At 59.5% G+C, this 57671-nt stretch carries 50 protein-coding genes and 5 pseudogenes (2 of these 55 cut by a window edge); 19 read left to right on the plus strand and 36 right to left on the minus strand.

Going from position 1 to position 57671, the window contains the following annotated elements; all coding sequences use genetic code 11:
• On the minus strand, positions 1-103 hold the beginning of the coding sequence (locus H351_RS29320) for a hypothetical protein (protein ID WP_029256993.1). 761 nt of this gene lie to the left of the window's left edge; only the first 103 of its 864 coding nucleotides appear in the window; its start codon is at positions 101-103; its stop codon lies off the left edge, out of view.
• Positions 104-956: 853 nt separating this feature from the next.
• Between H351_RS29320 and H351_RS29330 the strand changes: the two genes are divergently transcribed.
• Complete coding sequence (locus H351_RS29330; protein ID WP_029256991.1) at positions 957-1571, plus strand: PAS and ANTAR domain-containing protein; 615 nt, start codon at positions 957-959, stop codon at positions 1569-1571.
• Between the two features lie 196 nt (positions 1572-1767).
• Here H351_RS29330 and H351_RS29335 read toward each other — a convergent pair whose 3' ends face one another.
• The 10 genes from H351_RS29335 to H351_RS29380 all read right to left on the minus strand — a co-directional run bounded on the left by H351_RS29335 (position 1768) and on the right by H351_RS29380 (position 13559).
• Entirely contained in the window at positions 1768-3162 is a 1395-nt protein-coding gene (locus tag H351_RS29335) for an FAD-binding protein (protein WP_158510657.1), read from the minus strand.
• 74 nt (positions 3163-3236) lie between these two features.
• Positions 3237-4085 (minus strand): LLM class F420-dependent oxidoreductase, encoded by an 849-nt coding sequence (locus H351_RS29340; protein WP_029256989.1) that lies wholly within the window; start codon positions 4083-4085, stop codon positions 3237-3239.
• Positions 4086-4271: 186 nt separating this feature from the next.
• Positions 4272-5576 (minus strand): MFS transporter, encoded by a 1305-nt coding sequence (locus tag H351_RS29345; RefSeq protein ID WP_029256988.1) that lies wholly within the window; start codon positions 5574-5576, stop codon positions 4272-4274.
• Positions 5577-5695: 119 nt separating this feature from the next.
• Complete coding sequence (locus H351_RS29350) at positions 5696-6391, minus strand: alpha/beta fold hydrolase (protein WP_029256987.1); 696 nt, start codon at positions 6389-6391, stop codon at positions 5696-5698.
• Positions 6388-7245, minus strand: a complete 858-nt coding sequence (locus H351_RS29355) for an alpha/beta fold hydrolase (RefSeq protein WP_029256986.1) — start codon at positions 7243-7245, stop codon at positions 6388-6390. Before H351_RS29355 ends, H351_RS29350 begins: the two co-directional genes overlap by 4 nt.
• 158 nt (positions 7246-7403) lie before the next feature.
• The gene (locus H351_RS29360) at positions 7404-8732 is read right to left on the minus strand and encodes an MFS transporter (RefSeq protein ID WP_029256985.1); all 1329 of its coding nucleotides are present in this window, start codon (positions 8730-8732) and stop codon (positions 7404-7406) included.
• 677 nt (positions 8733-9409) lie between these two features.
• Positions 9410-10624: a cytochrome P450 gene (locus H351_RS29365; RefSeq protein ID WP_029256984.1), complete on the minus strand. Its 1215-nt coding sequence runs from the start codon at positions 10622-10624 to the stop codon at positions 9410-9412.
• A gap of 327 nt (positions 10625-10951) precedes the next feature.
• The gene (locus H351_RS29370; RefSeq protein ID WP_420876504.1) at positions 10952-12172 is read right to left on the minus strand and encodes an NAD(P)/FAD-dependent oxidoreductase; all 1221 of its coding nucleotides are present in this window, start codon (positions 12170-12172) and stop codon (positions 10952-10954) included.
• A gap of 26 nt (positions 12173-12198) precedes the next feature.
• Positions 12199-12519, minus strand: coding sequence for a 2Fe-2S iron-sulfur cluster-binding protein (locus H351_RS29375; RefSeq protein WP_019746711.1), 321 nt, complete (start codon positions 12517-12519; stop codon positions 12199-12201).
• Between the two features lie 35 nt (positions 12520-12554).
• Positions 12555-13559 carry a fumarylacetoacetate hydrolase family protein gene (locus H351_RS29380; RefSeq protein WP_081051220.1) on the minus strand — a complete coding sequence of 335 codons (1005 nt, stop codon included), beginning with the start codon at positions 13557-13559 and terminating at the stop codon, positions 12555-12557.
• Between the two features lie 343 nt (positions 13560-13902).
• Here H351_RS29380 and H351_RS29385 point away from each other — a divergent pair.
• Positions 13903-14381 (plus strand): annotated as a pseudogene (locus H351_RS29385) (Lrp/AsnC family transcriptional regulator).
• A gap of 198 nt (positions 14382-14579) precedes the next feature.
• Positions 14580-15719 carry a PucR family transcriptional regulator gene (locus tag H351_RS29390; protein ID WP_019746709.1) on the plus strand — a complete coding sequence of 380 codons (1140 nt, stop codon included), beginning with the start codon at positions 14580-14582 and terminating at the stop codon, positions 15717-15719.
• Between the two features lie 258 nt (positions 15720-15977).
• On the opposite strand, the gene H351_RS29395 is transcribed toward H351_RS29390, so the two are convergent.
• The 3 genes from H351_RS29395 to H351_RS29405 form a co-directional block, all read right to left on the minus strand.
• Complete coding sequence (locus tag H351_RS29395; protein WP_019746707.1) at positions 15978-16418, minus strand: EthD family reductase; 441 nt, start codon at positions 16416-16418, stop codon at positions 15978-15980.
• Between the two features lie 69 nt (positions 16419-16487).
• Positions 16488-17288 carry a cyclase family protein gene (locus tag H351_RS29400; protein ID WP_029256980.1) on the minus strand — a complete coding sequence of 267 codons (801 nt, stop codon included), beginning with the start codon at positions 17286-17288 and terminating at the stop codon, positions 16488-16490.
• A 70-nt stretch (positions 17289-17358) separates the two neighbouring features.
• Positions 17359-17793 carry a RidA family protein gene (locus H351_RS29405; protein ID WP_051636552.1) on the minus strand — a complete coding sequence of 145 codons (435 nt, stop codon included), beginning with the start codon at positions 17791-17793 and terminating at the stop codon, positions 17359-17361.
• A gap of 733 nt (positions 17794-18526) precedes the next feature.
• On the opposite strand from H351_RS29405, the gene add reads away from it, so the two are divergent.
• Positions 18527-19705, plus strand: a complete 1179-nt coding sequence (gene add, locus H351_RS29415) for an adenosine deaminase (protein WP_244891528.1) — start codon at positions 18527-18529, stop codon at positions 19703-19705.
• Positions 19706-19737: 32 nt separating this feature from the next.
• Here the strand turns inward: add and H351_RS31965 are convergent.
• Positions 19738-19965, minus strand: a pseudogene (locus H351_RS31965) (winged helix-turn-helix transcriptional regulator); the annotation flags it as partial.
• A 530-nt stretch (positions 19966-20495) separates the two neighbouring features.
• Here H351_RS31965 and H351_RS29425 point away from each other — a divergent pair.
• The 3 genes and pseudogenes from H351_RS29425 to H351_RS32980 form a co-directional block, all read left to right on the plus strand.
• Positions 20496-20738, plus strand: a pseudogene (locus tag H351_RS29425) (IS110 family transposase); the annotation flags it as partial.
• Positions 20739-21019: 281 nt separating this feature from the next.
• On the plus strand, positions 21020-24301 hold the full coding sequence (locus H351_RS29430; protein WP_029256975.1) for a protein kinase domain-containing protein: 3282 nt from the start codon (positions 21020-21022) through the stop codon (positions 24299-24301).
• A gap of 312 nt (positions 24302-24613) precedes the next feature.
• A complete protein-coding gene (locus H351_RS32980; protein WP_144440149.1) occupies positions 24614-24763 on the plus strand; it encodes a transposase in 150 nt (49 codons plus the stop codon).
• Between the two features lie 202 nt (positions 24764-24965).
• Here the strand turns inward: H351_RS32980 and H351_RS32380 are convergent.
• Positions 24966-25070, minus strand: a pseudogene (locus H351_RS32380) (IS481 family transposase); the annotation flags it as partial.
• 255 nt (positions 25071-25325) lie between these two features.
• On the opposite strand from H351_RS32380, the gene H351_RS29440 reads away from it, so the two are divergent.
• Positions 25326-26387, plus strand: a complete 1062-nt coding sequence (locus H351_RS29440; protein ID WP_029256907.1) for an IS110 family RNA-guided transposase — start codon at positions 25326-25328, stop codon at positions 26385-26387.
• Positions 26388-26401: 14 nt separating this feature from the next.
• Here the strand turns inward: H351_RS29440 and H351_RS29445 are convergent.
• Positions 26402-27311: pseudogene (locus H351_RS29445) on the minus strand (IS481 family transposase); the annotation flags it as partial.
• Positions 27312-28284: 973 nt separating this feature from the next.
• Here H351_RS29445 and H351_RS31980 point away from each other — a divergent pair.
• The gene (locus tag H351_RS31980; protein WP_144440150.1) at positions 28285-28587 is read left to right on the plus strand and encodes a LysE family translocator; all 303 of its coding nucleotides are present in this window, start codon (positions 28285-28287) and stop codon (positions 28585-28587) included.
• On the opposite strand, the gene H351_RS29450 is transcribed toward H351_RS31980, so the two are convergent.
• Positions 28558-29496, minus strand: a complete 939-nt coding sequence (locus H351_RS29450) for an IS3 family transposase (RefSeq protein WP_230793658.1) — start codon at positions 29494-29496, stop codon at positions 28558-28560. The two genes, H351_RS31980 and H351_RS29450, sit on opposite strands and share 30 nt — an antisense overlap.
• The gene (locus H351_RS29455; protein ID WP_029256938.1) at positions 29448-29753 is read right to left on the minus strand and encodes a transposase; all 306 of its coding nucleotides are present in this window, start codon (positions 29751-29753) and stop codon (positions 29448-29450) included. Before H351_RS29455 ends, H351_RS29450 begins: the two co-directional genes overlap by 49 nt.
• A 57-nt stretch (positions 29754-29810) precedes the next feature.
• Here H351_RS29455 and H351_RS32985 point away from each other — a divergent pair, with 57 nt between their 5' ends.
• Positions 29811-30218, plus strand: a complete 408-nt coding sequence (locus tag H351_RS32985) for a LysE family translocator (protein WP_158510658.1) — start codon at positions 29811-29813, stop codon at positions 30216-30218.
• Positions 30219-30461: 243 nt separating this feature from the next.
• On the opposite strand, the gene H351_RS29465 is transcribed toward H351_RS32985, so the two are convergent.
• The 3 genes from H351_RS29465 to H351_RS29470 all read right to left on the minus strand — a co-directional run bounded on the left by H351_RS29465 (position 30462) and on the right by H351_RS29470 (position 32720).
• Positions 30462-31676, minus strand: a complete 1215-nt coding sequence (locus tag H351_RS29465) for a MalY/PatB family protein (RefSeq protein ID WP_029256962.1) — start codon at positions 31674-31676, stop codon at positions 30462-30464.
• A 28-nt stretch (positions 31677-31704) separates the two neighbouring features.
• Positions 31705-32112: a substrate-binding domain-containing protein gene (locus tag H351_RS31660; protein ID WP_081051222.1), complete on the minus strand. Its 408-nt coding sequence runs from the start codon at positions 32110-32112 to the stop codon at positions 31705-31707.
• Positions 32113-32231: 119 nt separating this feature from the next.
• Positions 32232-32720 carry a MarR family winged helix-turn-helix transcriptional regulator gene (locus H351_RS29470; RefSeq protein ID WP_029256974.1) on the minus strand — a complete coding sequence of 163 codons (489 nt, stop codon included), beginning with the start codon at positions 32718-32720 and terminating at the stop codon, positions 32232-32234.
• A gap of 127 nt (positions 32721-32847) precedes the next feature.
• On the opposite strand from H351_RS29470, the gene H351_RS29475 reads away from it, so the two are divergent.
• The 3 genes from H351_RS29475 (at position 32848) to H351_RS29485 (ending at position 34257) form a co-directional block, all read left to right on the plus strand.
• Positions 32848-33420: an NADPH-dependent F420 reductase gene (locus H351_RS29475; protein ID WP_029256973.1), complete on the plus strand. Its 573-nt coding sequence runs from the start codon at positions 32848-32850 to the stop codon at positions 33418-33420.
• Between the two features lie 50 nt (positions 33421-33470).
• On the plus strand, positions 33471-33836 hold the full coding sequence (locus tag H351_RS29480) for a DoxX family protein (RefSeq protein WP_029256972.1): 366 nt from the start codon (positions 33471-33473) through the stop codon (positions 33834-33836).
• A gap of 193 nt (positions 33837-34029) precedes the next feature.
• Complete coding sequence (locus H351_RS29485) at positions 34030-34257, plus strand: hypothetical protein (RefSeq protein ID WP_144440152.1); 228 nt, start codon at positions 34030-34032, stop codon at positions 34255-34257.
• A gap of 332 nt (positions 34258-34589) precedes the next feature.
• Here H351_RS29485 and H351_RS31985 read toward each other — a convergent pair whose 3' ends face one another.
• From H351_RS31985 to H351_RS29510, 6 genes are all read right to left on the minus strand, one after another.
• A complete protein-coding gene (locus H351_RS31985; RefSeq protein ID WP_420876508.1) occupies positions 34590-34883 on the minus strand; it encodes a response regulator transcription factor in 294 nt (97 codons plus the stop codon).
• A complete protein-coding gene (locus H351_RS32990; RefSeq protein ID WP_051636551.1) occupies positions 34802-35371 on the minus strand; it encodes an aminotransferase class I/II-fold pyridoxal phosphate-dependent enzyme in 570 nt (189 codons plus the stop codon). Before H351_RS32990 ends, H351_RS31985 begins: the two co-directional genes overlap by 82 nt.
• Before the next feature lie 530 nt (positions 35372-35901).
• Positions 35902-36390: a RidA family protein gene (locus H351_RS29495; RefSeq protein ID WP_051636550.1), complete on the minus strand. Its 489-nt coding sequence runs from the start codon at positions 36388-36390 to the stop codon at positions 35902-35904.
• 192 nt (positions 36391-36582) lie between these two features.
• Positions 36583-37725, minus strand: coding sequence for an aminotransferase class V-fold PLP-dependent enzyme (locus H351_RS29500; RefSeq protein ID WP_051636549.1), 1143 nt, complete (start codon positions 37723-37725; stop codon positions 36583-36585).
• Positions 37722-38921, minus strand: a complete 1200-nt coding sequence (locus H351_RS29505; protein WP_029256967.1) for a M20 metallopeptidase family protein — start codon at positions 38919-38921, stop codon at positions 37722-37724. The genes H351_RS29500 and H351_RS29505 overlap by 4 nt, the downstream gene beginning before the upstream one ends.
• A 64-nt stretch (positions 38922-38985) precedes the next feature.
• Entirely contained in the window at positions 38986-39684 is a 699-nt protein-coding gene (locus H351_RS29510) for a helix-turn-helix transcriptional regulator (RefSeq protein WP_051636548.1), read from the minus strand.
• 232 nt (positions 39685-39916) lie between these two features.
• On the opposite strand from H351_RS29510, the gene H351_RS29515 reads away from it, so the two are divergent.
• The 4 genes from H351_RS29515 (at position 39917) to H351_RS29535 (ending at position 45018) form a co-directional block, all read left to right on the plus strand.
• Positions 39917-41215: an MFS transporter gene (locus H351_RS29515; protein ID WP_029256965.1), complete on the plus strand. Its 1299-nt coding sequence runs from the start codon at positions 39917-39919 to the stop codon at positions 41213-41215.
• 199 nt (positions 41216-41414) lie between these two features.
• A complete protein-coding gene (locus tag H351_RS29520) occupies positions 41415-42824 on the plus strand; it encodes an amino acid permease (protein ID WP_029256964.1) in 1410 nt (469 codons plus the stop codon).
• 998 nt (positions 42825-43822) lie between these two features.
• Complete coding sequence (locus H351_RS29530; RefSeq protein WP_029256938.1) at positions 43823-44128, plus strand: transposase; 306 nt, start codon at positions 43823-43825, stop codon at positions 44126-44128.
• The gene (locus H351_RS29535; protein ID WP_230793658.1) at positions 44080-45018 is read left to right on the plus strand and encodes an IS3 family transposase; all 939 of its coding nucleotides are present in this window, start codon (positions 44080-44082) and stop codon (positions 45016-45018) included. Before H351_RS29530 ends, H351_RS29535 begins: the two co-directional genes overlap by 49 nt.
• A 126-nt stretch (positions 45019-45144) precedes the next feature.
• Here the strand turns inward: H351_RS29535 and H351_RS29540 are convergent, their stop codons facing one another.
• The 4 genes from H351_RS29540 to H351_RS29555 form a co-directional block, all read right to left on the minus strand.
• On the minus strand, positions 45145-46359 hold the full coding sequence (locus H351_RS29540; protein ID WP_029256962.1) for a MalY/PatB family protein: 1215 nt from the start codon (positions 46357-46359) through the stop codon (positions 45145-45147).
• A gap of 227 nt (positions 46360-46586) precedes the next feature.
• Positions 46587-47606, minus strand: coding sequence for a LacI family DNA-binding transcriptional regulator (locus tag H351_RS29545; protein ID WP_029256961.1), 1020 nt, complete (start codon positions 47604-47606; stop codon positions 46587-46589).
• A gap of 377 nt (positions 47607-47983) precedes the next feature.
• On the minus strand, positions 47984-48763 hold the full coding sequence (locus H351_RS29550; protein WP_051636547.1) for an SDR family NAD(P)-dependent oxidoreductase: 780 nt from the start codon (positions 48761-48763) through the stop codon (positions 47984-47986).
• Positions 48760-49623 carry a sugar phosphate isomerase/epimerase family protein gene (locus tag H351_RS29555; RefSeq protein WP_051636546.1) on the minus strand — a complete coding sequence of 288 codons (864 nt, stop codon included), beginning with the start codon at positions 49621-49623 and terminating at the stop codon, positions 48760-48762. The genes H351_RS29550 and H351_RS29555 overlap by 4 nt, the downstream gene beginning before the upstream one ends.
• 269 nt (positions 49624-49892) lie before the next feature.
• Between H351_RS29555 and H351_RS29560 the strand changes: the two genes are divergently transcribed.
• Positions 49893-51131 carry an MFS transporter gene (locus H351_RS29560; RefSeq protein WP_158510659.1) on the plus strand — a complete coding sequence of 413 codons (1239 nt, stop codon included), beginning with the start codon at positions 49893-49895 and terminating at the stop codon, positions 51129-51131.
• On the plus strand, positions 51128-52867 hold the full coding sequence (locus H351_RS29565; RefSeq protein WP_051636545.1) for an FAD-dependent oxidoreductase: 1740 nt from the start codon (positions 51128-51130) through the stop codon (positions 52865-52867). Before H351_RS29560 ends, H351_RS29565 begins: the two co-directional genes overlap by 4 nt.
• Before the next feature lie 969 nt (positions 52868-53836).
• On the opposite strand, the gene H351_RS32995 is transcribed toward H351_RS29565, so the two are convergent.
• The 4 genes from H351_RS32995 to H351_RS29590 all read right to left on the minus strand — a co-directional run.
• On the minus strand, positions 53837-54001 hold the full coding sequence (locus tag H351_RS32995) for a transposase (RefSeq protein WP_081051224.1): 165 nt from the start codon (positions 53999-54001) through the stop codon (positions 53837-53839).
• Between the two features lie 1414 nt (positions 54002-55415).
• Positions 55416-56528: an oxidoreductase gene (locus tag H351_RS29575; protein WP_029256956.1), complete on the minus strand. Its 1113-nt coding sequence runs from the start codon at positions 56526-56528 to the stop codon at positions 55416-55418.
• Positions 56529-56858: 330 nt separating this feature from the next.
• Positions 56859-57596 carry an SDR family NAD(P)-dependent oxidoreductase gene (locus H351_RS29585; protein WP_029256954.1) on the minus strand — a complete coding sequence of 246 codons (738 nt, stop codon included), beginning with the start codon at positions 57594-57596 and terminating at the stop codon, positions 56859-56861.
• A gap of 12 nt (positions 57597-57608) precedes the next feature.
• Positions 57609-57671 carry the final stretch of an SDR family NAD(P)-dependent oxidoreductase gene (locus tag H351_RS29590; protein ID WP_029256953.1) on the minus strand. 702 nt of this gene lie beyond the right edge of the window, so the window shows 63 of its 765 coding nt (coding positions 703-765); its start codon lies beyond the right edge, outside the window; its stop codon occupies positions 57609-57611.

Raw genomic sequence — 57671 nt, forward strand, 5'->3', positions numbered from 1 at the left:
GATCACCCGCCTGTCCGGTCATGCGCATCGATCCCGACACGCAAACCGTCTGCGCCGCAGCATTTCTCCCGACCAGCTCCACCCACGACGGAGATAATGTCATCAGACCACGATAACCAGACAACCAAAGGGTCACGAGCGAAATCAGCGAAACGACAGCATCGCCCCCGACATCTCGAATCGGAGGGAAGTTCTGCTACGCCGATGTCGCCGGGGAATGATCAGGACAGCCACGCCTTGCATCGGAGTGTTGCACAGGCAACGAGTCGCCGATCGGGCCACCCAGGCACGCACCAACCGGAAACTGCAGGCGAATCCCATGCGCGCGGGCAACGGATACACACACCGACCCGTCGTGGGCACACCTGCACGCCGTTCAGGGTTCGCATCCCGCATTCATTTCCGGCACTCGATTACAGCCGAATGCCCGGACGTATCGGCGGCGGCGTGTACCGCGAACAACGCCTCCGCGCAGGACTTCTCAACTGGATCGGTTCGCTGAACAACTCCACCCGCCGCAAGTCGCGAAGAAACCCGCTCACACACTCCCACAACTCATCAGCACACACCGGCGCCGATGGGCCCACCAACCCGATCAACAAACCGAACACCACATCGTCACCACCGCCGACGACCGCCTCGTAGGACCCGATCAACACCGCATCCTCGGGAAACCGTCCACGAAGCTGCCTCAACTCCCCCAGAAACTTCTCCCGACACACACCAACACTCACGCGCTTCCATCCCTCCCCCGCTCGACCGGCCGGCCGGACACAGCCCACGACCAGACGACAACGATCGCACCGCAGCCCGCTCGCCTGTACCTCTCCCTGACCGGAACCACGCGTCGCCGCCCTCCGCCCGATCCGATAAATTCATCGAACAAGCAAGTTGAGGACAGGCAAGATCGGAAGGGCGTACGAGTGGCGGCAGAGGACAACAGAACATTAGAGCCGATCGCGAAAGCCGGTGCCCCACACCGAGTCGGAGGATTCCTCTACCACCGCCACGGCGACCGATGGGAATGGTCCGACACCGTCGCCCGCATGCACGGATACGACCCCGCCACCGCCGCACCAACCACCGAACTGCTTCTCTCCCACAAACACCCCGACGACAGAGCCCACGTCGCCCATGCCCTGCACACGATCCGCACCTCCGGCGGAGCGTTCAGTAGCCGCCACCGCATCATCGACACCCACGGGCACACCCGCTCGGTCGTGGTCGTCGGCGACCGCGTCCTCGACGAGCACGGTGAGGTCATCGGCAGTTCCGGCTTCTACATCGACATCACCGACACCGTCGAGAGCACAGTCTCCGAAGCAGTCGACGACGTCGTCGCCGACCTCACCACCTCCCGCGGCGCGATCGAACAAGCCAAAGGGATGCTCATGCTCATCTACCGCATCCCCGCCGACCGCGCCTTCGACGTCCTTGTCTGGCACTCCCAACACACCAACACCAAACTCCGCGACATCGCCGAAGGGCTCCTCACCCGAGTAGCCACCGACCTCGACATACCCACCGCGGTACGCACACACTTCGATCATCTCCTGCTCCACACCACCTGACACAACGCTGCGACGCAATCAGCGACATTGCATCTTGAGATGCCCGGACTCCGCGCGGTCAGCGCAGGAACGGCGCACCGTGGAGGCAGACCTAAGGTATCTACACGATTTCCTTCCTCAAACAGCCCTGATGGGCTCAGTCAATGTGAAAGTGTCGGTCCCCCAATGGTCGGCGAGCACAGACCTCTCGAATGAGTTAGATGAATAGGTCGTTTGCTGCTTCTCGTCCTGCGATTCGGCCGAACGTGACCGAGCGCAGGACAGAGAGCGCTCCGGGGTACTCCTGGTACCAGACCCCGGTGAGAACCCCGGCGGCATAGAGGTTCGGGATCGGTGTGCCGTTTCCTGTGACTACCCTCGCGCGTGTGTCTGTGCGGACACCGCCGAAACAGAATGTGATCGCTGCAGATCCGGGAACCGCCTTGAACGGCGGTTGCTGGATCGGCCGAGCCCAGTTCGACTTTTCGATGGCAAGACCGTTGGTGCACTTGCCGTCTGGTCGTGACGGATCGAATTCGCCCTCTTGGACAGCCTTGTTGAATTCGTGGATGGTGGCTGAGAACTTCGCGGCGTCGATGTTCATCGCCGCGGCTAGTTCTTCGATGGTGTCCCCTTCGAAAGGAGGTACGTCAGTTTGGTTCAAGAACTCGAATCCTGGCAGCGCTTCCGTTTCGGCGTCGTATACGAAGTAGGCGAGGTTGTCGTGATCGCGCCACACGGTCCACGCGAGTTTCTCGTTGAGACCTTCGAAAGTTCGACTCCCCTCGTCGATAAATCGCTCGGCATCTGCGTTGACCATGAGCCCATACGGTGCGCCGAACACGCCGGGGTCGGGCTTCGTGGACCGGGGATCGACCAATTCGACGTGCAACATGTCGAATTGACCGGCGGTGCTGCCGCCGATTTCGGTGACCATGCGCAGCCCGTCACCACGGTTGTATTTGAGGCCGGGAGCGACGGGCCGGATCTCGTTCGCCCGCGGGCCGACGTATTGAGTCAGCATTTCGTAGTTGCCTTCGAAGCCTCCCGAGGCAAGGACGACCTTCTTCGCCGCCAGTGTTCGCGTGAGGCCATCAGCATCTCGCACCACGACCCCGCTGACGCGTCCTTGGTCATCTTGTGTGAGGCGCACCGCCTCGGTTTGGTACAGGAAGCGCGATCCCGTATGCCCTTCGATTCGAGCGGCAAAAGCCTCGATCAGTGAGAGCCCTCCGCCCTCGACGGCGCCGTAGTTGGACTCCATGGCGAACGGTGGGGCCGCGTGCGAGACGCTCACACCGTTGGCCTTCATCCAGTCGACCGACTCATGTCCGAGTTTGCGCAGTAGAGAGAAGTATTCGCGGTCGTACGCGGGGTCCGAATCCAGGACTCGTTCCATGATGGCAGGGTCGACGGTCCCGTCGGGGTCGACCATGACGTTGACCCAGGACCACCTTGTGGCTCCGCCGCGGTCCGCTTCGGTACTGCGCTCGACGATTGCGACCGAGGGGCTCACTCCTCGTTCTGCCGATTCTTCGAGGAAGCCGAGGGCTGCTGACAAGCCTCCGGCCCCGCAGCCCACCACGACCATGTCGAATGATTCGTTTGTCATCAGGTTCGTAATCTCCTCGTGTGTTGGTGCGTTGAGTGATTGGACTCGCATAGGTCGACACAGTCGAAAAAGTCTCAGCAAGAATAGGTTTCGGTGAAGAATCGCAGTTTGTCCAAGATTCCAAGGGTCTCGGAAGACGACACGGTGGGAATCAGGAACACCGATCTTTCGACACCGAGCGCCTCGTACGACTCGATCACCGCCGGATCGGTCGGGGCGCCGAGCACGGTGACGGGAATGGGCGGTCGCGCTGCATCGGCTGCCTTGTTCTGAAGTTGGACAAGCATTGTGCGAAGCGTTGCAGGCTGCTGACCGATCATGTTCGGGAGCCAGGCGTCACCGTATTTCAGTACTCGATCGAGCACGGTTGGACCCATGCCACCCACGAGAATCGGGGGGTGCGGTCGTTGTAGAGGTTTCGGCCACATGTAACTAGGTGAGATGTCGATGTGATTGCCGTGAAATTCCGCAACTTCTTCGGTCCAGAACCGCTTCATCACCTCGATACGTTCTTCCATCAACGACAGCCGTGTGGACGGGTCCGTGCCGTGCTGTTTCATTTCCTCGCGTAGCCAACCAGCACCGACGCCGAACAGAAACCGGCCATTGCTCAGGACATCAATGGTGGCGACCTCTTTGGCGGTGTGTATCGGGTCTCGCTGAAATATTGTGCAGATTCCGGTACCGATCTTGATGCGCTGGGTAACGGCGGCGGCGCAACTGAGCGCGACGAACGGATCCAGAGATCGGTAATACGAGTGCGGAAGCTGACCACCCCCCGGGTACGGTGTGGCTCGCTCCACCGGAATATGCGAATGTTCAGGGATGAGCAGGGATTCGAATCCCCGCTCTTCGACCGCAATGGCCAATTCGTCGGGGCGAATTCCCTCATCTGTCACAAACGTCGCAACTCCGAATTCCATGAACATTCTCCTTTTCTGGCGGCGACTCGGCGACCAACGCCGTGAATGGTTGGGCGGCCGAATTTCTGTGTGCCCCGGCCGCGGTGAATGACGGTGCGCTGCGTTTTTCGATCAGCACCGACAGCAGTCGGGTGGTGGCCGATCGATACCGGCGCTCGACCGTACAAACACGGCTTCACGATGACTTCACGGTCGAGGGCTGTCTTTCTCCGGCTTCGCGAAACTGATCGTCAGGACTGCGCATACAGCCGCGATCAGCCCGAATACCTGAAATGACGCTGTATACCCTGCGGCGGGAGTGCTGGCCGCATCTACGATCAGGCCTGTGGCATACGGTGCGATCAGTCCACCGGTGGTGAATATGGCGATCAGTACCCCGAGAGTTCCCGCGGTCTGCCTGGGTGGAGACAATTCCACGATGGCGGCTTGCACCAAAGGCAAAGTCGGCAAGGAGAATCCATACCCGAGTGAAATGGCGGCCACAGCCACAGCCGGGGTGGTGATCGCCGGCATCGATACCAGGACGGCGCCACTGATCAGAACACCGACAGAGGGAATGATGATGCGAACGAAACGCGTCGTGGAACCGCGGCGGAACAGGCGATCGCTCAGAACCGAGGTGGTCAGCGCGATTGCCAACCCTACAATGGCAGGAAGTCCGGACAGCGTTCCTGCTTCGAGCCGACTGTAGCCCAATCCCACCTCGAAGTAGGACGGTAGCCATGTCAGAACTGCTGACCCGAGCGCGAACACACTCATACCGAGAGCCGCACTGGTGACAAAGGTCTTCGTCAGGAAAATCCTGGACCAGGGCACTTTCGCGATCTCCTCAGTCCCGACCTCGTCAGCATTCGGTTCACCTGCACCTTTCCCCAGGTACGGACCCTCTTTCCATCTGGCGAGCCACACCACACACCAGACGGCGGTGGCAACGGCCAAACAGACGAGTGCTGCTCGCCAGCCGAACTTCACGGTGACAAACGCGAGGGCGGGGATCACAGCGAACTGAGTGAACGCGGCAGCACTGGTGAGTACCGCGCCGGTGAATCCGCGCCGCGATGCAGGGTGCCAGGAATACGTCGCAGTGAAAATAAGTGGGGCACTTGGCCCCTCGGCGAGTCCGAGCAGGAGCCGACTGATGATCAGTGTCGCCAGACTGGCTGCAGCGATGAGCGGTACGGCAGTGAAAGACCACGCGAACGCGAGGAGCACCATTGCCCAACGCAGTGACATCCATCGGTTCAACAGTCCGGTGAGCAGCCCGCCCGCCGTCAGAGTCAGATAGAACAAGCTGCCGACCAATCCGATCTGAGACGAACTCAAGCCCAGTTCGTCGGCAATCGGTTGGGCGATGATTCCGAATACAGCTTGATCCGAGTAATTGAGGATCGTGAGGAGAAGGAGCAGTGAGGTCATGCCCCATGCACGTCGGCTCGATGGTTCCGAAGGTAGGACGCGTGTTCCGACTGAATCGTCATCTCTGACATCCATTGTCATGGTCTTCTCAGTTCACTAGAAGTAGTTTTCAGGTGGGTTGGCCAGTGGTGCTCGGCGAATCGCGCGACACCTCGCTTCGACGGGAGGCTGCGGATGTAACTCCTCCGAACCGATCACACAAATCCGTCGAGGGTTCGGAAGAAGTCGTCGAAGTCGTCGTTGAACAGAACGTGGCCGGCATTTTCGACCACGCGTACGGTGAAGCCGCGCTGTTCCAGGATCGCGGCGGTTTCCGGTGTGACCATCGATCCACGGCCCGCGAGCTGGAGGAGGGCATGAGCGTGCGCAGCGTCGGGTAGGTAGTTTCTGCCTCGAAAGTGCTTCATCGCGGTGAGGAGATCGAGGTCGAGCATGTGCCCGGCCTCGACTGCCATCTCGATGTCCTGATCGCTCCAGCGGGGGCAGATTTCGCTCAGCGCGGCAGCCGATGGCGGGAACGTCTCTCGCAGCTTGTCGAAATAATCTTCGGGCACAATTTCCTGATCGAATCCCGGTTCACTCAATACCAAATTCTGTGGTTTGAGGTGCTCACTGGCCAGCGAGAGGAACAGGCCGCCGAGCGAGTGGCCGATGGCGAGGTCTGCACCCACGGGCAGGGTGTCGCACAGGTCCTCGACGAACGCATCGGGGTCGGTGTAACCGCCGCGGGCGCTGAGTCCGTGTCCTCTCAAATCTGGTGCCAGCACACGATATCCGCGTTTGTTCAACTCCGGAGCGACCGCATGCCAGACGCGACCGTCCACAGCGCCCCCATGGATCAACACGGCCAGTTTGTCGCCGTGACCGAATTCGCGAATCTGGAGCTTCACGAGACAACACCTTCCGCAGGCGCCGAGGCGAGATGGGCGAGTAGGGGTTCGACCACCGATTCCGGGGAGGATTCGAGAATCCAGTGCCCGACGCCCGAGAGTTCAATGCTGCGGTAGGGACCGTCGACCCACTGCCCGCAGCTCTCGCTCGTCGAACGCACCAACGCGGGACTGTGTGACCACAGGTACAGCGAGGGGACGTTGACGCGACCTATCGCTGCCATGTCGTCGAGTGGAACCAGATGCCATGCGATGGCCGGAACCAGGACTTCTTCCGTCCCGACGCGTGTCACGGTGTCTTCGACGACCGGGTCCGGCATTCCGGAGTCGAGTAGAAAGGTCCGGAGACCGTTTCCGTTGTCGGCGAGCAGCGCTCGCGCCGCTGGCTCTGCTGGGCTCATCTTCTCCAGTCGATTCCAGGCTTCGGTTTGTGCGGGAACGGTCTCGATGGCGTGTGCGAATGCGGCCGGATGAGGGAAGACGAGGGCAGTAACTGATCGCACGCGTTCAGGGGCGACCGCTGCCACAGCCCAGGATTGCAGTCCGCCCATACCGAATCCGATCACATCGAAATACTCGAGGTGCGATGCGTCGGCGATCGCGAGCACATCGTCGACATAGTTGGGGACGGTGTAGGTTTCGAGGGGAGGCCGCGCCCCGGGTGAGTAGCCGCGTTGATCGAAGGTGAGCAGGCGGATACCGGATCTCGCCAACAGCTGCCCTAACCCTTCCCAGCTGACTGCACCCTGCGGAAATCCGTGCAGGGCAAGGACAGTTCGCCCGTCCTGCGGTCCCCATGCGCGCATGTCGAAGGTCATTCCGCTTGCTGTTGTCAATTTCCACGTATCCGTCATCGGATGTACTCCTGAGCCTTTCGACGTGCTGGTGGTGGTGGTGGAGACTTCTGTAGGTCGGGCGGAAGCGGGCGAACTACATCGCCTCTCGAATGCGGCGTGGCCGGGGTGAGACGAGAGATGTTTCGCCGTACTATCTCGTAGCCTTGCTGCGGCCGTTATACCGCCTGAGCGGCAACGTATTTCGGTTCCTGCCCGGGGGTGTCACGTTCCGGATTGGCCATGATCGAAGCGAGGAGGCCCGCACCGATCGCGATCAGTCCGAAAATCTGAAATGCCGATGCGTACCCGGCGGCTGGAGTGCTGGCCGCATCGACGATGAGTCCGGTCGCGAAAGGCGCGACCAGGCCGCCGATCGTGAAGACTGCGACCAGCACACCGAGTGTGCCGGCGGTCTGGTGTGGTGGGCAGATCGAGGCCATAGCAGCCTCGATGAGTGGCAGGCACGGCATCGAAAACCCGTAACCGACCGATACAGCTGCTACTGCCACCGCGGGGGTGTCGATTGCAGGGACAGTCGCGAGGATGATGCCGCTGACCACCAAAGCAGTTGCGGGCAGGATGACGCGGGCGAGGCGGGTGGAGTGCCCACGGCGCAAGAGCAAATCGCTGACTGCCGAGGTGATCAGAGAGATGACCAGTCCGACCAGCGCGGGGAGTCCGAAGATCATTCCCGCTTGCAGCCGGCTGTAGCCGAGACCGACTTCGAAGTACGACGGCAACCATGTCAGCACTGTCGCGCCGAGCGCGAAGGCACTCATGCAGAGAAGGGAGGAGAAGACGAAGGTACGGTTCCAGAGAATCTTCGACCAAGGGATCGAAGCCGGAAACATATCCGATTCAACGGAATCAGAGGATTTGCTGTGACCGTGAGGGCCGTCTGACCAACCGCCGACCCAGATCCCACACCAGAGAACCGCGGCAACCGCGATGCACAGGATCGCTGTACGCCAACCCCAGGTCACGCTGACGTAGGCGAGTGCCGGAATGACGGCGAATTTCGTGAAGGCAGAGGATGCCTGTAGGCATGCTCCTGCCACACCACGCCTGACCGGTGGATGCCACGAGTAGACGGCGGTGAAAATGAGGGGAACGCTCGGCCCCTCGGTCAAACCCAGCAGCAGTCGGAATGCGATCAACGTCGCCAGACTTGCTGACACTACGAGCGGTAGCGCGGTGATCGACCAGATCAACGCGAGTATGACCAGGGCCCACTTCACTGAGATCCAGCGGTTGATCACGCCTGCCATCAGGCCGCCGATGGACAACGCTGCGTAGAAAAGACTTCCGACCAATCCCAGTTGCGATGAACTGAGGCCGAGTTCTTTGGCCACTGGCTGCGCGATGATTCCGAACACTGCCTGGTCGGCTTGATTGATCACTGTCAAAGCCAGAAGCAGTCCGGTCATCCCCCATGCCCGTCGCTGGGATCCCGAACTCTGCGCTGTCTGCGATCGATTCGCATCCAGAACGGGTTGAGTGTGCATGACTTCCTTTCAATAACTGGCGTTGGGTCCCCACGACACTGAAACCGGAATGAGGAACAGATTGGCTGCACACGATCGAATACGTCCGCCGTGAGATAGCTCAAAAAGAATCTGCATTGTATTGCACCACAACATAATTAAGCGCACCTCGATGTTTGCCGGACCAGCCATCGGAGGCTTGGGGACCGTCGGGTTTCGTCCAGCGACGCGAATCGAAGTGGCCATGAGTGCGTAGTGAAGTACACCGTGCCCGGCGCGCAACCCTGACGAATCATCGGGAGTGGCAATCACCTGGCGTTTCGGCTCTCGGGCCTGCCCACCCGCATAAGATCTGCTCGAAGCGATCTAGTCCCCACGGGCGATAAGGTCGCCCCTCGACGGCGTATGCAATCTGGCTCGCTCACAGGATGCCGGTCGCCGTACTGCATCCACGAAACGAAGGGACATCAAATCCTGTCCCCACGCCGCCTACTGCCCTGCAAGCTCAAGACAGTAACGAAAGCGGAATGAGGCACTTTTTGGCTCCGCGGGATCCAACGCGCTCGTTGAGGGCGCAGGTACAGCAGGATTCGAATACCTCCGCTACCCGACGTGCGAACTACAGGAGCCAGCAGTCCCGAGCCATTTCAGGCGTCCACCACCCGGTCAGCGAAGCCGGGCCCGCCAACCCCTGACAGTCATCGCGTGGCGTTCACTGCCAATGATGGCAGCGTAGGAAAGCTGAGGTCGCGCCCCCAAGCAGGAGACGTGCGTCCTAGCTCGATCTGCGGGAGCCTGGTGGGCAGCAGGCGAAGAAAGATATCCCCTTCAATCCTCGACAGTGGCGCTCCGAGACAGAAATGCCCTCCGGCAGCAAAAGCCAAGTGCCTGTTTGATTTCCGTTCGATATCGAGGGTATCGGGGTTGTCGAAGACTCGTTCGTCGCGATTCGCCGCGGCGATGGCGAGGAGCATGTGAGTACCTTCTGGGATGTCTTCGCCGTGAAAGTGCATGTCCTCGCCGGCATATCTATGGAGGAAGTGCACTGGCGAGTTGTACCGAAGGACTTCTTCCCACGCGTGGGGTGCGAGATCCGGGTTGCCTGCGAGTTTCTGGAATTGATCTCGATTGTGCAGGAGTGCGTGAACTGCATTTGTCATCGCAACCATCGTGGTGTGGTAGCTCGCTACGAAGAATCCGACCAGGGTGATGACGAGTTCATCCCGGGTCAGCTTTGACCCGTCTTCCTCCGCCTCGAGAAGCGCGCCGAGTGCGTCGTTGCTGGAGAGCTTGCCCCGCAGTGAATCTACGATGTCGCCTATGTAATCGAAGTAGAACTGTGCGGCCGCGTCTGCCTCGACGAGGCGTTCGGGGTCGACTTCAGAATGACCAAGCACCGCATTGAGGGCTGGCATGCGCTCGAGTACCGTGTGGGCGTCGGCTACTGGTGCATGAAGCAAGCGGCACGCGATCTCTGCGGGAACCTTGGTCGCAAACTCCGATACGAAGTCGATATCCGTGTCGAAATCGGCCAGACGGTCGAGGCCTGCAGCGATGATTTCTTCGACCCATGGCCGCATAGCGACTACCGCCCGGCCGGAGAATGCCGAGGATGCGAGTTTGCGCAGGCGCGTGTGGGACGGTGCGTCCAAACTCGGCATCGACAGTCGATAGAACAGGGACGCCGGCCCTGACCCGATATGTTCGGGGAATTGGCCGGGATGTGGTTGCACTCGGGCCGACGGGGTTTTGAACACGCGGCTGACGTCACTGTATCGGCTCAGCATCACGGTGGGTTGCCCGTTGATCACGGTGCGTGAGACTGGGGCATTGTCGCGCAGGTCGCGATATGTCGGGAACCTGTTCGACAAGAAGTCGGGGTCCGTGGGATCGAAAGTGGCGATAGATTGCATAGTTGGCCTCTCTGAGCATGCGCGCCGCATCCTATGTGTCCGGCATCACACGATGTTGGACAAGGTTATCGATTCGCAGACTTTCGATCGCCGGGCAATCCCTGAAAAGAAGTACGAGTTTCTTGGTGATTCAACAGTCCGCAACCTGGCGCTGACCCTGTCCGACTACTGTCCGGAGCTTCAACGGGCAGCAGAGATGCAACGCTGCCCGGTAAGGCGCCTTGCGCTTTACCGGGCAGCGTTCTCACGTCCTGAAGAGATGACTTATGTGGTTCCGAATCTCCTTTGCCGCAATCAGTTCGGCTCCTCGAGGCGGACCCGGGTCACTCAGGCGGGCACCATATTCTGGGCATACGATTTGAGATCGAAGTTACCTTGCCGTGCAACGTCCAGGGGCAGCCCTCGTGGGTGGCCGAGTATCCGCCGAGCAGTGATATGGTCCGCCGGTTTGTTGACCGACTCGACGCACGTCAGTTCGCTGTCACGGAACCTCAGCACGGAAAAGGCGGACGATATCTGATCGCCGAGCACAAGTTCCACGTCGCTTCCGGTGGAGAGTCCCGCAATTTGCAGTTTCGAATCGAACTGCTGACTCCAGAACCATGGAACTGCAGCGTATTCCGTTGCCGCTCCCGTGATGTGCGCAGCGACGAAGCGGGCTTGATCCGTAGCGTTCTGGACGGATTCGATCCTCACGCGATCCCTTCCATTCCCAGTGGGGAAACGAGCGCAATCGCCGATTGCGAAGATTGCCGGGTCGCTGGTACGTAGGCAGGCGTCGACCTCAACCCCGTTGTCCACCGCCAAGCCCGCCGCTTCTGCCAGTTCGGTACGTGGTTCGACTCCCACGCCGACGATCACCAAGTCCGCGGCGACCGATTCACCATTCACAAACTCCACTCCTTCGACCGATTCCCTGCCGAGAAACGACGAACAGTGCTCCCCGAAGTGCAGTAGCGTCCCACGTTCGGTGTGCAGCCGTGCGAAGTGATTCGATGTTGGCCTCGACAGTGAGCGGGCCATAGGCCGATCGAGTGGATCGATGACTGACGTTTGTTTTCCCAATTTCGTTGCCGCCGCTGCTATTTCCATGCCGATGAAGCCAGCGCCGACTGCGACGACCTGGGTCGCCGTTTCCAAAGCTGAGCGGATACATTCCGCGTCGTCGAGTGTTCGTAGCTGTTGTACGCCGGCCAAATCCGCGCCGGGAAGGGTGAGGATGCGGTTTCTCGCGCCGAGCGCCAAGATCAGATAGTCGAACTCCAGTCGTTCACCTGACTCGAGAACGACGGCGCGACGGTCACGATCGATCCGGGCGGCAGTTCCGTACTTCAGGTCGATCTCGTGCTTGGTGAAGTAGGCGGCGGGCCGAAAGGGCGTGCTCATATCCGCACCGATCGCTGTCAGGAGCGCAGCTTTCGACAATGGTGGCCGTTGGTACGGCAGTCCGGGTTCGTCACCGACGAGAATGATTCGACCCTCGAAGTCGCGCTCCCGCAGAGAGGCGGCAGCTTGGAACCCGGCCTGGCCGGCTCCCAGGATCACCACGCAAGTGTGCCGTTTCCTCACACCGATCACTGCTCCTGTGGCAGTCGAACCACAAGTCCGTTCAAGGTTTCATCGAGAACCAACTGGCAGCTGAGTCTGCTGTCGTTGCTGCGAGGAGATGTGGTGCACTGCAGCATTTCCTCCTCTTCCGGCTGCATTGTCGGCAGCACGGTGTCGGCAGCATTCTGCACATGGACGTGGCATGTGGCGCACATGACGTTGCCGCCACACTCGCCGGTGATGCCGTCGATATCTGCTCCGATAGCGGTCTCCATGACCGATTGCCCTATCTGACCGTCGACAGATCGATGTGATCCGTCCGAAAGTACATACGTTACGTTGACCATTGATGCTCCTCACGGATCGGTGTACCGAGAACCCGTCAAACCTGTTCGTTTTGAACCTGGAACGTCATCTCTCCCAGCCCTGTAATTCCGGCCTCGACACGATCACCATGCTGCAAATAGGCTGGGGGGTCGAGCTGGAAGCCGCAGCCAGCCGGGGTGCCGGTCAGAATCACATCACCCGGCTCGAGCTCCATGCTTGCACTGACCGATGCAATGAGTTCGGGGATGGATGCGAGCATGCTGCTTGCCTTACCATCCTGTCGGACAACACCATTGACGCTGAGCGTCAGGCGCAGATCGGCGGGCTCCGGCACCTCGTCGGCCGTCACCAACCACGGCCCCAGCGGGCAGAAGGTCGCGTAGCCCTTGCCCCTGGCGATTTGCAACTGCAGTGGATGATCGAGGCCCGCGCCCAGGGCGATGTCCCGGGCGGTGATGTCATTGGCGACAACGTAACCCGCCACATGATCGAGCGCGTCGATCTGCGAGATTCTCCGACCGGCTTTGCCGATGACCACACCGAGTTCGATCTCGTAGTCCAGCATAGTGGTCTCGAACGGCTTCACCACCGGATCATTCGGCCCCGAAACACAATTCGACGGCTTCAGAAAGATGACCGGTTCACTGACATCGGCGCTCGAACCGAGGATTTCGGTTGAATGCTGCGGGTAATTGAAGCCGATGGCAATAACCTTGTTCGGCCTGAGGATCGGAGGGCCAATTCGCACATCCGATAGGGCAATACGGTCACGTTCGAGCGTCAGCTGAGGCTCGACGATCGTACGGATGGTCGGCCACAGGGCGAGGATGTCCTTCATGTCGTGCAATCGCAGTCCTGCCCGCGCCAGAATCGGCACCAACGGAACTACCGTATCGTCGTCGACGAGCACCCCAGGCTGCTCGATACCCACTGGACCAAAGTTCACAAGCCGCATGACAATTCCTCGAGTTTTGTTGAACAAAGCAATATTTGAGACCCGGGACACCGTTAGCGCGATGATCGCGTCCCGCGCGACGTCGCTGACCCGCACCTCTCGCACGTGCGCGGAACACCTCTCGCCTGACTGTCGACATCAACCTTAGAATGCGAATGTGCACACATCTTCAGGGAAACGACAACGCAAGACGCGAGTTTTTCGTGCATCCACCAACGCACTCACACGGTGAACTTCAGACCGTGCAGATTCACTCGTTCAGCCCATGGTTTGCTGTGCACACCCTAGAGCTGCACTCTGGCCAATGTAGGTCCAATCATGCTGTGGCGGTAGACCTTCCCTCAGCTTTCAGTGCGAGCAGACTCGTGACTCCAGCGGCAATCGCTGATAGCCTTCCCCTTCCCAGATCGACTCCGATCCGGAGTGGCGGCTGAAATGAGGAAGACCGATGACTTCCCGGACTGGGGACGAGACGAAATATCCACTCGATGCGCTGGACCGCCGCCTGATCGTTGTGCTGGTCCGCGACAGTCGAATCTCGATGCGCTCTTTGGCCGAGAAGACTCACATATCACGCGCCCACGCGTACGTTCGGGTGGAGCGACTGCAGCGAGAGGGCGTGATCAGAGGGTTCACCACGCAGATCGAGCACTCCAAGGCCGGTTGCGGGTCCTCGGCATTTGTATCTCTGACGATCGAGCAAGGGTCATGGCGAGGACTTGCACACCAACTACGGAGCCTGTGCTGGGTTGACCACTTCGCATTGCTCGGCGCTGACTTCGACGTCTTGATTCTGGTCCGCGCTCCGGACAACTCGACCTTGAGGCGCCTCGTGCTCGAACAGCTGCAAAATCTTGAAGGAGTGCGTTCGAGACGACATGGCTACTTCTCGACGAGGCTCACGGGTCGGGGCCACGATGGGTGTAAATCACCTCGTCCGCCCCTCGCGGTTCCACGTGGCAGGCACGCAATCCGCATCGACAGAATGCTTGCACCGACCGTCCGGAACCATGTTCCCCGTACCTCGACGACGTCCAGACTGTCTGAAACGCTGAACGCTGTACACCACGCCGGAGAACTATCACGAGAGGTCGCCGATCATATGAACAGTTCCTTGCTATGGGGATGAACCACGACGATGCACGCGCGTTGTGCGAAGCGGTTGCCTACCGGCTCGCGCATGCCGATCCCGATCTCTCGTCTCGAGTTCGGGCGGAGTTGCCTTCCTACACGAAGCTTCCAGATGCCGAGCACCGGCGGACCGTGCAAGATCTCACGCGTCAGCTTCTCGAAGGGATGGCTGCCGGTGTCGGGCCGTCCGGTGAAGCCCTCCAGTTCACCCGCCGGGCAGCACGCCGCAGAGCACAACTGGGTGTATCGGCATACGACGTACTGAAGGCTTTTCACATCGTCAGCCGCGAACTCTGGAACGCCCTGCAATCGGCCCCCGAAGCCACGGACTCGGTGCTTATTGCCCTCGTCGAACCGATGGGTCGTTGGACCGAGGCAATGACCGCCTCGGTGGTCGACGCGTTCGTCGACGAATCACCCACCACCCATGCCCAAGAGGCGGAAGTCCGACGCCGCTTCTTCGGTGAACTCGGCGATCGAACCCGCGGCGAGTACGTGGCAGAAACCGCTCGGGCATTGGCCTTCGACATCCATGGTCAGTTTCAAGCCATCTGTTCACCGCGCTCGTTCTGGCCCGATGCGGAAGTGGAGAGCCTGCAGCGCGCAACACGCAGACTCCCGGGGGTCGTGCAATGCGGAGTGCGCGCTTCCGGAATGTACGTGCTGGTCCAAGACAGCGATGTGGACGCAGTAGTCAGATCGGCGCACGGAATCAGTGGGACCGAGGTGCCCATCGGGATCGGCCTTCGTCGTGAGGGACTCCACGGAGCGCATTGGAGCATCGTGGACGCCGAGCGAACGCTGCGTGTCGCCGAGATGCGCGGCGCGCAGTCGGCGCTCTTTTTCGACACCTGGCTGGAATCGACCTTGCTCGACAGTGAGCCACGCTTGGCGCTGCTCTTCGACACAGTGCAAAAAGTCAGGCACGAACATCCCGACCTCGCCGCCGCGGTTTTCGCCTTCGCAGAATTCGGATTCTCGCAAGCCCAAGCAGCGAAAGAACTTCACCTGCACCCGAATTCGATTGCTTACCGACTGAACAGGTGGAAAGAGCTCACCGGTGCTGATCCTCGAACCTTCTCCGGTCTCGCCAGGTCGATCATCGGATGCCGAATCGAAGGGATTCGTGAGTAGACATACTCGGATGATTCGACCGTCTTTGCTGAATTGAGCCTTGCCGAGCGAATCGTCGGAGCGCGCTCACCTTGATAGTCGATGATCAAAATCGAACTCTGGATGCAGAATCTCGTCACCGACGCCATCGCACCCGTGCTCGTCGGAACGGCCACTGCTGTTGGGCGGCAGTTCAATCCACTGAAATGACTGTGGCCCGCCGAAAGTGATTTCCCCTTCGGCGGGCCACAGCTCTTCACTCCGAAGACGCATGTGTTCTTACACTGGCTCTGAACGTCCTGGAATCGAATTCGGCGAAGCCGGAACCATCAACGAGCCATCGATGCCCCTTTCGAGCGCGACCCGTTCCCTCACGATGTACACCGACATGCTCGGGTCTGCTTGGTAGTCCTGAAAATTCGGGTGATCGTCGAACAGTCGGGCCATCTCCGGGTTGCTGAACAGTTGGTTGACTGCGTCCTCGTCGGTGAAATACAACTCCAGCATGGTGTGGAATTCGGGATCGCGCTCTTCCGGTTCAGGAGAGTTCTCGCGATGCACCGAATGTGCCACGACGCTGTTCTGTGTGTACTTCAGGAACCCTGGAATCTCAGAGAGCAGACTCAATGCCATCGGCGTGTGTCGCTGGAAGTAGTGTTCGTCCGACATCTGGGCGCCGAGTTCTGGGTTGTGCCGCCACATCGAGACAAGTTTGATCACTGGCGTCCTTTCCTCATGCAGAACCGGTCCGCGGGAGCGTGCTCCGAGACCGAGGGATCACTCGCCTGACTACGACTGCTCGACGAATGCGAAGACACGTGCGGGGCCGGCGGTGCCTCCGACAATGGGAAGCGGCGCCACCACGATCGTGGCGCCCTTCGCCGGGAGCCGGTCGACATTGCGAAGTGAGGTCAGTCCGTACTTGTCGGAGCCGAGCAAGTAGTAGTGTCCGGGGCCGAATTCGCCTGGATCTGCGTCCTCGTCAGGAAGCTCCAGTTCCGAGTCGTCGCCGGAACTGACGCTGTCGATGCCCACTGCTTCAACTCCGTAACCACTGACCGCGGGATTCTCGGCGAGCCATTTTGCACCATCGAGCGAAAGACCGGGCCAGCCATTCGGATTCAAGAAACGCTGCGGGTCATCACCATACGCGCTCCACCCCGAACGGAATATGACCCATGACCCTGGTTCGATCGGTCCATGCTTTTCCTCCCACTCGACGAAATGCTTGGCCTCGAGCAAAAAGGTCGGGTTCGCCAGTACCTCTTCGGTTTTGTCGATGACAGCTACAGGTCCTACCAGCCGTACTGGGGGAATTTCGTCAACGGACAATCCATCCCGTCCACTGATCCAGTGACGGGGGGCGTCCACGTGAGTTCCGACATGCTCTCCCAACGTGATATCGCTCCACGCCCAGCCTGGTCCGTTCTCGTCGAAGTTGCTGACCTGATTCATCGAGAATCCGGCGGTCGGCGCGAACGGAGGTGGAACGGGCACGGTTGGAGTGCCTGCGTGGAGGGGGGTGGTGAGGTCGACGACCTCGATTGCGCCAGTGCTGATGCTTTTCACGAAGGATGACAATGAGGTCACAGGATGTTCCTTTCGGCGGGTCGGCGCAAGAGCCGACGCGATGAGCTTGGAGTCGATGGATGGAGCGTTATCAACCTGCAGTGGTGAGGCCGAGGTACGCGTGAGCCTCGACCTCGATCTTCATATGCGGTGCCATGAACCCAGCCACATATCCCGATCCGATGAACCCGCGAGCGGGCATACGTTCTTTCAAGATCTCGTTCAAAGGGCCGAACAGATCGCGATCACTGAGCGTGACCCGGATCTCGTAAATATCGGCAAGAGATCCACCCTGAGAGACCAGTACCTTCTCGATGTTGTCGAAGGTAGCGTCAGCCTGCTCGCGAAAACCCTCCGGCAAGATGCGCTCCTCCACTGTGCCAGTGAGATTGGTGAGCGCCGATGTCCCCGAGATGTGGAGAAAGTCGCCGATTCGAACCGCTCGATCAAAATGGCCGGCAGGCGCGGCCAAAGTCGACGGATTCACCGCAACCACCGCCCCGTTTTTCGTACCTGTGTTCCCCACTGGTGTTCCTCTCCAGATCCTCGTTCGATCAGCTCTCGGATATGACGAGCAAACCGACCGACGAAATCGCCGGCGCGCCCGGTTCCGGGTTGCCGGCCGAGAACGTTCACATGCAACTCGATCTCTGTTCGAATGCCGTTGTCGGATCGATTCGCCGAGACTTAAGGTTCATTCACCGGACAGGTCGACGTCTAGTGAAAAACCCCAGACTCTTCCCCCCGAGATTTGTGGAATAACCAGAGGGACCGCGACCTCGGTGTGGAGCTCAGGCTCAACGGTGCCGCCCATCCCTACCGCAGTGGACCACTTGAGCTGGTGGGAACCACTCGAGCTCCTGGCCGACACCGGCACCGTTCAGCGCGTTGCTGATCTCCTCCGCCGGCACAGACCGAATTTGTCCTGTCTGTCCCAGCGAGCCATGATCGTAGCCACATCGACCAAGAGCAATGCATGCTCTCGTATACACATACGCGCGGCTTACGTGTCCGCACTCGACGAGACAAGAGCAACCTGAGGATTTTGAAACCTACTGACCAGAAACATTATTCAGATCGAACCGAAATTGGGGACATGGTTACCTGCCCAAGCCACGGGTTCGTCGGCACTTGCGCTCAGACATACCGAGAGATGCATACTGAATCGAACAGTTCCCTTGCATGCAGCCTTCTCGGAGACCCGCATGCGTCGGGCGCGCTCCCACAAGGCTGCACGATCGCACAAGCACTAAAGGAGAATGATGACCAACAGCGTCTTCCCTGGACCGACCGCACCACTCGCGTCACGGACAGCCCGCGGGATTCAGGAAGATGGAACTGATCATGCGCTCGATGCGGTCTCCCGCACTTTTACAGGTTCCACCGTCTCGAAATCGTTGACACCCCGATCAGAGCCGGATTTCATGCTCGCCGAATTCATCACCGCGATGCCGAAAGCTGAGCTTCATGTTCATCTCGAGGGCACCATCGAAGTTGCGGACATGTTCAGGTACGCACAGCGCAATGCGGTCAATCTGCCGTGGGGTACCGAGGACGAACTTCGTGCCGCATACACCTACAAAAACCTCGGCGACTTCCTCGCTCTGTTCTGGCAGGGATGCCGGGTGTTGACAACGAGAGAAGACTTTTACGACCTCACGCTCGCGTACTTACAACGCGCTCACGCGCAAGGTGTCGTGTACGCCGAAATGTCATACGCACCACAGAATTTCCTTCCCAGAGGTATCACGGTCGACCACCAGATCGGCGGTATTTCAGACGCTATTGCTTACGCCCGCGAAGATCTGGGCACCGACGCAGAAATTCTGGTAATCGTGCAACGTCACCGCAGCGAGGCGGAGGGACTCGAACTGCTCGACCTCATCCGCCCTCACCGCGATTCGGTCCTCGGGATCTCGCTCGGCGGACCCGAGACGAACAACCCGCCAGCGAAGTTCGCCCGCCTCTACGCCAGAGCACGCGATGAGGGGTATCGCCTCACCGCCCACGCCGGCGAAGAGGCACCTGCCACCTACATCGCCGAGGCCATAAACAAGTGCAAAGTCGAACGAATAGACCACGGATACACTGCGTTCCAAGACCCCCTTCTCGTGACCCGCCTCGTCGACGAAGGGATACCTCTGACGATGTGCCCGCTGTCCAACCAGCGCCTCCAAATCTCCGACGACCTGAGTACATACCCGCTCGCCCACTACCTCCAAGCAGGAGTCAGCGTCAGCGTCAACTCCGACGACCCATCCTATTTCGGCGGGTATGTCAACGAGAACTTCGAAGCACTCGTCACGCACCTGGGCATCGGAAAGGCCGAGCTATTGCAACTGGTCCGCAACAGCTTCACCGGCTCATTCGCCTCCTCCTCACAAATCGGCGCGGGCCTCGCTGCAGTCGACAAGTTCGAACAGTTCTGGAACAACTGACCAGATACTCGCGAGCTCCAGCCAGAGGATCGTCAACTGACCTGCACGATGCAGTCATCCGCACAAGCTGTTGCTGTGCGACTGTCTAGGCCGTTCGAGTGGTAACGGGGCGTGCTGAAGGGGCCGCAAATAGGCGCAAATAGGGGAGTCATGCCATCCATGAGTTCGTCGAGATGTCGACGTGACCACCCGCACAGTGAGTACACCGTTCTCAGCAGATCGCGGCCGGCGGCGGAGAGACTGTATTCCACGCGAGGGTTGGCAGTCCGGTAATCGTGTCACTCACCGTGAGGAAAGTTCGGAATCTTCTTTCCCTCTCGACTGTTCGAGCACAGACAGGAGATAGCCGACGGTCCAGGCACGATGAATAACGAGTGGAAGCCTGCTCTGAACGCGTTTGCGATCACGTTCGCCGATGGTTGGCTGGGATCGAAAACATACTGATGAAAATCCGCCGAAACACCCTTTGCGAGACAAACCCTTCGGTCTGGTCAGTGTGGCAACCCGTTCCGTCTTGGATTGCGAATTCCCGAGACCTGCTCTACTCGGTCGGACGAAGTTGGTGGAGTTCACTCCACCGGACGAAATTCGATCGCTTTCGGCGATCAGGGCTTTCAGCGCAACGGTCTTCGTTCCGACGGTCACGATTACTGTGTCGTAGTCTACGGCGACCCGCATCACGGCCGGGGTGAAGGTCTCAAAGCACGCTCAGCCGATGATCCACCCGGTACCAGGTGAACCGGTGTACTCGAGCTTGTCGATACTCGATGCCACCAAGGCAGCACTCCGGACCTCGATCCGCGGAGAACATCCCGCCCGATCAGGGTACCGCAAACTGCAACGCGCACTGTTTCTCTCGGCGTTCGCTGCCCTTGCACAACCCGCCAGTTGCACGTATTACGACCGCAGACGAGCCGAAGGCAAGAAACACAACGCCACGATCATCTGCCTCGCCAGACGGCGCTGCGACGTCCTCTACACCGTGCTCAAGAACCACGAAGTCTACCGCCAGCCCACGAAAGCAGCTGGTTGACGAAACCCATAGGGACACAGCGGGATTGGGATTTAGATCCTTTCACGTTCGCAACGGACTCGTATGAACTGGCAGTTGTCACCGATTGCACACACCGGCGCGAGTAAGGGGCTTACAGAAGTACCCAAATCCCGCCAAGCAATCCCCAAACTCCATTTGGATCGAAGCCTCCATTCACGTCAGCAAGCGATATCCTGAGGGAAGGCCATAAGTGGTAGGCGCGCACGTGGTCCAGGTGCGCCCCAGAAGCACAGAAGAGAGCGCGGATGGGCGGATAGACGATGATCGAAGACGATCCGTTCCACACCGGCCGTGACGTGTCCATCGCACTTACCGAAGAATTGAGCGCTGCAGGATTCTACGCCGCTGAAGAGATCGGCCGCGGCGGGTTCGGCGTCGTCTACCGCTGCACCCAATCCCTCCTGGACCGCACGGTGGCAGTGAAGGTCCTTACCACCGACCTCGGTGAGGCGAACCTGGCACGATTCTTCCGCGAACAGCGAGCCATGGGCCGGCTCACCGGGCACCCGAGCATCGTCAACGTCCTGCAAGTCGGCTCCACCGACAGCGCCCGCCCCTATCTGGTCATGCCGTACTACGCGCAAGGCTCACTCGAAGCCCAAATCCGCCGCCACGGCCCGCTCGCCTGGGGAAAAATGCTCCGGCTAGGCGTGAAAATGGCTGGCGCCCTGGCAACGGCACACCACCTCGACATTCTGCATCGCGACATCAAACCTGCAAACATCCTGATCGATGACTACGGAGAACCTGCGCTGACCGACTTCGGGATCGCACACATTTCCGGAGGCTTCAAGACCGCTACCGGCACCGTCACCGGATCACCGGCGTTCACCGCACCCGAAGTACTCAGTGGAGAGCCTCCGAGTACTTCATCCGACGTCTACGGCCTCGGCGCGACACTGTTCGGCGCACTCACCGGACACGCAGCCTTCGAACGGCACAGTGGCGAGCAGGTGGTGGCTCAGTTCCTGCGAATCACCACACAACCGGTACCGGACCTCCGCGGCAGCGGCGTCGACGACGACGTCTGCGCAGTAGTGGAGCAGGCGATGTCCCGCGACCCGGAGCAGCGCCCCACAGCGGCTGCGCTCGGTGAAGCACTCCGACAACTACAGGGCAATCACGGCCTGCCAGTCGACGAGATGTCGCTACTCGCTAATCCAGGGTCCGAGTCAGGGCCGACACTGGACAATCCACCGGCGCCGGCACCGAAATGGTCCACCCCAGCAAAGCCAAACGTCGCAGGGAACCTTCCTTTGGAACTGACCAGCTTCGTGGGCAGACGCACAGAAGTTTCGGAAGCCAAGACCCTACTGTCGATATCTCGGCTGCTGACACTGACCGGAGTCGGCGGGGTCGGCAAAACCCGACTCGCGCTGAAAGTCGCGTCCACCGTCCGCAAGGATTTCCCGGACGGGGTATGGCTGGTCGAACTCGGAGAGGTGCATGACGCGACTTTGACGGAGAGCGTGGTTGCGGCCGCCTTGAGCTTGCGGGATCAACCGGCGCGGACGGTGCGGGAAGTCCTTATTGAGTTCTTGCGCACGCGAGAGCTACTCCTGGTGCTCGACAACTGCGAGCAAATGGTCGAGGGAGTGGCGGAATTGGTCGACACGATGCTCCGGACGTGTCCCCAGGTGAGGATCCTCCCCACCAGCCGCGAACCACTCGGGATCATCGGCGAAACGGTGCGCGTAGTCGCCCCGCTCTCTACTCCTGCACCCGAAACCGAGTCGTCGCTACGCAGCGTGCTGCGCTGCGAGGCAGTGACGTTATTCGCCGAACGCGCCGCCGCCGCAGTCGAAGGATTCGAGATCACCGACGACAACGTGGTGACTGTGGCCCAGATCTGCGTCCGCCTCGACGGACTCCCACTGGCAATCGAACTCGCGGCCGCCAGGCTACGAGTAATGTCACCCGATCAAATCTTGGCGCGTCTGAACGACCGATTCGCCTTGCTGAACCGAGGCAGCCGCGGGGTCCCGACCAGACAGCGAACCCTGCGATGGAGCATCGACTGGAGCCACGAGCTGTGCACCCCGGCGGAGCAGCGATTATGGGCAAGGTTGTCTGTGTTCGCCGGCACCTTCGGTCTCGACGCCGCGGAAGACATCTGCGGCGAGGACCAACCAACAGGTTCCCTACTTGACTCCCTGTCCGCGCTGGTGGACAAGTCGATCCTGATCCGCGAAGAACAGGACTCGGTGGTCCGGCTGCGACTTCTCGACATGCTTCGCGACTACGGCCGAGAGAAACTACAGGAGATGGGCGAATCGCTGACATTGCGCCAGCGGCACCGAAATTGGTACGAACAGCTCGCCCTCGACGCGGACGCCGATTGGATCAGCTCCCGACAACTCGAGTGGATCAGCCGTTTGGAACGAGAACAACCAAACCTGCGTGAGGCGATGGAGTTCTGTCTGAGCGAGAACTCCGAGACCGAGCACGGATTGCATATGGCCGCCGCATTGTTTCAGTTCACCATATCGAGAGGACTGCACAGCACGCAGCGGCAGTACCTCGATCAACTACTCGCGAAGGGCCCAGGACCGTCGACGATCACTCGGGTTCAAGCGGTCTACGCCGCAACCTTTTACGCCACGGTTCAGGGAGACCTGCATACAGCAACCAGCCTCGTCGAGGAAGGACAGGCGCTCACCGACTCGATTGGCGATCCGGCGATCGCCGCCTACATATCCGAAGCGGCGGGTCTGTTGGCGCTCTACAACGGCGACGCTCCTCATGCCCGTACGCACTTGGAGACGGCCCTCCAAACGCTCGATTCTCGCGTCGACCTCGCCCTGCAAGTCAGTACTCTGCACATCCTCGGGACAACCTACGAAGCTCTCGGAGACACCGCAAGAGCCACCGCATCCCATGAGCAAGCTCTCACGATCACCGAATCGCACGGCGAATGGATGTTTCGAGCATATGGATTGTGGGCGTTGAGCGCATCGGTGAGGCGCGAAGGCGATCGAGCGCGAGCGGTGAAGCTACTCGAACAAGCGCTGCGTCTGATTCGGCAGGCGAACAACCCACACGCTTCTGTCCTATGTTTGGAGGCGCTCGCGTGGATCGCCGTAGAAAGTCGCAATGCACAACGCGCAGCGGTGTTGATGGGAGCCGCACAGAATATGGGACGTCCCTTCGACGGCATTATCACGGTTATGATCCCCACTCAGGCACGTAGCCGCGAGGAATACGAACTGTCGGCTCGACATATGTTGGGAGAGAGAGCATTCGACACTGCCTACCGTCAAGGAAGTCATATGCGATTCGATGCCGCTGTTGCATATGCGCTAGGCGAGCGACCTCCGGTGGCGATCGCAAGCGACGGCCCCTCCGTGGAACTGACCAAACGCGAGACGCAGGTCGCAGACCTTGTCGCACAGGGCCTGACCAACAAAGCAATCGCGGCCAGGCTGGTGATTTCCCAGCGAACCGCGCAAGGACACGTCGAACACATTCTCACCAAACTCGGATACACATCACGCTCCCAGATCGCAGCCTGGGTCGTCGAGCAAAAACGACAGATCCTCTAGGCGCGGCCGGGATCAGCCGAATCTCCTTGAGGCGCTGAAGTTCTGCGCTTCCGGCAGCCTGAAGTCGATGCCGACGGACTCTCACTGGCAATCAAACTGGCGGCCGCCAGGCCACGAGTAATATCACCCGATCAGATCTTGGCGCGTCTGAGCGACCGATTCAGAACTCCGCCAATCGCGGAGTACTCAAATCAGTAAGTGATGTACCCCGAGTTTTCCGGAGTTCGTTTGTTTTACTTCAAGCATTGATACACCCGAGGGTTTCACGATGCCCCGACATAATCCGCCCGAGTTTCGCCGAAAGTCCTCGATTTGTTAAAGCCAGGCCGCACGGTCGCCGAGGTCGCCTCAGGTCTCGCTGTCACCGAGCAGACGATCTACAACTGGCGGAATCAGGAGCTCATCGATACCGGTCAGGAGCCGGGGCCGAGCTCGATCGTGAGCACCGACGTGAAATACTAAGTAGATTTTGATCTGCTGGGCAAAAACATAATTCCGCGTTGCAGCGTACGTTCTCGTCTGCGCATGTTTTGCACTGAAACCAGTGCAGCAAAACTAATCTCGCACTAATTCTTGCATTGGCTGTGAACCTTTGTTGTGGATAGCATCGCGACCGCTGGTTACTGTTTCATCCTCCGTATCTGAGCACAGCAACCGCTTTCGGCTAGTTGTAGGAGGAACGGACGTTGGTGACGCGGTGCCGGCGGTAAGCGGCGGGCGGTCGTCCTCCGCGTGCTGAATGCGGTCGGTGGTAATTGTAGTGAACATTCCGACTTATATGAGTGTCACGGCAAGTGACCGGGATTGCAGCCCATAGCGTGTCGTAGCAGGCCGGAAGGAATGACTCGTGAACATTCTGTCTCCCGCAGTCGGGATGACTCTTGTCTGGTGTGTCACCCCCTCCGGTCTGCGTTCGCGGTGTGACTCGAGAGAGGCGTGACCACAAGCTGCTGTGAGAGGTACTTGAAGTCGGATTGTCCACCGCGGATCCCCCATCCATCGAGCGAAAAGGGAACCGAACCCCATGATCGTCATCGGTATCGATCCACACAAGTCCACCCATACTGCGACCGCACTCGACTCCGCCACCAACACCGATCTCGGTTCGATCCGCATCGACGCCTCGGTCATCGAATACAAGCGATTAATCGTTTGGGCCAAAGCCTGGCCGGACCGACGCTGGGCCATCGAGAACGCCGACGGCCTCGGGCACCACCTCGCACTGTGGCTCCTTGCCATCGGTGAGGTCGTGCACGATATTCCCACTACCGCCACCGCCCGAGTACGTGAACTCTCCCGTGGTGGACGACGCAAGAACGACCGCATCGACGCTGCGGCCGCAGCCAGCGTCGCAGCTCTGCACGGCGACGCCAGGCAGGTCTATCCGGAGACCGTCAACGATGCGCTTGCTTTGCTCGACGAGCGGCGAGTCAATCTGTCGTCCAGTCGAACTCGCACCGTTAATCAACTTCACGCCTTATTACGTGAGCTGATGGCCGGCGGTGCGCCAACGTCGTTGACACCCAAAAAAGCTGCTGCCGCGATCCGAGGCTTTCGGGCCAGAACCGCACCGGACAAGATCCGACTCGAACTGGCCAAGGAGCTGATCACGGACTTCGCGCGGTTCGACGAACAGCTCGCGGCGAACAGCCGCAAGATCACCGCGTTGCTCGACGAGCACGGCACACATCTGCGCAATATCGACGGAGTCGGTCCAGTTCTTGCTGCCCGCATCCTAGGCCGCAGCGGCCGAGCCAGCCGGTTCCCCACCGCTGCTGCGTATGCCAGCTACACCGGAACTGCACCCGTCCAGATCGCCAGCGCCGACTCCTCCCATCACCGATTGTCGAGATTCGGCGATCGGCAACTGAACTCCGCCCTCTACACGATCGCCATGATCCAGATCCGGATGCCGTCGAGCACGGGACGAGCGTTCTACGACAAGAAAATCGCTGAAGGAAAAACACCCCGGACCGCCGCTCGCGCACTTAAACGGCACCTCGCTACACACCTGTGGCGAGCCATGCTCGCAGATGAAAAACGGGGCATTCGAGCCATATCGAGAGAATCCCTCACTGCCGCTTGACAAATAGAGAGGCACCAGACTTCGACGGCGGTGCGACGCTGGGCTTCGCTGGTGTACTCGCGGGAGTACAGCAGTTCTTCGGCGAAGATGCGGTTGTACCGTTCGACTTTCCCGTTGTGTTTCGGGGTGTACGGCCGGATGCGGTAGTGCCGAGCTTCGCGGAGTGAAGATGTGAAATCTGCTGCCCGATAGCATGATCCGTTGTCGGTGATCACGCGCTCGATCCGGGTGATGCCGTGTGCGGCGAAGAAGACGCGGGCGTTGTTCATGAAATCGATGGCTGTTGCGGCGGTTTCGTTGTTCCTGGCTTCGGTGTACGCCAGGCGGGTGTTACCGTCGATCGCGGAATGCGGAATGCAGGTAGGTGTAGCCGATGCGGGCCTGCTTGTTCTTCGTTTTCCGGCGCTGTGATCGTTTGGCCTGCTCGGAGCCGCGGCCGTGGGCACGCCACCCGCCGCCGTCCGGGATCTTCCCGACCTTCTTGATGTCGACATGCACCATCTGGCCAGGTCGTTTCGCAACGATGACCTGCGGTTTTCGGTTGGTTTCGCCGTTCGGGTCGATGAACCGGCGACGGTGCAATCCCAGGCCTCTCAGGATTCTCGTGACCGTTCGACGGGCAATGACGATGCCGTCGGTTCCCAGTTCGAAAGTGATGCGTGAGGCCGACCATTTCCGGGTTCGGCGCATCGCTTCGATCTCGGCCACGATGCCCGCGGCTGTGGCGGTCGGCTGATGATGTGGCGTACTGGACCGGTCCTGTAATCCCAGCTCACCGAACTTGCGATACCGGTTGACCCAGGTGGAGGCGCATTGTCGTGAAATCCCCATTTCGGCGGCGACGTGGGCGATCGGACGACTCTGGCACCGCTCGACGAGTCGTCGTCTTCCTTCGACAGTGAGTGGGGCATTACGGTGTGTCACAGGGCTGGTCCTTTTTGGTCGAGAACGGTTGTGTCGCAACTCCCATTCTTACGCCGAGGACCAGCCCGTCTACTTCAGTCCCGCGTCAACAACGTCCATACCCACAACAGCTAGTCGACTGCAATCTTCGCGGGCCAAGGCTATACAAGCGTGAAGACCATCTTTCTTTCCCCTCCCGAAGGGGATCTCACATGATAGGCAGGTGGGCGTTTCGCCGAAACGTACAACGCAACTGTTCGTCAGCGTCCACTTCGTCGCCGAACAAAATGTCGCCTCTAGAATAACGGTGAATTGAGGGGGACTTAGCAAAGTGGTGCGGCCAAGCTAGGACGCTCCGCGACAACGACGTGTTCATGATGCGACCGGCAGCCGGGACGCCGATTCGGAGAAGACCAGAACGGAGGAAGGATTTTAGTGGACCCATACGAAGTCCAAGACGTGAACCGTGACCATGCGCGCTGCGGACTCTCAGTGATATGACCGCTAGATTAGGCCCGGATGCGCCTCGGCAAGACCCTCGAGACGAACAAACCTATGCACGCGCCGGCAGATCGACCCTCGGAGCGAAGAATACCGCAGCCGACTGCGAAGGACTTTGAACCTGTGACCACGCCATGGGGTCACTGTTGTCACTCGGATCCCACCTCGTCTTCCCCTCGCGAAAGCGCATCCAGCCGCGAAGCGTTCGCTACAGTCCGACTGCTTCGGCACACAAGCCCTGTCTTGTACAGATCGCAGTAAACTAGTTGGGCATCACACGACCTGTACAAATCATTCAGTCGGACACAACTGAACCTCCGTTTCTATCCCCAACTGGCGCTGGATTGATGCTCCCACAGCGTCGGCGGCCTGGGCGCTACGGCGCCGTCAAAATTGACCCAGTTGTTGGTACACACAGAGTTTCCCCGCGGGGGTGGGCGATCACTGACTGGCGCCGTCCCGGTCTGGGCAAAACCCACGCTAGGATTCGCGGATGGTCACTATAAACCAAGTAGGCGCAATAGGAGTGGCGTGTTTCGTATTGATCGTGGTGCCAGGTCCAAGCGTCATGTTCGTAGTTGGTCGTGCCCTGAGCTATGGACGCTTAAGCGTATTATCGAGTGTTGTCGGCAACGCAGTCGGGTGTTACACGGTTGGTGTGGTTGTTGCGTTCGGTCTCGGTTCTCTTCTCGAACGTTTCGAAATTCTTGTTCACACGATCAAGTGGGCTGGCATAGTGAGGTTCACCCCGAAAAGTGGACAGTGGTCACGCGGCCATCGAGGTCGCGGTCAGTGACTGTTCGTAGTCCGTGGGGCTGAGCATCCCGATCGTGGAGTGCCGACGTCGAGTGTTGTAGAAGTTCATCCAGTAGTCAACCGCAGCAACCAATTCGGCGGCATGGACGAAGATGTGACGATAGTAGTATTCGTGCTTGAACGTCGACCACAGACTTTCGGCACCGGCGTTATCCCAGCATATTCCGGTATCTCCCATCGAACGGCGTAGCCCGTATCGCTCGCACGCCTGCTTCATGATCTCTGCAGTGTACTGACTTCCTCTGTCCGAGTGCATGATTGTGCCGGCTACACCGCCGCCGCGCGCTTCGACGGCCATGTCCAAGGCTGCGATGACAAGGTCGGTCCGCATATGATCCGCCACCGACCATCCCAGAACCTTCTTCGAGTGCTCGTCCTTGATCGCACACAAATACATGTCACCTTCACCGCAGGTCAGGTACGTGATATCGGATGTCCAGACGGCATCGAGCCGGCCTTGATCGAACTGCCGTTGCACCAAGTCGTCCGGAAACGAGGCGAGCGGATCGACGACAGTGGTGCGAATCTTGAATGTCCGCGGGCTGATCCCGACGATGCCGAGTGATCGCATGAGTTTGGCGACAGTCTTCTCGGTGATGATCTCTCCGCCGTCGTGCAGTTCGGCGGTGATCCGAGGGGACCCGTACACACCTTTCGATTCTCTGTGGATGTCGAGGATCTTCACTTCCAAGTCCGCGCGGCGCTGTTTCCGTTCGCCCAATCCTGTTCGAACACTGAGTCCTTGGTTTTTGTAGAAGCCGGAGGTCGAGACATCGAGGAGCCGCGTCATCCGGTGGACCGCGAAGTTCGCGCACTCCGCAGCGATCAACGAGTAGCGCTCTACTTTTGTTGATTCGCCGCAAAGTACGCGGACGCTTTTTTCAGGAATGCGATGTCTTTCTCCTGTTCGGAGACCTGCTTGCGCAGCCGAGCAAGCTCGGTGCGTTCGGCGGCAGTCAACGGTTGATCGCCAGACTCTGCGGCAGCATCGACGCGTCGTCGTTCGTCGGCGACCCAGCGTCCGAGCAGGGCTTCGTTGATGCCCAGTTCACGGGAGACCTCGGCGATCGTGCGGCCGGAATCGATCACCCGGTGGGCGGCCTCGACTTTGTACTCGGTCGTAAAAGACCTGCGAGTGCGGGACATGAGGACATCCTCCCAGCGGAACCCTCGGTCCCGCTATCTCGGTGTCCACCATCCGGGGTGAACCTCATAGCATATTTGTTCTGGCTAGGGATTCGCACATTTTGTCATGCGCCACTTCAGGCCGAAAATCCTCCGGCACGGACTTGTGCGGAGTCTGTTGGGAAAGCGACCCGCACAGGAATAATTGTGGGATTGACGAATCCGAAAAGTTTCGTGCTATTTACGGCAATCGTGCCGCAGTTCATCAATCAGGCCGCAGGAAACGTGCCCCTACAGTTTCTTCTTCTAGGCATCGTGCCGCTGGTCATCGGATTGGCAACCGACACATCCTGGGCCCTACTCGCTGGCCGTGCCCGTACCTGGATAACGAAATCACCCAAAGCGATGCTAGCCTTCGGACGCATAGGAGGTCTCTCGATCATTGGAGTCGGCGTCTCGGTCGCAGTATCGGACAACCGCCCCTAATCCTTCTCGTTCAGACCCGACCGGCCAGCGAATGGAACACCGCAGCATGGCATCTCCAATCGCACAGGCAATACCCCCTCCCCTATCAGCCGACCACGACCTAACCGCCGGTCCGCGATCCAGTCCCCATACCGATGCGGTTCCGCATGCGCCTGATACTCACGTCTGGGACTTCCACACACCTGAAGACGCCAGGGTCCGCATGTTCTGCGGTTACCGAGGTGATCCAAATCGGGGTTTGATTCAGTACGCCAGGGTGGCGGCCGCTGCCCCCATACGAGTCAACGCTGTCGTCAACACCGTTCGCGATGTCGCGAAATTGAGACGGACGAACCCCTCTCCCCCTAAGCCGAAGATATGACCGGAATTGAGAGCGACCCGCGCCCGGTCATGGAAAAGCTTTGCGGGACCATCGATGTCAGTGGCCACCGCAAACGTCCCGTTGTCTGTGGCACGTTCCACACCCATTCGTCTGCAATCCAGCCAAGCGAGGTAAGTCCCTTCCGGCGGAATCCAGGAAACGTGTGGAAGATGGTCCCGAATCAGATCACCGAGCAGCGTGCGGTTGGCGTCGAGACCCGCGAGGAGGTCGTCGAGCCATGCGGTCCCCTGCTCGAATGCGACGGAGTGAGACATCACTCCGAGATGGCTTGGTGCGTAGTCGATTTCTGCAGGAACGCTACGCAGATCCTCTGTTGCATCAGACCCGGCAATGGCGATCGCAGCTTTGAGCCCCGCGAGGTTCCACCCTTTGGAAGCAGAGGTGAACGCGATCGCGTTCTCCGAATTGTCGACCGTGAGATATGGAATGAACGTCGCCCCCGGCAGAACCAGCGGTCCGTGGATCTCGTCGGAAAGCACACGAACGCCAGCGTCCCGAGCCACTCGCGCAAGCGATTCCAATTCCGACCGGGTATGCACAGTGCCCGTCGGGTTGTGCGGGTTGCACAACAGGACGACGCACCGCCGACCCGATGACTGCACTCGCGCGATCGCCTCGCCGATGGAGTCGATGTCCAGACGGCCAGCCGAAGTGAGCGGCGCCTCGACGATGATGCGATCGGCATGCGAAACGTACGAGAAGAACGGTGCATAAACCGGAGTGGTGACAATGACCGCATCACCGGGTTCGGTACTGACGCGAAGCACCTCGACAATCCCGGTCATCACATCCGGCAGGACCCGGGTATCCGCGACCGGCAGATCTGACCAATTCCATCGCGTTGAAGCGAAACACGCAACAGCCTCGGCATACCCCCGCCTCGCTGCATACCCGGTATCGCCGATGTCGATGGCATTGCGTAAGGCGTCCGCTACCGGGGGCGCCAACGGTACGTCCATCTCCGCAACCCACAGCGGAAGAAGGTCGGAACTGTGAGCACTCCACTTCTGACTCGTGCGACGACGCAGCTGTTCCAAAGACAACTGCTCCAAGGGATTCCGGCGCGCCTTCGACATTCAGGATCCTCCAACTAACAGTGCATGGTCAGCAATCGACTATTTGTTGACTACCTGAGTGCCCGCCGAGCACTATACAAGTCATTAGATGCCCGGCTCTCGAATGGGACGAAACGATACGAGCGGGAACAGAGTTGGCGACGAATAGTGGTGGGTCGATCATCGCCCACCTCTTGTCGAAGCCGACCACCGATAGGTCGTCAGGTACGGACAGTCCCGGACGCGCGACAGCATCCAATACTGCGAACGCCAATTCGTCTGTAACGCAATAGATAGCCTGGTGGGGTGAAGTAACCGGACCGAACTGCACCCCGCGGCCTGAACGCTCTGTGTGATGTCCTGCTGCACCCGAAAGCTGCTGCACTCGAAACTTGACCACCGAAACAATTGCGTAGGCCCTTAATTTGTTCAAGAATGCACATCTGGCCGCCACCACTCAAGTCGGGAATCGCGGTCGATCAAATCAAGATTCCCACCGCTGCACCCGGGATTGTTCATCGGGCACATGCTGGAAGGCCACCTTGGTTCGGTTTCAGCGCGTGAGCAAGACGTTTGTCATATCAGTTTTTCGGAGGATGCGCCGTCGGGTCCCACTGCGGCGGAGATCTTCACCGCGATTGCGCCGAGCTGTTTTATCTCTGCGCGTGTGAGCCTGTCGAAGATCAGTTCTCTAACCCTGTTGACATGACCGGGCGCGGTAGCGACTACTTTGTCCCATCCGGCTTCGGTCAAGACTGCCTGTGTGCTCCGGCCATCTTGTGGATCGGGCCGACGCTCTACCCAGCCTTGGTCCGAGAGCCGGTCGATAACCTTCGACAAACGCGAGAATGTGCTGTTGGCGGACTTAGCCAGATCGCGGAGTCGCAACGATCGATCCGCCTGCATCGACAGCCCCGACAGCACTCCGTACTCGAAGTGGCTGAGTCCGGCATCGCGCACCAACTGAATGTCGAGCGCGGTCGGTAGCCACATCGCAGCTGACACAAGTGGCACCCACGCCGCAGCTTCACTCTCGTCCAACCATCGCACCTCGTCCCGTTTCATAACTGGATTTTAGCCCACTGTCACTTGACAGGGAAAATTTTAAGGCCCAAGATTCGCTTGCCTCGGAAAGTGAAACTTGAACCGGGGATCAGCACGCGAACGACCTTGTTGACCCGAAGGAGACATCTTGAGCAGTGCAACAATTTTCGGTAAAGGCGCCATGGGCTCGGCCATCGAGACCATTCTGACCGCAGGTGGGACCGAAGTCGAACGCGTCGATACCTCCACCACGAACGTGATCGTCAACGGCGACATCGTAATCCTCGCCGTTCCCTATGCCGCCCACGATCAGATCGTGGCCGACTACAGCGCCCAGTTCGTCGGCAAGATCGTCGTCGACATCAGCAATCCAATGAACTTCGAGACCTTCCAACTGGCCGTGCCCGCGGACAGCTCCGCCGCAGCGGAACTGGCCTCGAAACTTCCCGGCGCTACTGTGCTCAAAGCGTTCAACACCAATTTCGCTGCTTCACTCGTTGCCAGGACCGTCGGGGCCAACCATGTAGCTGTGCTCGTCGCCGGCGACGATGGCGACGCCAAAGCAGCCCTCACCTCCGCGATCACTGCAGGTGGTATCGATGTCATCGACGCCGGTGCTCTGACAGCAGCACGTGAACTCGAAGCGGTTGGTTTCCTTCAGCTTCAGCTCGCGATCGGTCAGCAAATCGGCTTCACCGGCGGATTCTCTCTCACCAAGTAACCCGGCTCTTCAACACTTTCTTCGCTGATCAACACCCCAGAGGAGCTTCAATGACCATCGCCTTCTACATCGTCGCCGGCCTCGCCGCACTTGTCTTTCTCGCTGCGGGTCTGATGAAACTCACCCAACCCAAGCCTGCTCTGGTGGAGAAAGGCTTGACGTGGGTCGAAGATTTTCCCTCCTCCACGGTCAAACTCATCGGAGCGGCCGAAGTCCTCGGCGCCATCGGACTGATCGTGCCCGCTGCAACGAACGTCGCCCCCGCCCTCTCCCCCATCGCAGCAACCGCGCTGACCATCGTCATGCTCGGCGCGGCCGTAGTACATCTACGCCGCAAAGAGGCACCCGGATTGCAGATCGGACTCGCCGTTCTCGCCGCAGTCGCAGCTGTTCTCGGCTTCCTCACCGTCATCTGACAGCCCGGATTGCAGATCGGACTCGCCTACGTGAAGCTCAGATATCTCAACCCTGTTGGGCGCGTACAGGATCACGCCGCGCTGGAGACGATTCATACTCTTTGATCCGGGGGCCACACAGGCCTCTCCGGGGGCTCGGAGGCAGGTGAGCCGTCGAGGCATTCCCAAAGCGAAGCATCTCTCGACTGGTGCCGTGGACTACGAATCTACTTTTGCGCTCATTGATCTCACGTCTCAAATGAAGGATGCCATGACAGATAGTGGCTGGCGACGCTCCAACACATCAGTCATCGCCATTGCTACGGTCACCGCCGGCGGCATGGTCGCTGTCACGGGACACGGATTGATCGCGACAGCAGTTACAACCGCGCTGTGTGCCGGCGGTTTAGCCTTGGCACAGTTCTGGATTCGAGGAGATTGAAACACGTTTTCATCCGACCCTTTCGGCAGACAAAAATCATCAACTCCACGAATTTTCCTGACGCCGCAGAATGCCTCGCATAATCCCAGGGAGGTAAGGCGTCCGACTACGAGCCGGATCTGACAATCACAGTATCCGACGTACAGACTTGCCCTGACCGCTCGGGACCTAACACCCGGCGATGCACAAACACTGCCGACCGACGCAGCAGCTGACGGATCCACAAGTGGTGCCGACCACGACAACTGCCTCGGCGCCGACGGCTTCATCATGTCTGCATCTACTTGCCCGTAACTGCGGCCGCCTGGCCAATCCTTCGTTGAGCTGACCAATCAGTCCATCTCTGAGAAACTTTCGTCAGGACTTGTCGTTTGTCTGCTCGATGACCCAGTCCGCGGCCGGTGTTCGGGAGGAAATCCCAGTTTGGCCAGGATGTGCTCGACATGGCCTTGCGCGGCGCGGGGTGAGATCACTAGGTGGGATGCGGTGGCCTGGTTGGTCAGCCATTCGGAGACAAGGCCGGCGACTTGCCGTTCCCGTTTGGTCAGTCGCGTCGATGTGCCTGGTCGGATCGGGAGGCGTCGGCAAGCTGTTCGTGGAGAGCGTAGGAAATCCCCACATCGAATCCAAAACCTTGACCCTTCCGGTAGGTCGCTGCGAACGCTCGGTCTCCGAGCTTCTGACGCGCATCCTGATCGCATTCCTGTGGATAGACAAGTAAATTGGAATGGACACTCACGGTGCTGCCCGTCGAGTGCGCCGCCCTTTCTGCGATTGCGTTCTCTGAATTCGTGACCGTGAGATAGGGGATGAACGTCGCCCCCGGCAGCACCAGCGGTCCGTGGATCTCGTCAGAGATCACACGAATGCTAGCGACCCTCGCTACCCGCGCAAGCGATTCCAGTTCGGATCGGGTATGCACGGTGCCGGTGAGGTTGTGCGGATTGCACAGTAGGACGACGCACCGACGGCCCGATGCTTGCACTCGCGTGATCGCCTCGCCGATGGAGTCGATGTCCAGCCGGCCAGTCGGGGTGAGCGGTGCCTCGACGATTGTGCGATCGGCATGCGAGACGTACGAGAAGAACGGAGGTCGGGACTGTGAGCACTCCACTTCTGACTCGTGCGACGACGCAGCTGTTTTAAAGACAACTGCTCCAAGGGATTCCGGCGCGCCTTCGACATTCAGGATCCTCCAGCCACTAGTTCACGGTAGGCAATCGACTATTTGTCGACTACCTGAGTGCCCGCCGAGCACCATACGAGTTACTAGATGCCCGGCTCTCGGATGGGACGAAACGATGAGTGCGCGGGAACAGAGTTGGGCGACGAATAGTGGTGGGGCCGATCATCGCCCATCGCGCGGCTTTACGAAGCGCTCGCGAATTGATCTACCGGACCCTTTGCATGGACCTCCCCAGTCGAGCCCGAAACTGGTATGAGGGGGTTTTAAGTTAGCGGTCACGACTCATTGTATTCTGAGAAGTGCCTCGGCCGGCCGAAGGAGCAGAATTCGTACCATTAACGGTCCCTGGTTCGACGCCGACTGCCGGTGGTCTCGCCCCCCCGTACGGTCCTAAGCGCGCCGAGGCAGTGCATTCGATGATTGACCCAATCTGTGTGGGCCACATAGCACGCGTATAGCTACGCTACTTCGACAATCAACTCGACCTCGACCGGCGAATCGAGTGGCAATTCCGCCACCCCTACTGCGCTTCGTGCATGAACACCGAACTCATCAAAGACCTCTTTGAGAAACATGCTGGCGCCGTTTGCGACCAATGCCTGATCATTGAAACCAGTTGCTGAGGAAACGAAGACAGTCAATTTGACGATGCGCGTCACATTGTCGAGTTTCGCTACGGTTTCAATTGCAGCCAAGGCGTTCAGCGCGCAGACTCGCGTTAGTGCGGCGGCCTCGTCGGCCGTGACTTCAGCACCGACCTGTCCTGTCGCCAGAAGCTGTTTGTCGGCAAGAGGGAGCTGGCCTGATGTGTACACGATAGATCCGGTTCGAACTGCAGGGGTGTAGATTCCCGCGGCCGCCGAAACCTGCGGCAGACTGTGGCCGAGTTCGGCCAGGCGGGCTTTAATACGTCCGGCCGAACGCAGATTGTAGGTTGTGAAAGTCATCAGAGTTCCTTCATGGATGTTCGCTGGATTTCTACAGAAAATCGTCAGTAAGTCAATTTTTATGATTACGTTCAGTTTGATATATGTTTATAACGTGCACCTAGCTGCCAGTCCCCGTCGTCGGTGCGGGCGCTCCCCGCTGCGGTCGCATCGTCGTCTGGGGGGATCGTCACGTCGGTTGTCTTTCGCTCGTCAGTGTTGTTGCGATGCCGCGCGATTGATGAGGGAAGCGGTGTGCGTGAAGTCGTCTGTGGTGTTGTAGTAATGCGGTGAAAACCGTATGCCTCCGCCCCGGAGGGAACACTGCACGCCGGCGTCAGACAGTCGTTCGTGAAGCGCCTCGTTGCTTTGGCCGGCATCGGCGATCAGGATTCCTGACCAGTGTCGCTGGTCAGGACCGCGCGTCAGACGAAGGCCAGCTTCCTGAAGGAGGTCGCCTAGCTCGCACGTCATGTCGAGAACCGTTTGTTGGACCTGTGATCGACCAAGTTCGAGCACGAACTCCGCAGCCGCCGTCAGACCAGCAATTCCTGTTGCGTTCTCCGTTCCTGACTCGAAACGACGAGCATCACGCGCGAGCTGCGGCTCGTGCGTAAATGCGAAGGGATCCTGGACGCTCAGCCAACCGACGGTAGAAGGTGTCAGCATGTTCATCGACCGATCGGACAGGTGAACGAAGGCGGCGCCAAAAGGGCCGAGCATCCATTTATGGGCGCTGACTGAGAGGACATCTATCAAGGTTGTGTCGACATCGACTACCATGGCGCCAACAGCCTGCGTCCCGTCGACCACAAAAAGGGTGTCTCGTTGACGGCAGAATTCCCCTATTCGGGCTAAATTGTAGCGGTAGCCGGACGAGTACTGGACTGCACTGATTGCGACGACGCGGGTCCGTGAGTCGCATAGATTATCAAGTTGGGACAGATCGGCAGCCCCATTGGTCATCGGGATCTCGCGGATCTGCACTCCCTTACCGCGTAGTGTCGTCCAAGGATAGAAGTTCGAAGGAAACTCAGCGGCTGGAACCACTACATTGTCGCCTGGCATCCAATCAAGTCCGTTTACCACGAGCGAGAGTCCGGTGCTTGTGTTCTGAGTGAAGGCAACATTGTCGCATTTGCCGTTTATCAGTCTGGCAATGACCTCTCGACTTCGCGACAGAGCCTCGCGCCAGTTCACCCCCGCCGTTGCTCCTAGTTGAGCATGCTCGTCGGCGACACGGTTGATTTCCGAACATACGCGCAGCGAAATAAGGCCCACAGCCGCAGCATCCAGGTAGACGCGATTCTGAGCTCCCGGGTATTGATTCCTTACCCACGACGAGTTGGTGCTCATGCCCTGCTCTCCGCTAATCGATCCATCGCCAGGGATGCAAGTAGCGCTGCACCGCGAGGCAAAATCTTTTCGTTAAAGACCGCTTCGGCCGAGTGGTTGAATGGGGCGTCCTCAGCAGATTTCCCGTCGGGGGTCGCGCCGAGGATAACGAAAGCCCCGGGGACACGGCTCAAGATATGCGCGAAATCCTCGGATGCAGCCATCGGAGCTGCAAGTTCGCGAACTCCGTTGTCGCCATACAGCGCTCGGCCAAGTCGAAGCACCCTGGAGGCCTCGACAGGGTCGTTGACCGTGACGGGATACAACTGTTGATAGTCGATCTGAACCTGCACGCCATGAGCTGCCGCGATGCCTGCGAGAACCTGCTCAGATTCTGATTGCAGACGTTCTTGACTGGCGGTGCTGAACGAGCGGACTGTTGCGGTGAATTCCACGTTGTCGGGGATTATGCTGCCGGGCTGTCCCCCTGCGATCGATGTGCAGGTGAGTACGACCGGATCGAAGATGTCAAATCTGCGCGTCACCATTGTCTGTAGACCTGAAATCATCGCCGCTGCAGCGGCGATCGGATCTGCGGCTTGATGCGGCGCAGATCCGTGCCCGCCTTGACCGATGACGGTCACACTCAAGCTGTCGGAGGCAGACATCACTGGGCCGGGACGCACTCCAATGAAATCGGATTCGAATTTGGACGAGAAGACGTGGAGTGCGTACGCCGCAGCCAACTTAGTACCTGCGGCGTCGAGTATGCCTTCCTCGATCATCCGCAACGCACCATCGTGGCCTTCTTCGCCGGGCTGAAACATCAGCACGACAGTCCCGGCAAGTTCGTGCTCGACGTCCTTCAGTAATCTTGCAGCGCCCAGCAGCATGGCCATGTGCAGGTCATGTCCGCAGCCGTGCATGGCTCCATTGTCTGCGGCGAAGTCGACATCGGCGTGTTCGCGGATTGGTAGAGCGTCCATGTCAGCGCGGAGCAGAACGGCGTGTCCGGAGGGATTCTTTCCACGAATCAACCCTGTAACCGAGTCGCAATTTGTGCCTACGGTGTACTCGATTCCCAAATCATCGAGAGCAGATTTTACGAATTCTTGCGTCTTGGGCAGCCGCAGGCCGACCTCGGGCGTCCGGTGCAAGAGTCGTCGTGTCTGCACAATTTCTTCTGAAATGGATTCGGCTTCGATGGCGAAGTTCATTTTAGTCCTCGTTGAAGAGTTATCTAGGTACAGCTCGACGCCGTTGTGAATGTCGAAGAGCTGGCTAGTTGATCTCGTTGAGATAGTTGTAGATCGTGAAGCGGGATACATTTAGGCGGTCGGCAACTAACTCCACCGCTTCTTTGATGTTGAAAAAACCGCGGGTCTTCAATATTTGCACGACCGCAATTCGGTGCGTCTTTTTCATCTTAGTTTCCGGAGGGAGAACATCCTCGATGGCGCGATCCATCAAGTGGTCCGCGAGTTCGACGACCGTGCGCGGAAAGTCCTCAGTCGGAAGTCGAGAGACGGGGCGCGGCATGGAATCGTCGTTACCGAGCATTGCTGTTGCGATTGCGCGCACGCGAGCCCAAGAGGATACCTCGACGTTTATGCAGAGTGCTGCAACCGGTGTTCCCGAGGCACCTCGCACGATCATCGTAGAAGAACGGAGAGCCCGGCCATCGGGAAGAAATGTAGCGTAACCGATTTCGTTCTCAAGGGCGCCCGATGCGACTTTCTGCAACAGGTAGTTGGTTGCAGGCCCGCCGACCGAGCGTTGGGTCAAGTCTCCGCTGATCGCGATGATGGAATTGGGTAGCCGGCCCAGGTCGTGGAGGATGACCTCCCCCATAGGCACCGTGGCTCCAAGGACCCCCACCAGCTCACGCAAAACATCAACCACGTGGGCAGCATCATTGGTCATTGCGGCCGCTGACGCGTCCGCCTGCGCTTCGATCGAAGCTATCGCCGGATCCAGCATCCAACCTCCTGTTGTTCAAGAAAAATCTACGGAAGATTGCCGCGATATGCAACTCCGTGTTGAATCTCCACTCCAGTCTGGATGCAATCTACTGCTACGTCGGCCAATTTCAAACAATCTGTGTAGTTTTTTTCCGAAACTCAACCAACTGTTGACGTCGCTGCCCTGGCGGCGTTAGTCTCCGTCGGCACGCTTTTTGTGAGGCAACTCACCCCCCTATGATTGAGGATCAATGTCTGACTCCCCAACTGCGACGTACTCACAGCCGACGCGGCAGCGTCTGACTCGGAAACAGAAGCACTCTCTGGTCGCGATCGGCCTGGGTAATCTCATCGAATGGTTCGACTGGACGATCTACGCGACATTCGCGGTCTACATAGCAGCGTCCTACTTCAACTCCGACAATCCCGCTTCTGCTCTACTCGCGACGCTTCTCGTATTTGCTGTCGGCTTCATCGCTCGGCCGCTGGGCGGGATCGTGTTCGGATGGATCGCTGACACACGAGGTAGGCGCTTCGCACTCACTCTGGCCGTTGGCATGGTTTCCGCCGGCAGTCTGGCGATCGCCGTTACGCCGTCCCATGAATCTATCGGTGTGATGGCATCAATTATCCTAGTGGCAGCAAGGTTGGTGCAGGGTCTGTCGCAGGGCGGCGAAACCCCGTCGTCGCAGACGTTCTTGTCGGAGATTGCACCCCCCGAACGCCGTGGAACATGGGCAACGCTCATCTATGTCTCGGGCACTCTTGGAATCCTGTTGACTGTGCTGGCGGGTGTCGTATTGAACGCCGTTCTTACTGAGCAGCAAATGAACTCATTCGGGTGGCGCATCCCGTTCTTGGTTGGTGCCGTGCTCGGCTTGTTCACCTTGTGGATGAGACGAAACATGGACGAATCCGAAGTCTTCGAAGCCAATAAATCGGCGGGACGGGTGCCAATCTTCGCCAACATTGTGAAGTATCGTAAAGAAGTTTTCACCGTCATCGGTTTGACCGTGGGATTTACGACTGCGTACTACGCCTGGCTTGTGAATATGCCGACATATGCCAGCACCACCCTCGGATTCACACGCTCTTCCACGTTGGCCGCTAGCGCGGTGGGAAGCGCCGTTTTGATTATTGCGCTGCCTGTGTGGGGGCGAATCTCTGACAGGGTCGGGCGCAAACCTGTGCTGCTCGTTTCATTCGGGGCAACTTTGGTCCTGTACTTGCCGGCACTCGCTTTGATGAAACAGTCGCCGGTGCACCTTGCGCTCGCTGTGGCGATCATGTCGCTGGCGATCGGCGGTGTACCCGCTATTTTTCCGGCTGTTCTCGCTGAACTTTTCCCCACTGAGGTCCGCGCCACTGGCATCGGACTCCCATATGCATTAGCGGTTGCTTTGTTCGGCGGAACTGCGCCGTACGTTCAGCAATATATCGCTGGCCTTGGAGGCGTAGATTGGTTCGCCTTTTACGTGATGACCCTCATTGTGATTTCCATCGTTGCCACGCTCACGATTCCAGAAACCAGAGGAAAAGTGTTCGAATAGAATGCAAGTGAGTCGTAGGTGTGGGTGGTGATCTCGACGAACCACGCTGATCTTCGCTGCACCAACGTGCGCATATTTCGATTCTGCCCCCTATTTGTCATCTGAGCCCTCTTGCAAAGTGGCTATGGCTGACAGTGGTGTCGTTTTCATCCCCCTAACTCAGAAGGTTCCCATGAGCACCAACCCAATAGAGACCGGAATGGCCACGTCCGATGCCGGAAAGCATCCTGCCGCGGAAGGTAGTAGCCTTGCTCGCCACATGAAACCACGTCAGCTCATAATGATGAGTCTGGGGTGCGCCATAGGTACTGGTTTATTTGTCGGTTCAGGCAAGGGGATCACGGCGGCCGGTCCGGCGATTCTTGTGGCGTTCCTGATTGCCAGCTTCCTCGTAGTTCTGATCATGCGCATGCTAGGAGAAATGGCGGCTGTGGATCCGAGTAGTGGCTCGATCTCCGTTTTCGCACAGAAAGCTCTGGGGCGAACGGCAGGTGCCACAGTTGGCTGGCTATGGTGGGCTCAGCTATTTATCGTCATTGCCGCTGAGGCAACGGCAGCTGCATCGATACTACATTCGCTGTGGCCGGTTGCAAGTCAGTGGGCTTCCGCTCTTGTGTTCATGGTGGCGCTGACTGCAATCAATCTCCTCGGAGTCAAGAACTTCGGTGAAATGGAATTTTGGTTCGCCGTCTTGAAGATCGGTGCGATTATCGTCTTCCTGGTCATCGGAGTCGCGCTACTTCTTAACTTTATTCCCGGGGTTCCGTCGCCAGGATTTTCGAATTTGCACTCGCACGGCGGCTTCATGCCGAACGGTATCGCAGGTGTTGCTTCTGGCCTCCTTTTGGTGGTCTTTTCGTTCGGCGGCATGGAAATCGTGACGATTGCCGCCGCAGAGACGCCGGATCCGGAACGAAACGTCGGTCGCGCAATTCGTACGGTCTTGTGGCGCATTATCTTGTTCTACGTGGGCTCGGTCCTCATCATGGTGACCGTCCTGCCATGGGACTCTGAGTTGTTGGCGAACAGTCCGTTCGTAGCGGTCCTTACCTTCGCCGGACTTCCCGGCGCCGATATCGCTATGAGTATCGTCATTGTGACTGCTTTGTTGTCCTCCCTGAACGCTAATCTGTACGGGGCATCGAGGCTGCTGTTTTCGATGGCGGAACGCGGAAGCGCACCTCGCATGTTCGCTAGACTCACAGCCCGAAGCGTCCCGCAATTGGCGGTGCTCGGTTCCGTATCCTTTGGATTCGTAGCTGTCGTCTTGAACTACATCTGGCCCACCACGGTATTGCGGTTCCTGCTGAACGCAGTTGGCTCTACCACTATTGTCTTGTGGTCTGCCATCATCATTTGCCAGCTGATTTTGAGGTACAGAGCCGATCGAACCGGCCAGCGGTTACCACTCCGTATGTGGGGTTTTCCCTACTTGTCGTATACGGCCCTGGCAATCCTTGGGGGTGTGGTCGTTCTATCGTTCACCGACGCGGCTGCGCGAAACCAGATAATTGCGACATTCCTCGTAACCGCAGGGATAGCGGTGGCATGCCGCGTGGCCGGCTCGCGATCTTCACGTGGTGAATCGCAAACCTCCGTTAGTCCGTAGGTACGCCTCGTCGAGGTACTGCCAGCCAGTGTGGATACTCGGTGCTGCCGACTGCCCACGCTGCATTATCGGGGATGGAGTGAACGAATGTGGCTTTTCTTCTGCATGCGCCACTCCTTGTCGTGCACTAGTGCCCACTCAAGGTCCCGAAGGCGGACCGTATCACCTCGTCGACGTCAGGCGTGGAACGAGCAGGAGTGGTTCCTCGTCACCATCAAGCGAACTGACACTATGCTTCACGACACATACCACCGAGAAAAAGCGCTGATTTGTTATGACTATCCATAAGCATGGAACGGTCCGCTCATGCGGGTTCCGGCCGGGTAGGCACCACCCCTCTTTCCGCTCCAGCGCGAATTGTGCCTAAAGCTCGATGCCGAGGCTCGCGCAAATGTGAGCACCGTGGAAACTCCACCAAGAGCAGAACGATGGTGTAGATCCCCAAGTAGCTGTGGCCCAACTCCACGAACCACGTTGCGAACCCTGCCTGCAGGTAGGCCGCCGCCGAAGTCTGCGACACAGATGGCGTACGGACGGCGACGCCGATGGTCCGCACCGAGGCCGGGAACAGCTCCGGAACATGGCCGGTATTCACCAGGAGCATTAGGTCAATGTGAGGGCTGCGACGTTCGACGCGAAGATGGATCGCAGCCACAGGTCCTCTACGCGCGGAGGCCTGCCTTGTCCTCAGTGCTAATTAGGACTTGTTCGTCTAGGTGAGAATTTCAAACCTAATTCGGTCCCAGAACTACAACCATCCAAACCTGTCATGACCAAGTATCGGGCAACCGTCCATATCCTTCTCATTCCACCCCGCGAATTGAGCAGCGTAGCATTGCATCTCTAGCCACAGAGGCAAGTCCCGCCCCTATCTGCCGACCGCGACGAAACCGCTGTCCGCGAACCATTCCTATAACGATGCGGCACTATCTGAGGTTCACCCCGGATGGTGGACACCGAGATAGCGGGACCGAGGGTTCCGCTGGGAGGATGTCCTCATGTCCCGCACTCGCAGGTCTTTTACGACCGAGTACAAAGTCGAGGCCGCCCACCGGGTGATCGATTCCGGCCGCACGATCGCCGAGGTCTCCCGTGAACTGGGCATCAACGAAGCCCTGCTCGGACGCTGGGTCGCCGACGAACGACGACGCGTCGATGCTGCCGCAGAGTCTGGCGATCAACCGTTGACTGCCGCCGAACGCACCGAGCTTGCTCGGCTGCGCAAGCAGGTCTCCGAACAGGAGAAAGACATCGCATTCCTGAAAAAAGCGTCCGCGTACTTTGCGGCGAATCAACAAAAGTAGAGCGCTACTCGTTGATCGCTGCGGAGTGCGCGAACTTCGCGGTCCACCGGATGACGCGGCTCCTCGATGTCTCGACCTCCGGCTTCTACAAAAACCAAGGACTCAGTGTTCGAACAGGATTGGGCGAACGGAAACAGCGCCGCGCGGACTTGGAAGTGAAGATCCTCGACATCCACAGAGAATCGAAAGGTGTGTACGGGTCCCCTCGGATCACCGCCGAACTGCACGACGGCGGAGAGATCATCACCGAGAAGACTGTCGCCAAACTCATGCGATCACTCGGCATCGTCGGGATCAGCCCGCGGACATTCAAGATTCGCACCACTGTCGTCGATCCGCTCGCCTCGTTTCCGGACGACTTGGTGCAACGGCAGTTCGATCAAGGCCGGCTCGATGCCGTCTGGACATCCGATATCACGTACCTGACCTGCGGTGAAGGTGACATGTATTTGTGTGCGATCAAGGACGAGCACTCGAAGAAGGTTCTGGGATGGTCGGTGGCGGATCATATGCGGACCGACCTTGTCATCGCAGCCTTGGACATGGCCGTCGAAGCGCGCGGCGGCGGTGTAGCCGGCACAATCATGCACTCGGACAGAGGAAGTCAGTACACTGCAGAGATCATGAAGCAGGCGTGCGAGCGATACGGGCTACGCCGTTCGATGGGAGATACCGGAATATGCTGGGATAACGCCGGTGCCGAAAGTCTGTGGTCGACGTTCAAGCACGAATACTACTATCGTCACATCTTCGTCCATGCCGCCGAATTGGTTGCTGCGGTTGACTACTGGATGAACTTCTACAACACTCGACGTCGGCACTCCACGATCGGGATGCTCAGCCCCACGGACTACGAACAGTCACTGACCGCGACCTCGATGGCCGCGTGACCACTGTCCACTTTTCGGGGTGAACCTCAATCGCACCCGATGCTCGTGTCGCGAGTGCTAGGGCAAGAAGACGTTAGGGGCTCACATGTCCGCCGCAGTGGAGCCGCAGCCCAATCGGCGCCTGATTCAGTACGCCAGGGTGGCGGCCGCTGCCCCCATACGAGTCAACGCTGTCGTCAACACCGTTCGCGATGTCGCGAAATTGAGACGGACGAACCCCTCTCCCCCTAAGCCGAAGATATGACCGGAATTGAGAGCGACCCGCGCCCGGTCATGGAAAAGCTTTGCGGGACCATCGATGTCAGTGGCCACCGCAAACGTCCCGTTGTCTGTGGCACGTTCCACACCCATTCGTCTGCAATCCAGCCAAGCGAGGTAAGTCCCTTCCGGCGGAATCCAGGAAACGTGTGGAAGATGGTCCCGAATCAGATCACCGAGCAGCGTGCGGTTGGCGTCGAGACCCGCGAGGAGGTCGTCGAGCCATGCGGTCCCCTGCTCGAATGCGACGGAGTGAGACATCACTCCGAGATGGCTTGGTGCGTAGTCGATTTCTGCAGGAACGCTACGCAGATCCTCTGTTGCATCAGACCCGGCAATGGCGATCGCAGCTTTGAGCCCCGCGAGGTTCCACCCTTTGGAAGCAGAGGTGAACGCGATCGCGTTCTCCGAATTGTCGACCGTGAGATATGGAATGAACGTCGCCCCCGGCAGAACCAGCGGTCCGTGGATCTCGTCGGAAAGCACACGAACGCCAGCGTCCCGAGCCACTCGCGCAAGCGATTCCAATTCCGACCGGGTATGCACAGTGCCCGTCGGGTTGTGCGGGTTGCACAACAGGACGACGCACCGCCGACCCGATGACTGCACTCGCGCGATCGCCTCGCCGATGGAGTCGATGTCCAGACGGCCAGCCGAAGTGAGCGGCGCCTCGACGATGATGCGATCGGCATGCGAAACGTACGAGAAGAACGGTGCATAAACCGGAGTGGTGACAATGACCGCATCACCGGGTTCGGTACTGACGCGAAGCACCTCGACAATCCCGGTCATCACATCCGGCAGGACCCGGGTATCCGCGACCGGCAGATCTGACCAATTCCATCGCGTTGAAGCGAAACACGCAACAGCCTCGGCATACCCCCGCCTCGCTGCATACCCGGTATCGCCGATGTCGATGGCATTGCGTAAGGCGTCCGCTACCGGGGGCGCCAACGGTACGTCCATCTCCGCAACCCACAGCGGAAGAAGGTCGGAACTGTGAGCACTCCACTTCTGACTCGTGCGACGACGCAGCTGTTCCAAAGACAACTGCTCCAAGGGATTCCGGCGCGCCTTCGACATTCAGGATCCTCCAACTAGCCATCTAGCGGTCGGTAATCGACGACGCGACAATCACCTGAGTTCCCGCCGAGCAGACTATACAAGTCACCTGTACAAGTCACCAGGTGCCATGCTCTCGAATGGGACGACGATGAGTGCTGGAAGGGAGTGGGTGACGATCTTGTTTGTGTATTGCTGATGCTTTCACGAAGGAGTACGCGTGTCATCAGAGACCTACTGCTGGCAGGTCAGGGCCGTAATTTGTACCTCGGCGCTGGACCCGTGGTACCTCGAACCTGGAGACTGACCGGAAAGACCCGTTTTCCGGGCTGCTCCATTGCATTGTCGTCCAACCTCGCAAGTAGAAGTTGGACCGCCTCGGTGGCCATGTCTTCGATTGGCTGACGAATAGTGGTGAGGTCGATCATTGCCCACCGTGCTTGCGGGGAATCGTCGAAGCCGACCACCGATAGCTCGTCAGGTACGGGCACTCCGAGACGCGCGGCTGCATCCAATACTGCGAACGCCAATTCGTCTGTGACGCAGTAGATAGCTGTCGGCGGGTGCGCCATGGACAACAAGGATGTTGCGGTTTCCACACCGTGCTCGTGAGTCGTTGTTGTTCGCCGAAGGTATTCGCTGCGCAGGGCGATCCCGCGGCGTTCGAGCGCTCTCCTGGCGCCGTCTTCGCGGGCTGCACCATTGGTGCGGTCGCGGGGCACCGACAATATCGCGATGTCGCGATGGCCCAGTGCGGTCAAATGGTCGATCACCAACTCGCCGGCATCTTCGTCGTCGGAGAGGACCACTTCGAGAGAAAGAGTGGGATCATCACGGCTCAGAAGCACTACCGGGGTGTTCCGTTCGAGCACTCTGCGCACTGTGCGAGACTCTCGGCGGGCGGAGACGAAGACCATGCCATCTACGGTTGCCGGGTCAAGCACGTCTACGCTGTCGATCCCTTCGGGGACGTCGGGGTCGCGAATAAGAGCTAGGCGATACCCTTTTTCGCTGAGCCTGTGCTGGATAGCGTCGACCACCGTCGGATAGAACGGCGATGTCAGATCTGCAACCACAACCCCGATGGCTCGCGCTCGCCTGGTGACCAGACTGCGGGCTGCCGAGTTCGGTACGTAGCCCAGTTCCCGAGCCGCGGCGAGAACTCGCTTACTGGTTCTCTCGGCAACGGCCGGATCTCCGCGCATGACGCGTGAGACCGTCGACTGGCTCAGGCCCAAGCGGGCGGCGATATCGACACTGGTGACCACGTGAGGATCATACCTGCGGCGATGTCAGGTTCTGAGGAGATACCGATTACGGCCGATGAGAACCGGCATAAGACGTTGGGATCAGCCAGGACTCAGACGATTCTTTGCTGTCGACGTAGTTGTCGCCGCCTGAGTTCTGCGGGCCGGCGCGGTGATAAACGTCTGACCCCGCAGCGCGCTTGTACTGTTGGCCGACCGGAATTTCACCGGTCGAGTCTTTGCACTGAGGCGCGGATCGCATGCTCTGACTTGTTACAGCGCAGCCTGTCTCGCCCTTCACCATTGGGCGGATCCCCTGCACGGTATGCCCCAGCAGGCCCTTCCTGTCTCCGATCCGCAGGAAGGGCCGGGCGGGGATGGCTGTGCGGTGAGCGACGTTACGCGGTGTTTCGGCCTCCGCTGAGGTCGAGGGTCTGGCCGGTGACGTAACTGGCCTCTGTCGAAAGCAACCAAGTCGCCAACGCCGCGAACTCCGCTGTCGTGCCGACCCTGCCCATAGGGACGCGGGACAGGAGCGCAGCGTTCCGCTCAGGGCTGAGGTCTTCGAGCAGCCGGGTCTGCATCATGGAGGGGGCGATGGCATTCACGGTGACGTTATGTGCAGCCACCTCTTTGGCCGCTGTTTTGACCAGGGACACCACCGCGGCTTTTGACGCGGAATACGCGGCCTGGAACGGATTACCTTCCCTCGCCGAGATCGAGGACAAGATGCCTATCCGTCCATAACCCTGGCTGGCAAGCACGGGAAGTACTGCGGCGAGGCCATGGAAACACCCGTCCAGGTTGACGCTCAGTGTCTTGGACCAGCCGGCGAATGGCATGTCCGTGATCGACGATTCCGGCCCTTGGATGCCGTGTGCGAACAGTGCACCGTCCAATCGCCCGTGGGTGGCCATTATCGTTGCCACGGCCGTGTCCCAGGCTGCACGGTCGGTCACGTCGAGCGCCGTGATTTCGCGCGAGATTCCCTCTCCAGTACCGGTGACATCGGTGCAGACAACCGTGGCTCCTTCGTTGGCCAGGCGGTCCACCGCGGCTGATCCGAGTCCGCCGGCGGCGCCGGTGACGAGAATGACGCGTCCGGTGAAACGGCCGGGGTAGAACGTCGCGGGGTCGGCGGTGAGCTTGCCAGCGGGAGTGGTCGCTACATTGGTCATTGGAGGGCATCCGTTCGGTCGGCTTCGGCTGCGGTAACCACGCCTTTTGCGGCTTCCATCAGTTTGGTCAAATGTGTTGCTATTCCATGCGATTCAACGAAAACGACATCGGGAACCTCGACACTGACAGGGACACCGGGAAGTTGTCGCAGGATCTCCGACAACGGAAACTCTCCGGCTCCGGGCACTTGACGTTTCGCGCGCGATTCGATTTGACGGGAGGATCCGTTGGTGTCCTGCCCGAGTGGCATGCGCAGTGGGGCCTCCAGGTGCGGGACGGCGGCAAAACCGTCGCACAGTTGGATGACTTGAACTACTCCATGTGGGACTGCGGCTAGGTCGCTGACCGACCCGCCTGCGCGAACAAAATGCAAGACGTCGAGCATGATCCCGCAGTCAGTCTCGGCAGCGAGGCTGACCGCAGCGTGGAATGTGTCGATCTGCTGGTACGAGATCGGCTCGATCGACGCGACGATGCCTACCTCGTGCGCGTCGCGCACTAGATCCCCCAAAGTGTTGGTCAGGCGGTGCGTGTTCTCGTCGCTGCCGATTACGTTCAGAACTCGGGCGCCGAGGGCCGCCCCGGCGTCCAGTACTGGAAGCCACTCGCTGCGCCCACGCAGTCCGTCGAGAGTAAAGACTTCGACGTCGAAAACGGTCAAACCTGTGGCGTGGAGACGGTCGAGTGTCTGCTTCATCATCGGGGAGCCCGCGGACATGGGATACCGAGTTTCCGATGCCGTGGCTGGGTGAACTCGGGCACCGATGGAGCTGAATCCGGCAGAAGCCGCAGCATCGACCAGGTCGGGGGGCGGCAGTTGAAGGGCTGACAAATGGGCCAGCCCGATTGGTCGGGTCATGAGCAATCCTTGACGCTTCGAAGATGGGAGTTGACGGACAGCTACGTCCTACTTATGCTGTGAATCACATTTGACTACGTAGTCATTGAAGCACTGCGCCCCTTCGTGCCGCAACCCACATATTCCGGCACCGGCCTTCACGAAAGAACCCCACCCTTATGACTGTTTCGAATGTTCCAGCCTCGGAACCCTATTCAGCCGAGCAACGCCAACAATCTGCCGACAGTGCAGCGCACGTACCGGCGCCGTCCGGGTCCAGACGCGCAGCGATGGCCAGTACCGTCGGCGCGATCGTCGATTGGTACGACTTCTTCCTGTACGGGACTGCTGCAGCCCTGGTATTCGGGCCGATGTTCTTTCCGTCCGAGAACCCGACCGTGGGCACTCTCGCCTCGTTGGGGTCGTTCGCGGTTGGTTTCGTCTTCCGCCCGATCGGTGGGGCGATCTTCGGGCATTTCGGAGATCGGGTCGGACGCCGGAAGATGCTGGTGATCACGATTTTGATCATGGGGCTGGCCAGCACCGCAATCGGCCTGCTGCCGAACTACGCGGCCATCGGCATCGCAGCTCCGATCCTCTTGATCTGCCTGCGCGCGATACAAGGTATCGCCGTGGGCGGCGAGTGGGGTGGCGCAGCCTTGATGGCGGTCGAGAACGCACCGAAGAACAAGCGCAACTTCCTTGCCAGCGGAGTGCAGATCGGGTCCTTCCTCGGGCTGCTCCTGGGCACATTGGCGTTTTCACTCGTGACAAACCTGACTACAGATCGACAGTTCGAAACCTGGGGTTGGCGTCTGCCGTTCTTGATTAGCATCGTCTTCGCACTCGTCGGGCTGTGGATCCGCAGCGGCGTACCCGAATCGAAGGTATTCGAAGAAATCGAGGAGGCGAAGAAGAAGCAAACCGCACCGCTACTCGAAGCTTTGAAGACGAGTCCGAAGCAAATCCTTGCCATCATCGGCATGCGACTGGTCGACCAGAGCACGTTCTACATCGGTTTCACGTTCTCGCTGGTCTATGTCAAAAACTACACCGACACCCCGCCGAGCAGTGTGCTCAATGCCTCCATGGTCGCACTCGTACTCGCCGTCCCAGCCACCTCGTTCTGGGGTTTCCTGGCCGACCGGTTCGGGCCCCGCTGGTTCTACATCATCGGCCCACTATGCGCTGCCGCTGCCGGCATCCCGTTCTTCTCTGCCCTCGACAGCGGATCGATGCCGATGATGATTCTCGGGTTCTTCATCCTGATCAACCTCGGGCACAACATCTCGACCTCCGTACAACAGACCTGGTTCACCGACATGTTCGATGCCCGAATTCGTTACAGTGGCGCAGGTTTCGGATACGCCGTCGCCGGAGCTGTCGGCGGGTTCGTGCCGCTGATCGCAACGGCACTGCTCGACGAGAGCGGTAACTGGACGCCGGTCGTGATCCTGCTCGCGGGGGCAAGTGCTGTGGCGCTTGCGACCGGGCTGTGGTCGTACAAGTGGACCGGGCAACAGCGATGACCGAAACCCTTTCCTGCGACATCCTTGTCATCGGTGGCGGAGCCGGCGGACTCGCTGCCGCGGTCACCGCCGCGTACCACGGCGCGAAAGTCATCGTCGCTGAGAAAGCCGCCGTCTGCGGCGGCGCGACTGCCTGGTCTGGTGGATGGATGTGGGCACCGCGTAACCCTCTGGCAGTTGCCGATGGCATCGACGAAGACATCGAATTACCGCGCTCCTACCTGCGGCACCGACTGGGGGCTAACTTCGACGCCGACAAAGTCGACGCCTTCCTCACCGAGGCACCACAGATGGTGGGGTTCTTTCACGACAAGACCCGGCTGCAGTTCGTGGCCGGAACAGCCATCGCCGACATCCACGGCGACACGCCCGGCGCCGGAACAGGGCATCGTTCCGTGGCGCCTCGACCGATCGACGCTTACAAGATCCCGGCAGCCGTCCGGGCGAAACTACGGTGGCAACTCTACGAAACCTCCTTCCTCGGCATGGGAATCATGGCCGGGCCCGACCTTCAGGCGTTCCTCCATGCCACCCGATCACCGAAAGCGTTCGCTCACGCGGCGCGGCGCGTGAGCCGGCACATTGTCGACTTGGCGACGGCGAGAAAAGGGATGCAGTTGGTCAACGGCACCGCTCTAATCGGGCGACTGCTGACCTCCGCAGACGAATACGGCGTCGACATCCGCGTCTCGACGCCGGCACGAAGGCTGACCACCGACCCCTCGGGAGCAGTGACAGGCGCAATCCTCGACGGGCCGGACGGGCCGATCGCCATCCGCGCCGACCAGGGCGTCATCCTCGCGACAGGCGGCTTCCCGAGCAACGTCGAAATGCGGAAAAGGCACTTCCCTCGCACTCCCACCGGGCTTGAGCATTGGACGCTGGCCCCCGACACCGCTACCGGTGATGGAATCACGCTCGCCGAATCGGTCGGCGGCAGACTGGACACCACACTCGCCTCACCCGTTGCATACTGTCCGGTTTCACTCGTCCCCTACCGCAACGGCAAAACCGGGGTGTTCCCGCACATACTGGATCGCGGAAAACCCGGCGTCATAGGCGTATTGGCATCGGGAAAACGGTTCGTCAACGAGGCTAACGGGTACCACGACTACACCACCGCCATGATAGACGCTGTCCCAGAAGGGCAGGAAGTGTGCTCCTGGTTGATCTCGGATCACCGCTTCCAGCGCCTGTACCCGTTAGGAATGTCGAAACCGCGCCCTATCCCTATCTGGCCCTACGTACGCTCGGGATATCTAGTGAAAGGGCGCACCCTGGCAGAACTGGCACGCAAATGCGGCATCAACTCCGAGCAACTTCAAGCCACAGTCACCTCGTTCAACGAACACGCCCGACGCGGACAAGACCCCGAATACTCTCGCGGCACAACACTGTTCAACCGCGGCTCAGGTGATCCGGACAACCCCTACCCGAATCCTTCCCTCGCCCCACTGGAAAATGGTCCGTTCTACGCTGTCAAAGTCCTACCCGGAAGCTTTGGCACCTTCTCCGGAGCCGTCACCGATGCTTCTGCCCGCGTGCTCGGCGATTCAAACACCCCGATAGAGGGCCTCTACGCCGTGGGGTCTGACCAGTCGAATGTCATGGGCGGCCACTACCCAGCCGGCGGCATCAATATCGGCCCTGCCATGACCTTTGGATACATCGCAGCACGACACGCCACCGGCCAGTCCGGAACCTTCCGGCTCGGACATCAGCCGCAAGGACAATAAGCGCAAGACCTCTGCAGGTAACACCTTCAGATGAGATAGGGGTCGGGTTTTGTGTCCGTGGTCACGTGCACGTGGACGTGCACGTGCGACCTGCGGACACAGAACTCGATCCATCGTTTCCGCCCTCGATCCGCGGCCGAGCCGGATCACCATCACCATCACCAGCGGTGCCGTCGACGCGGTCGAGCAACTGTCTCACCGCTCTACCTGACCCGAGAGGACACTGTCGTTAATCGCGGGTCCATGCTTCCCATCGGCTCGTTCTTCGTCCGGACGAAAGCGAGGCTCGTGATTGTTGGGCTAACTTGAAAGTCACCAGATTTGAATAGGGGCGTGTCGGGACGCTCGGGGTTATATGTTCCGTTAATAGAGGACACCTCCGCACAAAAAGAATCCATCTACCGAATTCGAGGGTTTTCCTCTGCCGAACCCACGAACAATGCTCCTCGCGCTAGCAGCTACGCCTGTAAAGCTCTCCCTCGCGGTTCGTGAGACCTACCGACGACTAGATTGCTGCGGCTGTCGAATCCGTTGACTCTGAACCCGACTCGCAGATGCACGTCACAAATCCCGACAGCCAACGGGGAAGAACTACGGCCGCAGGAAAGTACCCATGTCGACCAATGTAAACTTGCATTCTACGGATAGCGCGACCCGATCTACATCCGGATCTGATTGATACTCGCGCGTCGTTCGAAAACCTATTCCAGACCCTCGAGTTCCACATGCATAGTGCGCGGTAGTGACGCATCGCGTACTTCTCGAGCGACGCTTCCACATTCACGACGACAAACAGTAGAACCAGGAACACCTCCGCGAACTCGAGTTGGAGACGGCCCGCTCCAAGGTGCGCTTTCTCCTACTCATCCTGAATCGCACCGCAATTGCCTCGTGACTGAGGGATCGCATAATCTCCTTGGTTGTGCGGCCCTCGGTTCGTCGACGTTCGACTAGGCGCGAGTTTGTGGATCAACCCACATCCTCACGACGGATGATGGCAGTCAGTGCTCTGTTCAGACGGCGGTCACCGCCGCGAGTGAGCCTGTAACGCACCGTGTTACCCGATGAAATCGGGACCGGGCAGGTCCCGGCGAGCGAGGCAAACGCGGCCTGTCGAACGTACCCGACCTGCATTTGACCACGCGATCAGGACAGTCGCTGCAACCACTGCGCCCACCCCGACCGCGGCAGTGAAGTTCCGGCGCATTGGTCTTGACCGATGCGTTGAGAGACTTGCGATTGTCAATCAGCTCCCAGTCGAGCGTCCGAATCCTCTTGGCTAGTCGCACGGCCTCTGCCCGGCACGTCGGAGTGGTGGCGCTCTCGGATCGGGTCCGCAAGGGTGCGATCACCTTGATCTGACTGCATGACAACGATTTTCGCGCATCCACATCAAGTTCGACGACGCGAACCAAAGCCGTCAACGCATTGACCGCGCGCGTCCGCTCAAACGGCATCTGTCGCGGGCGACCACGAGAGGACACGCATCGCCACTCGCGGTCCGTCCGCACGTGGTCGGCGCAGTCGACCGATGTCAACGGACAGAACTGACCGGGCGATGCGAGCGACGTCGAGATCGTCGGACTCACCGGCTCCTCCCCGATCCGCCGAACCCATCACGGAGGGTTCGGCTACCGGGAATCCCGCCGTAAGAACGGATCGGAGAGTCCGGCTCTAGGAGCTGATGCCTTTTATGACGATGAGCGCGGCTTGTTGACCTGCTCTGCGTGGTAAACCACGTGCGGGCCCGCTCAAGACCCGCCGGACTTAGGAAAACTTGCTTTGTCCTTCCGCGGCACCGGTTGTGGCGGTCACGACGCACAGCGCGTGGGCGGCGTGGGTATCGACCCCGATGACAATCTCGTAATAATCTGCGACGGTAGGTATAGCGACATAGGCATAGCGACAGATGTCAATTCCGACGGGCGACGTCGTTGTCGCCCCAAACGGTACTTCTGATCGAGTTCGGACAGCGTAGCCCCTGAAGGAGCACTTCGAGGCAGGCCTGTAGCGGGCCACGACCTCGCGGCAATGAGGTCGGGCTGACTTGAAAATCAAGCCACCGAAGCAAGACCGGACCGGCGTCGTCACCACAACGAAGAATATCTCCAGACCGCGACAATCCTCATCATTCCCTCTGGTGCGCATGGTATTTCGGCCTGGCTTATTCGGCGAGCGACCATCTTGCCCACACCCAGTCTGCAGCGGGTCCCTCCATTGCGCGGAGGGAGGCGTGAAAGCAGCATCGATCGGCGGGTTTCGCGAACACCCAACTCGCCTACGTCGCCCAGCTACGGGACTGCGACCGACATCTGCCGCCCCGAGCAGATGAGACGCGCCACTGCGCCCGCTATCAGCCGCACGGCGCGTCCTGGTGATCAGCTGTTTCTTTGAAAGCGTCGTTGACTACCGTTTCGATTGTAAAGCGAAGTCTGCCGCAGGCCCGGTCTCGGGAATCGGTAGTGTGGGGGACGGCGCCTCTGATCGCCGGCGGCCCTCAGGTCCGAACCTCTACGTGTTCTCCCAACTCGGTGGCATCGAGACGTGGTCAGAGCGTAAGTTCCCAATCCTTGACGGTGGCCATGGGATTGAAGACCGAGTTGTCGACGTGTGTCTCGATAGCTTGTGCTTGTTGTGCCCGACGTACCCAGTCCCGGTTTGCCAGCGCCGCTTTGCCGAGTGCGACCACCTCGGCAGATCCTTGCTCGACCATCGAGGCGGCAGCGGCGGGATCGCCGAGCTGTCCGTTGGCGATGACCGGCAACTTGGAGTGTTCTGCGGCGAATGAGGCGAGCGTCCGATCGGAGTCCGGGAACGCAGGAGCGGTGGCGTCGTATTCTGTGGTGTGAACGTAGTCGACGCCAGCTTCGGCGAGGGCTGTGAAGATGACGGCGGCATCGGACTCACCTCCGGACCACCTGTGTGCGTAGTCGCTGACCTTGGACTGCGAGATGCGCACGCCGATCGTGAGTTCGGTCCCGACTGCCTCGCGCGTTTCGGCGATCACCTCGCAGAAGAATCGAATACGGTTCTCGACCGATCCGCCGTATTCGTCGTTGCGTTGATTCATGTAGTCGGTGAGGAACTGGTCGAGTAGGTAACCGTTCGCGCCGTGGATTTCCACGCCGTCGAAGCCTGCTCTGACCGCGTTCCGAGCGGCGCGCGCGAATCCGGCCCGCACTTCGACGATATCGGATCCGGTCAGTGCCTGCGGGGTAGGGTATGGACCGATACCGCCGTAGAAGCCGAGTTGCTCACCGCGTGGGGGTACCTTGGACGGAGCCACGGAGCTAGCGGCGTAGCGGTTGCCCTGAGACTGCGCTCCCGCGTGCATGAGCTGGGCGAAGATCTTCGCGCCTGCCGAGTGAACGCGGTCCACCACCGGCGTCCACGACTGTGCGTGAGCCTCGGTAGCCAGCCCCGGCTGATTCAGGTAGCCCTGACTGTATTCGGTGTCGGGGTAGAGACCTTCGGTGATGAGCAGTCCGAAACCACCGCGGGCAAACACCTCGTAGTACGCGGCGTTCCTCTCGTTCGCCGAGCCATCGGGATCACCGCTGACACGAGTCATCGGCGCTACCGCCACTCTGTTGGATAGTGTGGTTTGCCCCAACCGCGCGGTCTGGAACAGTGTGTCGACCGAAGTCGCTGCGTGTGTCATGAATACCTCCGAAATGAGAGAGCGAGAACGACCTGTGGAATGATCTGTGTCACTGTGTTGTTCGCTTGCCTGCGAGCCCCAGTCCAATCTCGCGGACCTCGGGGATCGGTCGGCCGGACCGTGTGCTGACGATCTGGATCAGCTCGTCGTAAGTTCGGCAGACCACCGAGAAGCCGGTGGCTCCGTTTACCGTCCACCCTGATGTGATGGGGAGAACGGTGTCTCGGCGCAGGACTGTTGATATCCGTCGCGCGACCGCGGTTCGTTCGTGCACGCCACTGACGTGAGCTGCGGCCCAGTCGAGCGGCGCGCCCGCGCATCCCCCGCACATCAGGGCATCACGTCGCCGGAGTTGGGTCCGAGAACCTGGCCGACGAACAGGTTGCCGCCGGGTTCGGATGCCAGTAATACGGCTGTCGGCGCGATCTCTTCGGGTGTGCCGAATCGACCGAGGGGCAGTTCTGCTCGCTTGTTTCGCTTCCAGTCGTTGTCGATGGCGTCGACCATTGGTGTCTCGATCGGACCGGGCGCGATCACGTTGGCCAGCACACCACGCGGTGCGGTTTCCAACGCGATCGACTTCGTCAGTGCGATCACACCGGCTTTGGCCGCCGCATAGTGCGCCAGAGAGATGCCACCCTTGATGCCCAACTGCGACGCGATATTGATGATTCTCCCGCGTCCCTGCGTCAACATGGGTTGTAGGGCGGCTCGATTGAGCAGAAATACACTTGTCAGATCGATGTCGATCGTCTGTCGCCACATGACAGCGCTCATGTCGGTGGTGTGAGATTGCGTCAGGATTCCGTGCGAGCACACCAGGATATCGAGCCCACCGGCATCGGACACGACCTGTTTCATCACCCGATTCACGTCGACTTCCGAGGCCGCGTTGAACACCAGCCCCCTGGCGGCACCGAGATCGTCGGCCGCGTCGGGTGTGCTCGGGTCGCGGTCGGCGATCGTCACAACCGCGCCTTGCGCCACGAATGCAGCTGCAATCGCCCGGCCGATTCCGGACGCCGCTCCCGTCACGAGCGCGCGGTGTCCTTCCAACATCCCTGTCATGAGTCGGTCCTTTCAGTCCCGCATCGCTGTGGTCAGGGCGCCGTCGACGACAATGCTTTGACCGCTGACATATGA

The organism is Rhodococcus erythropolis R138 (genome assembly GCF_000696675.2).
In the GTDB taxonomy this organism is placed as follows: Bacteria; Actinomycetota; Actinomycetes; order Mycobacteriales; family Mycobacteriaceae; genus Rhodococcus_F; species Rhodococcus_F erythropolis.

Coding starts and splice junctions, on each gene's coding strand:
- H351_RS29495 (WP_051636550.1), bottom strand. CDS start 36,390: ATGACTTTCACAACCTACAATCTGCGTTCGGCCGGACGTATTAAAGCC.
- H351_RS29430 (WP_029256975.1), top strand. CDS start 21,020: ATGATCGAAGACGATCCGTTCCACACCGGCCGTGACGTGTCCATCGCA.
- H351_RS29375 (WP_019746711.1), bottom strand. CDS start 12,519: ATGGTCAACGTAACGTATGTACTTTCGGACGGATCACATCGATCTGTC.
- H351_RS29520 (WP_029256964.1), top strand. CDS start 41,415: ATGGCCACGTCCGATGCCGGAAAGCATCCTGCCGCGGAAGGTAGTAGC.
- H351_RS29585 (WP_029256954.1), bottom strand. CDS start 57,596: ATGACAGGGATGTTGGAAGGACACCGCGCGCTCGTGACGGGAGCGGCG.
- H351_RS29465 (WP_029256962.1), bottom strand. CDS start 31,676: ATGTCGAAGGCGCGCCGGAATCCCTTGGAGCAGTTGTCTTTGGAACAG.
- H351_RS29360 (WP_029256985.1), bottom strand. CDS start 8,732: ATGCACACTCAACCCGTTCTGGATGCGAATCGATCGCAGACAGCGCAG.
- H351_RS29550 (WP_051636547.1), bottom strand. CDS start 48,763: ATGACCAATGTAGCGACCACTCCCGCTGGCAAGCTCACCGCCGACCCC.
- H351_RS29470 (WP_029256974.1), bottom strand. CDS start 32,720: ATGAAACGGGACGAGGTGCGATGGTTGGACGAGAGTGAAGCTGCGGCG.
- H351_RS29365 (WP_029256984.1), bottom strand. CDS start 10,624: ATGCAATCTATCGCCACTTTCGATCCCACGGACCCCGACTTCTTGTCG.
- add (WP_244891528.1), top strand. CDS start 18,527: ATGATGACCAACAGCGTCTTCCCTGGACCGACCGCACCACTCGCGTCA.
- H351_RS29560 (WP_158510659.1), top strand. CDS start 49,893: ATGGCCAGTACCGTCGGCGCGATCGTCGATTGGTACGACTTCTTCCTG.
- H351_RS29455 (WP_029256938.1), bottom strand. CDS start 29,753: ATGTCCCGCACTCGCAGGTCTTTTACGACCGAGTACAAAGTCGAGGCC.
- H351_RS29565 (WP_051636545.1), top strand. CDS start 51,128: ATGACCGAAACCCTTTCCTGCGACATCCTTGTCATCGGTGGCGGAGCC.
- H351_RS29500 (WP_051636549.1), bottom strand. CDS start 37,725: ATGAGCACCAACTCGTCGTGGGTAAGGAATCAATACCCGGGAGCTCAG.
- H351_RS31980 (WP_144440150.1), top strand. CDS start 28,285: ATGGTCACTATAAACCAAGTAGGCGCAATAGGAGTGGCGTGTTTCGTA.
- H351_RS29555 (WP_051636546.1), bottom strand. CDS start 49,623: ATGACCCGACCAATCGGGCTGGCCCATTTGTCAGCCCTTCAACTGCCG.
- H351_RS29540 (WP_029256962.1), bottom strand. CDS start 46,359: ATGTCGAAGGCGCGCCGGAATCCCTTGGAGCAGTTGTCTTTGGAACAG.
- H351_RS29440 (WP_029256907.1), top strand. CDS start 25,326: ATGATCGTCATCGGTATCGATCCACACAAGTCCACCCATACTGCGACC.
- H351_RS32995 (WP_081051224.1), bottom strand. CDS start 54,001: ATGCAGGTCGGGTACGTTCGACAGGCCGCGTTTGCCTCGCTCGCCGGG.
- H351_RS29530 (WP_029256938.1), top strand. CDS start 43,823: ATGTCCCGCACTCGCAGGTCTTTTACGACCGAGTACAAAGTCGAGGCC.
- H351_RS29515 (WP_029256965.1), top strand. CDS start 39,917: ATGTCTGACTCCCCAACTGCGACGTACTCACAGCCGACGCGGCAGCGT.
- H351_RS29505 (WP_029256967.1), bottom strand. CDS start 38,921: ATGAACTTCGCCATCGAAGCCGAATCCATTTCAGAAGAAATTGTGCAG.
- H351_RS29340 (WP_029256989.1), bottom strand. CDS start 4,085: ATGGAATTCGGAGTTGCGACGTTTGTGACAGATGAGGGAATTCGCCCC.
- H351_RS29390 (WP_019746709.1), top strand. CDS start 14,580: ATGAACCACGACGATGCACGCGCGTTGTGCGAAGCGGTTGCCTACCGG.
- H351_RS29345 (WP_029256988.1), bottom strand. CDS start 5,576: ATGGATGTCAGAGATGACGATTCAGTCGGAACACGCGTCCTACCTTCG.
- H351_RS29510 (WP_051636548.1), bottom strand. CDS start 39,684: ATGCTGGATCCGGCGATAGCTTCGATCGAAGCGCAGGCGGACGCGTCA.
- H351_RS29575 (WP_029256956.1), bottom strand. CDS start 56,528: ATGACACACGCAGCGACTTCGGTCGACACACTGTTCCAGACCGCGCGG.
- H351_RS29335 (WP_158510657.1), bottom strand. CDS start 3,162: ATGACAAACGAATCATTCGACATGGTCGTGGTGGGCTGCGGGGCCGGA.
- H351_RS29480 (WP_029256972.1), top strand. CDS start 33,471: ATGACCATCGCCTTCTACATCGTCGCCGGCCTCGCCGCACTTGTCTTT.
- H351_RS29355 (WP_029256986.1), bottom strand. CDS start 7,245: ATGACGGATACGTGGAAATTGACAACAGCAAGCGGAATGACCTTCGAC.